The following is a 57,671-nucleotide window of genomic DNA, read 5'->3' as shown; positions in this document are numbered from 1 at the left end:
AACTTGGTCCAACCATTTTAGGATCTACACGCCATTTTGTGCTAGCGTTCTTCTTTTCTACTGCCTCTGAGTGAAACCCGTGTGCAAATTGCATATTGACAAGACGGATGTCTCCTAATTTCCCTTCCTCAATCAGCTGTCTTCCTTGTTCAATCATTTGATGGCCGGAATAACCATATGTGATGCCAACAATTTTATTCTTCTCTTCTGCTAACTTTAATAGCTCTTCGGCTTCTTGTGTTGTAAAACAAAGAGGTTTTTCACAAATCACATGAAGATCCGAAAGTAGTGCAGCTTTACAAATTTCATAATGCGTACCATTTGGTGTGGCAATCGAGACAGCCTCAATACCGTCACTTCTTTTTTGTTCTTCTTCAAACATTGTCTGATAATCTGAGTAACATCGTGAGGGGTCGATATGTAGGTTGATTCCAAAGGATTGTCCTCTTTCTGGATCAATATCAAATGCCCCTGCAATCAACTGAAAGTTCCCATCTCGTAAAGCGGAAGATCTATGAATATACCCAATTTGGCTCCCGCGTCCTCCGCCGACCATCGCCCAACGAATGGGACGCTCGATTATTTTTTCACCATTAATCATTTAACGATTCCTCGCTTTCAATTCGTTTGCAAAACCAAGTTTGTTCAGAAAATCTACACTTTGTTTGACATCTTCTAAGCTTGTATCAGCATCTCGCGGGTCACGTTCTTGTTCAAACGTCACGTATCCTGCATAGTTTAGTTCTGTTAATAGATGCCGAATTTTATGATAGTCTATGACTCCTTGACCGATTGGGCACATGACTCCTTTAGCACATGCTTCAAAAAATTGTGTGCGCTCTTTCATGACTTGGTGATACGTGTCTAAATGAATATCTTTAAAATGCAAGTAGTCTAATCTGTTCGCACATCGTTCGATCCATTCGATAGGGTCCATTTTTGAATAGTATAGATGACCAGTGTCTAAACACAGACCTGCTGTTTCATGAGGAATTTCATGTAACAACCTATTGATTTCATCTTCAAACTCAATGTAACCACCTGCATGAGGATGAATCACAGCCCGGACTCCGTAGTTATTCCATGCATGTTCTGCAATCTTTTTAATATGCTGGATCATCTGTTTCCATTTCTGTTCTGATAAACGAGGAGCCTCTTCCGGCCTTCCTGCATGTTTATTCCTCTCTTCGTGCCCCCAGTCGATGACAACTAAATAAGGGGCTTGATACTGATGATGTTTTAATGCAGGGGCTGCGGGTAATTTGGTTATAAAAGAGCAGATATCGTCCACTTGTTTTATGAGATTTTCAATATTTTCTTGATCTACTAAATTGTCAAAAATAGTACCTGCTATAATCGTTAAATCCAATTCTGTTAAAACCTTTGTGACTTTTGGTATGTCAAAAGGGATATATCCATAAGGTCCTAGTTCAATTCCATGGCAACCAGCTTGTGAGGCTTCATTTAAGACTCTTTCCCATGGAGGAAGGTATGGATTTTTCGGATCATCAACACCCCAGCAGCAAGGGGCACCTGCAATTTGAATAGACATAGACATTTCTCCTCGCTTTATGGTGTTTTATCTAACACATTCATTTGTATTGCTGTCTTCTTTTTGTTTTGTTCTAACTCCTCATGAGTTTTCAAAAATGTTGTTAAATATCCGCTAAATAAATATAAGGCTGCAAAGATGAGAATGACGCCACTTGTTCCTAACGGCTCTATAAAGAGGCTGACAATGAATGGTGCGACAAACACGCTTAAACCAGATCCTAGATTGTGTACAGACATTGCGGCTCCTCTGTCTTTTGCTGGAGCCATAGAAGGGATTAGCGCCGTAATAGGTACATAGCCCGCTAAAAAAAATCCAAATAAACATGAGATCAATATCATTCCGATTAAACTGTGACCAATTATCATCGGGGCTATATAGATGGCGATGGTCGATAGAGCACAGCCTACACATCCAAACCAAATGATCGTTTTTCTCCATCCGATGCGATCTCCAATAAAACCAAATAATAAGTTTGATAAAATATTCACAACGAAAATGGATGACCAAATTTGTAACCATTCTTCAGTTGAGTAACCGTATTTTATGAGATAACTAGGTAAAAATATGGCAAATCCATATTGACCTAATGTTCCGATTATTTTGACTATTGCACCTACCGCTAACCTTGGACGCTCAAACATATAAAATATTCCGCTTAATAGCTCCTTGATAGAAGATTGATCTTTTGTATTTTGTTTCACTTCATCTTTTGTTAGCACAAGTGCGATAATGGCTCCTATCAAAACAAAGAAGATACCTGTGTATAATACATAAATATGACCTATAATAGGTATCGCTATAGAGGAATAAAATGGCCCTGCAACATTTAATCCGCATGTAAATACGAACCAAAACCATCCTACGGCTCGTGCCAATATTTTTTGCTCTGCCCGATACGTGATCCAAACGATAAATGAATAAGCAAACAGCGGGTAGCCTACACCTCTTAACACATATGTAACGAGCATAACAGGGTAGTTCAAGTTGGAAACACCTAGAGCGATAAAAGGAATAGAAGATATCGTAAACATGATAAATCCAGCCCACATCACTCTTCTTATTCCCCAAATTTGAGCTAAGACCCCTGATACCCAAGCAGCTATTCCGACAGCTAAACCATATGCCGCAAATAATTGAGCAGACTGTGTGACGGATAGTCCCCTTTCAACTAAATAAGGTGACAGCCAACCTTGTTCCAATCCATCTCCAATCATGAAAAGTATCATGCCAAGATATCCCCATCTTAGCGAGTATGGAATACCTATTTTAGTGAAAAAAAGCTTATTTTTTTCACTCATTTTCTTCCCTCCTTCACAAAAGAAAGCGCATACAATATGTTTGTGTATTTATTATAAATCTCAAAAACATTTTGTTCCTTCAAATTATTGTTTAAATGTATTGGAGTTTCGTCATATTTATCGTTATTTTCATCAAAAACCTTCACGATCTTGTGTTAAAAATAGTCTAGTTTCATTTAAACACCCCGCCATAATTGACGATATTTTTTAGGAGATATGCCAATCAGTTTTGTAAATAAAGATGTGAAATAGTTTGGATTATCATACCCGGTCATACCGGCTATTTGTGTAACGGTAAAATTCGTGTTGATTAGCAGCGATTGAGACTCACCAATCCGTCGACGAATGATATACTGAATTGGTGAGAATCCAGTGTGTTTCTTAAATAAATGGGCAATATAATAAGGGCTAGCATTCATTTCTTTTGCTATAGAAGAAAGTGTGATATTTTCAGCATAATGAAGATCAATATATGATTTGATTTTTAAGAATAGAGAGCAGCAGACTTCTTCTGTCATAAGCGGTTGTTCTTTAGGGATGGTTAACAGCAATGAGATAAGAGCGGATAGTAAATAACTACATGTTTCTTGGTGACCAGGTTGATTTGTTTTGACCTGGAAAAGGATCATCTCTAATAAAGTTTCTATTTGATGAGCTTGATCCCCGCAGTTCCATACACACGACATTGATTCAGGTACTAAGTGATTCTCTGGTAAGCCTGGGCACTTAACATTTTTCATTCCTACGCAGTAAACACTCATTCTAGATGTTTGATCCATGTACTCGTCATGCAAAACATGACTATTATATATTAAGATATCTCCTTCTTTGACATCATATATGTTATTGCCAATCAAGTGCCTTCCTTTACCTTTTTTGATAAAAACAATCTCTAACATTTGCTTATGCATATGCATTGTTCGCGGTAAATTAGTGTGCTCTTCATTGGCATGACAAACATAAACGAGTTCTGGTAATGTTTGATCTAAACACTTGGAGGAAGTAGCTTGTTGATGTACTAAATATTGTCCCATGGATTCATCTCCCCTATATGATTTGTGATTATACCTACAAGAAAACTTTATATTTTGCCAATGCTGTCATGATAAATATTATGTTTCATCGCTTTGCTTTTCCATCTCGCAGCAAGTAATGTAGCAATTCCACCTAGCAAGGCAGCAAAGTAAAAACCTGCACTAAGCCCAAACCAAGAGTTGAAAATTCCTGCGATAAAGGGTCCTCCAAAAATTCCTATTGCATAGATCGCTTGATATGCACCAACAACCGTTGATTTCATGTGATCAGAAGCTGACTGGTAACACATACCTAATAATAGAGGGAAAATAAAACCTAATGATAGCCCCATCATCGCTTGTATGATGTAAAAAATAGCTGGCTGAGTGGTGATAGGCATTGTAAAAATACACATTGTGGCAAACATAAATGAGCCGATTAAAACCATCCATTGTTTTCTTATCGAAGAAGCGATTTTACCTATTATTAAAGGTGCGATTGCATGTGGAATCATAAAAGAGAAAGTGGTCAATCCTAACTGGCTTTTAGGAATACCAATACTTAATGCATAAGCTGATGTAAACCCAAACGTTGTAATAAAAATCATAGCGTGTGCCAAAATGGATAAAAACGATAGTTGAAGAAGCGTTTGTTTCTTCAAAGTGAATAAGAGCGATTTCAATTCTATTTGACTACGACTCCTAGAATGTTTTGGTTCAGATATAAACAGCAGTAAAACAAATGCAAGGATACAGAGCAAACTACCAAGAAAATATGGTGCATGCCACCCCCATTGACTTACTAAATACCCACTCAGTCCCATTCCAAGAAGTTGTGCAAATACGACAATAAATGAAATGAGATTCATTGCTTGATTAGATTCATGTTCATGGTAATAACTTGCATACATCACAGTAAACACGACCCAGGTTGCGGCCGCTAATCCAGCGAAGCAGCGGGCAATTAAAGCAAAAACCAAATCTTCTGTTAAGAAAAATATGAGGCAGCTGATCGTGCTGGCTAAAATTCCGAGCAGAATAAAAGGTTTTCTTATTTTCATATAATCCGCTAATATCCCTAATGGGAGTCTGCATAAAAGCTGCAGGAATCCATAGCTGCTTAATATGAGACCGATTAAGAGATAGTCACCCCCTAATGTCTCCAAATAGGGGGATAAAACGGGCACATATAGAAATTGTGAAAACCAAAAAATGAATGAAATAATGGAGAATATCACTTTATTTTTCATGATTCATTTCCAACTTGTGATCAATGCATCGTTTAAATCAATAACGTGCAGTAACCATTTTTTTCCTTGTGTAAAATTCAACCCCATCTGTACCATTTGCATGAAGGTCTCCATAAAATGATTCCTTCCAACCAGAGAATGGGAAGAATGCCATTGGAGCTGGAACCCCAACATTAATTCCAAGCATACCTGCTTCAATTTGATCTCTAAATGTGCGAACACTTGCGGCGCTATCAGTATATAGACAAGCTCCATTTGCAAATTTTGAGGCATTTGCAAGCTCTATTGCTTCATTCAGTGATTTTACTCGCACAATGGATAAAACGGGTGCAAAGATTTCATCCTGCCAAATTTTCATTTCTTGTGTAACATGATCGAAAATCGTTGGGCCAATAAAATATCCTTCATCATTCGTAATGTCGTCTTTTCGTCCATCTCGAATCATATGTGCCCCTTCATTTATTCCTTGCTCGATATATTGAAGTGTACGTTCTTTATGTCCTTCACGAATAACAGGCCCTAAAAAAACATTGTCATCCATACCGTTTCCAATCACGATTTTGTTCGATTCTTCAACTAATTTTCCAATGAATTGATCAGCAATTTCCTCTTGCACCGCAACAACAGCTGCTGCCATACATCTCTCTCCAGCAGAACCAAAAGCTGCTCCAATAATTTGTTTAATAGCACCATCTAAATCCGCATCATCTAATACGATGGAATGGTTTTTTGCGCCGGCAAGAGCCTGCACCCTTTTTCCATGCTCTGTTCCTTTTTTGTACACATATTCTGCTACTGGCTGTGAACCAACAAATGAAATTGCTTTGACCTGTTTGTGCTCAATTAGTCCATTTACTACATCATGAGCACCGTTTACAATGTTGAGCACCCCTTTTGGTAACCCTGCTTCAGCAAATAGTTCTGCAAGTCTTGCTGCTAGAAGAGGTGTTCTCTCTGATGGCTTTAAGACGAATGTATTTCCGCAAGCAATCGCCAATGGAAACATCCAGCAAGGAACCATCATCGGAAAGTTAAAAGGCGTAATACCACCAATAACACCGATTGGATATCGATACATTCCAGATTCAATGCCTGTTGCTATGTCAGGAAGCTGTTTCCCCATCATTAATGTCGGTGCACCCGCTGCAAATTCCACACACTCAATCCCCCGTTGAACTTCACCACGAGCTTCAGTTAAGCTTTTTCCATTTTCTAAAGTTACTAGTTCAGCGAGTTCATCCCAATTTTCCACGAGCAGCTGCTGATATTTAAAAAGAACACGGGCTCGTCTAGGTACAGCTGTTTTTGACCATGTTTGAAATGCTTCATTCGCAGCTTGAACTGCGCGTTCAACATCCTCTTTTGTAGATAATGGAACTTCAGCAATCACTTTACCAGTTGCAGGATTGAAAACAGATTCTGTTTGACTGCTTACGGATTCAAGCCATTCTCCACCAATATAATTCTTCACTGTTCTTATTGTTGTTTTTGTCATCATGTTCTCCCCTTTTTAAAGTAGAATTTCTTCTGCTGTTTTCATGAATGATTCAATTTCTGAAACAGATGGCATAGCCTCTGAGGAGCTGTGCTTAGAGATGACAATGGAAGCAGATGCACTTCCAAAACGCATCGCTTCTTGTAATGTCATATCATTTAGTAATCCATAGATAAGTGCTGAAGCATAGGAATCTCCAGCTCCGAATGTTTTGAGTACTTTCGTTTTAAAAATGCCGCTTTGATGAGAAAGACCGTCTTGAGTATAAGCAATTGATCCTGAACCGCCGTGTTTAATAATGACAATTTTCGCGTGATGGTCCAACCATTTTTTAGATGTTTTAGCGTCATTAGATGGTCCGTCGGAGGTCAATTTTTCCATCATATCAAACTCTTCTCTTGTACCGATGAGTAAATCGGATTTCTCGGCTGCTAGATTGTAGTAAATCGCTGTTTCTGCTTCTGAATTCCACGTATACGGTCGATAATCTAAATCAAAGATGACGTTGACTTGATGTTTCCTAGCATAATCAAGGGCGACGAAAACGGCTTCTCTTGATGGACTTTTTGCAAGGGCTGTTCCTGAAATGAGTAAAGATTTAGCATTTTTAATGTAATTTTCCGAAACATCGCTTACTTCTAATTTCAGATCGGCCACGTTGTCACGGTACATTAAAATACTACAGTCTTCAGGACTTTTAATTTCTGTGAAGGCAAGCCCTGTCATAGCTCCGGTCTGGTCAATCGATATTCCCTCTGTATCGACATGATTTTGTTTGAGGTATTTTGTAGCAAAACGTCCCATTTGATCATTGGCTACTTTTCCAATGAACCCTGTCTTCATACCAAGCCTTGACAGACCAATCGCAATATTTGCAGGAGAGCCGCCGACATATTTTGTGAATGTGAGGGTCTCTTCCATTGGACGATCAATTTCATTTGCATTTAAATCAATACACAATCTCCCGAGCGCAATGACATCTAATTTTCTATCTTTTTTAAAAGTCAAATAAGACATGGTCATTTCCCCCTGCTTTCCGATAATTTGTGCTCCATTACCCATTCATGCTCTTTGCTGTTTTGAAATTTCCAAGTGCGGACTGGTCCAGCCATTACGTTTAAGTAATAACTTTCATAACCAGGAGGCGCAGCAACAGGATGATAACCTTTTGGTACAAGAACGGCTTCTTCATTTTGAACAGACATTATTTCATTTAAAGATAAATCATCTGTATACACTCTTTGGAGAATAAAACCATGCTTTGGATTGACTTTATGATAATATGTTTCTTCTAAATAAGATTCATAAGGTAAATTGTTTTCGTCGTGTTTATGAGGCGGATAACTTGACCAGTTTCCCTCAGGTGTAAATACTTCCACTACTAGTAAGTGATCTGCAGGAGCTTGTTCTGGTAAAATATTATGAACCTGTCTAGAGATGTTGTCTGCTCCCCTCTGTTCAACACCAACTTGAGCTGGAGTAATCAGGCGAGCTGGAAAAGTTCCTTTACCCGGTGAAGAACAGATCGCAATTTCAACATCAGTGAGAGCGTCAATCGTGAATTGATCATTATTTGGCACATAAATGGAATAAGGTGGTGTTTTTTCAAATACATCCATCCTTTGACCAACATGCTCCCATTTTTCTAACTTGGTTGAAATGTGAAGTTTCCCAGATAAAATCACAATACACACTTCTTGATCGTTGGTTTGCTTTTGAAGCGTTTCCCCTTGCGATAGCTTATACACTTCAAAACCAATGTATTTCCATCCTGCTGATTGCGGGGTGATACTTAATACCTTTCCATCTGAATCACGTTTATATGGTGGAACAATTAATTCAGGCATCTATTTTCCTCACCTTTCTGTTTTATTTAATATTTTCTTGCCTTTTCTAATTGTTTTTCTTTCAATTGATAGGCTTTTTTGACTGAATCTTGCTGAGTTACTTCTGAAATTCCTACATGCCACCAAGATCCATAGCCATCTGTCATGGTTTTTGGTAAAACTTTCACATCAATTAAAGTGCTAACCGTTTGTTTTTTTGCATCTTCAATGGCAGCCTTGAGTTGGTCCAAAGTATGTACTTCATACGTTTTTGCTCCGTATCCAGCGGCAGACTGAGCAAAATTGATTCTCAAGATATCCCCATCTAATTGCCCTGTTTGCTGATTGCGAGCTCGAAATTCAGTAGCAAAACTGTTAATTCCATGATCCATTTGTAAATTGTTAATACATCCAAAGCCAGAGTTATCAAAAAGGATAATGTTTATTTTCAATCCTTCTTGGAGACTTGTCACCAATTCACTATGAAGCATTAAATAGCTGCCATCTCCACTTAGGGCATATACCTCTTTCGTCGGTTCAGCTATTTTCACTCCCAGTGCAGAAGCAATTTCATATCCCATACATGAATAACCATATTCTAAATGATACGTATTTCTTTCTTTGGCCACCCACATTCTCTGTAGATCCCCTGGAAGACTGCCTGCTGCACAAGTAATAATAGAATCTTCCGCTATCCATTCATTGATATGTCCAAGTACAGTCGTTTGAGGTAATTCAGTATTGAGACTATTTTTATATTCTTCTATCTGCTGTTGATCAAAATGTCCTTTTATTTCTGGTACGAAATCTTCGCCTGTAAACTGGATGTCCTTTAAGCGAGCAAGTTCTTGATCCCATTCTTTTTTAGCCTGGTGGATCTCATCTGTAAATGCGGAACTGTATCCATCTAATGCTGTCATGAGTGCCTCTAATCCCGATTTTGCATCAGCAATAATTTTTGTGGCTTCTAATTTGGAAGCGTGGAATTCTGATAAATTGATCGTTAGAACATCTGTTTCGGGATAGAACAATTTAGATGAAGTCGTAAAATCCGTGAAGCGTGTGCCAACACCTATGATGAGATCGGCATTTTGGGCGATATCATTTGCCGCTTTATTTCCTGTAACACCAATCCCTCCAATGTTTAATGGATGGGTACTTTCAATTGCGCTTTTTCCTGCCTGTGTTTCACTAAATGGGATATGGAAAGTTTCTGCAAAATGACGGAAGGTCTCGGCTGCTTCGGAGTAACGCACACCTCCCCCTAAAATCAGAAGGGGTTTTTCTTTTGATCGAATAAGAGATGCGGCGGCCTCTATACTTCTATTCGATGGTTTCTGGCGGTCAATATAATGCACACGTTCTTTAAAGAAATGAAGTGGATAATCCCATGCTTCTCCCTGGACATCTTGAGGAAGACAAATGGTGACGGCTCCTGTATCTGATTGATCCGTTAAAACTCGCATGGCACTAATCATAGCTGACATTAACTGTTCGGGCCTTGAAATACGATCCCAATACTTACTAACTGAGCGAAAAGCATCGTTTGTGGAAAGCGTTAAATCATGAGTTTGTTCAATCTGTTGTAAGACTGGATCTGGTTGTCTAGTTGCAAAAACATCTCCAGTCAGAAGAAGAAGTGGAATTTGATTAGCTGTTGCTGTAGCAGCAGCAGTGACCATATTAGCTGAACCAGGACCTACCGAGGAAGAGCACGCGATAATTTGCCGGCGGTTGCTCTGTTTTGCAAACGCCGTAGCAGCATGTGCCATTCCTTGTTCATTTCTCCCTTGATACACTTTGAGGTCTCCAGGATCCTCCTGTAATGCTTGACCAATCCCTACGACATTTCCATGTCCGAATATAGTGAAAACGCCTTGAACAAAAGGTGTTTTTTTTCCGTCAAATTCAATAAATTGTGCATTTAGAAATTTGACTAATGCTTGACTCATCGTTAATCTGATAGATTTCATACATTACCACTCCTTATTGTGTCATTTTAGTTTACAAGATCATGTTTTCATCTAATCCGTAACAATTAATTTCACGTTGTTTGTTTGCATCCATGTTTGATACCTTTCACTTAATTGTTTATCGGTAATCACATAATTTACAGCATTTAATGTGCAATAGGTCACCATCGCTTGCTTATCAAACTTTGTATGATCGACTAAAAGAAAAACTTCTCCCCCTTTTTTGACAACTACTTCTTTCATGCTGCTTTCAACAGGAGAAGAGTTTGTCACACCATTTGTGATGGAGACACCAGTTGATGCCATGAATACTTGATCAAAATTATATTGGTCTATCACCCTAGAGATGGAATGGTCAGAAAAGGATTTCGTTTTTCTTTCTAAAAAACCACCTGTCGAAATGATCGTTAAATTATGGAAAGGCATTGCTTGGAAGATAAAGTCCATATTATTAGTGACAATCGTAAGCGTTTTTTGGTGGATGTAATGGATCATTTCCAGTGTAGTTGTTCCTGAGTCTATAAAAATAGTATCTCCGTCTTTCACCATACTTGCTGCCACTCTAGCAATCGACTGTTTTGCTGTTTGGTTTTTGATTTGTCTATCATCAAAAGATTCTAAGCGAGCGAGTTTAAAAGCAACACCGCCATAAACCTTATGAAAATGACCTTGTTCGACTAATTTTTGTACATCTCTTCGAATGGTATTTTTCGATACTTCGAACGTGGTCACTAAGTCATTAAGAGACACACATTGATGTTCTATGACGTATTGCTTTATTCTTTCAAGCCTTTTGTTTTTTAGCATGATTTTCTTCCTTTTTATAACTAAATTAACGTTGTCATTGGCTGTGTACTCTCTGCTGAGAGCCAAACTCCTTTATTTTTTCTTTTACAACGCTTTTAATCGCTTGCTGACCTGGCGTTAAGAGCGTTTGTGGATCATAAGTCTCTTTATTTTTCATGAATATGTCACGAGTAACAGCAGACCATGCTTGAGTACATTCTGTATTCACATTTATTTTTGCATGACCAAGTGCAATTGCTTTTTGGATAAGTGGTACAGGAATGCCTGATCCCCCATGAAGTACGAGTGGAATCCCAACCTTTTTGGATATGTACTCCATTTCTTTAAACCCTAATTTTGGCTCCCCTTGATATGGTCCATGGACTGATCCAAGTGCTGCTGCCAAAGCGTCTACATTTGTTTCTTCAACCAACTGAATACATTCAATCGGATCTGCGTAGTTCACATTTCCAATCAGTCCATCTTCCATTCCACCAACAGTACCGACTTCTGCTTCAACAGACACTCCTTTCGATTTGGCATACTCTACAACTTTTTTTGTCATTTCTATATTTTTTTCAATAGGAAGCCGTGAACCATCAAACATGACTGAGCTAAAGCCTGCATCAATAGCAGCTTTACACCTTTCAACACTCATTCCATGGTCTAAATGAAGAGCTACCGGAACTGTGACAGCCATGTCTTCGACTAATCCATTTACCATTCCTACAATCGTTCGAAACCCACCTAGAAATTCTATGAGTCTATCAGAAGCAGCTAAAATAATTGGTGATTTTTCTTCTTCAGCTGCCTGTAAGATGGCTTTTGCCCATTGAAGCCCATTGATGTTAAATTGGCCGACAGCATAGCCGGTATTTCTTGCCTCGAAGATCATAGTCTTCATTGGTATTAATTCGGAATGAATATACATTTTTCTTAATCTCCTTATCAATTTAAAATCAATGATTGCAGCACTTTTGAGCCAGTGGAGTGATGTTGGCAAACAAAAAATGTGTATACTCTCTGAAACCACGTATAGGTTTTTAAAACTTATGACCATATAAATGGTTAACAATTGAGTATTTAATGTGGATTTATGAGTAACTTTTGGTTAACTATAGCTACATCATAATGTTAAAAGCGCTTTCAGTCAATCAATTATTAGAAAAAACAAAAAATAAAAAGCTGAGTTTTTCTAAACAACCTTCTTATTCAAAGCCAAAACCTCATAAAAAAGCTGCCGAGTTTATCGACAGCTTCACTTTAATGGCCCCTTTTTTGTTTCTTTTGATCATTTCAATTATGAAGAGAATGATTCTAAAAATGAATGATTCCTAATTCTATTGATGTTTTAATTGCTTCAGCTCTTGATGTCACATTTAGTTTTTGATAAATGTTTGTTAAATGTGCTTTTACAGTTCTTTCGGAAATTCCCATATCAAATGCAATTTCCTTACTCCGAAACCCTCTAGCTACTGCTTGCAAAACGAGCATCTCTTTTTCGGTAAGCAAGTGGTTGTCTGTTTTCAATTTTTCTTGAGGTTCTTTGTGTACGGTTGATTCAAATACCTTTGAGGCCACATTTGATTGAAGTAAAATGTCTCCTCTGATGGCCGCTTCAATTGTATTAAATAAGTTTTCTCTGCTGGCATCCTTTAAGAGGTAGCCTTTTGCACCAAGCTGTAACCCTTGAATCATTAATTTCTCTTCATTATAAGTAGTGAGAATGAGTACGGGAACTTTTATTTGAAGAGTCTGCATTTCTCTAAGCATATCAAGCCCGCTCATCATAGGCATGTTGAGGTCAAGTAATACAAGGTCTGGGGATTTTTCTTTTATGACATCTATCCCCTTTCCTCCATCTTCTGCTTCTCCAACTACTTCAAATCTTTCGTCTGTTTCAAGAATTAATTTTAATCCTTCTCTCACAACATAATGATCATCAACAATCACAATTCGATAAGACACTGTATTTACTCCTTTTTCAAAGGTATGTTCACTATTACTTGTGTACCTTCATTTTTTTTACTTTTCAAATGGATCTCTCCACCAAGCAGCCGAACACGTTCTGACATACCAATGATTCCGTAATGTCCAAAAGTGGATTCTCGTTTTTTCTCATCAAATCCCACTCCATTGTCTGCTATTTCCAAATGGATGTGATCACCTTGTTGTACCATTACTAACTCGACTTGGCTTGCTTTGGCATGTTTTGAAACATTCGTTAAGCATTCTTTTATCATGTAAACTGTATGTTCAATAAAAAAAGGCGACATATTCTGAGGTACAGAGATCTTTGTACGAATTGGGATATTCGTTGCTGTCGTAAATCGATTTACTTCATTTTTCACTGTTTCGGTTAAATCGGATTGATCATGACGATCCTTCCGAAGGTCATCAATCACCATTCGTGCCTCACCTAATGTTTTTCGCGCTTGGCTCATTGAGCCCTTGATAATGCTTTGAGCACGCTCGGTATTTTGATTCTCTAAATGTGCTTGAACAGCTTCCAATTGCATAATAATGCCTGCAAGCCCTTGCGCAAGGGTATCATGTAAATCTCTCGCCATTCTTTGACGCTCATTAGCAAGGGTTAACTCTTCCACCTGCTGATGTGCGAGTTCGAGTTCCTTTAGAAACGTTTGAGTTCGAATTCTAGCCTTTACTTGTCTAAAAAATAAGATAGAGTATGCAACGACCACAATAAGGATAAGAAATAAAATCGGAATGTAGACAGTCAGATCATCTGTATCATTAACCAAAATAAGAGCTAGAAAAAAAAGCACATAAAAACAAAGTCCTGTCAAAATAATTTTTAATGTATGATAGTATACACCAATGCTCTGAGCAATTATGATCGGTAAAAGACCAATTAAAATCACAGGAGAGGCAGCTGGCATGGCTAAAACACAAAGTAGAATAACGATTCCTTGTATGAAGAAATAAATCCAAGGCTTCTTCTGGAACCAATAATATGACCACCAATGAAAAATCAGATGAATTGCAAAAAGGCCAGAAAAAAACAAACTTGAAAGCGATAAAGATACTGTTAAAAACTGAAAAATCATCGCTGCAGCATAAACAAGAATGCCCCATAATAACGTGGGAATTCGGGAATATATCATTTCATTAAATGGGTCTATCCGTTTTTTACCCATAAACGCTCACCTTCCAAATCCCATCATAACACGAAAAATACCGCCCGCCTTTTAAAGAGGCAATGGCGGTATTAGAATTTTAACATTTTAAAAAGAATAAATTATATAATCTTCTTTTCTTTTTGGGCAATTGACTCTCCTTCAATATCAATATGCGGAAGCAATCGTGCCAGCCATTTAGGTAAGTACCAATTTGCACGCCCTAATAGCATCATACAAGCGGGGATAAAGGTCATTCTAATGACAAATGCATCGAATAAAACCCCAAATGCCAATGTTAATCCCATTGTTTTAATAATCAAGTCTTGAGCAAAAATAAAGCTTGCGAAAACGGAAATCATAATTAAGCCTGCTGCAGTTACAACCCTGCCACTATGCTGTAATCCAGAAATAACAGATTTCTTTGCATCCTGAGATAGAAGGAATTCTTCCCTCATTCTACTAACTAAAAATACTTCATAATCCATTGCAAGACCAAATAATATTCCTGTTACTAGTACAGGCATAAAGTTCAACAGAGGACCTGCTGCAGGTATTCCAAACAATTGCGCAAGGTGTCCATCCTGTAAAACAAAGACAGCAAAACCTAATGTAGCAGTTAATGTCATTAAAAACCCTAGTACAGCTTTTAATGGAACAAGGAATGATCTAAATACAAGAATCATTAACACTAAAGCAAATCCAATAATGACTCCTGCAAATTTCGGTAATGCTTCACTGAGTCTATCTGAAATATCTATATTCACGGCAGTAGAACCTGTCACAAGAAACTTTGTGTCAGTTACGCTCGATTCATTTCGAATGTCTTTCACTAATTGCTTCGTTTCTTTATCCTCCGGACCACTTCTAGGTAAGATTGTTAACATGGCGTACTCACCTGATTGATTAGGTATCGCCGGCGTGATTTGTTTGACACCATCCATTTTTTCTAACAATTTTGATGATTCCTCGATGGACTTGGATTTCATCGTTTTATCTGCTTGAGAGGCATCTACGATAACAACAAGTGGTCCATTAAACCCCTTGCCAAATCCTTCTGCTAAAAGATCGTATCCTTTACGTTCAGTTGTTTCTTTGCCTTTCATACCGTTATCCGGAAGACCAAGCTCCATATGAAGTGCTGGCCAGCTTACCAATCCTGTCAATAAAATGACACCTATCATTATTTTACCCGGATGCTTTTGAATAAATCTTCCCCAGCCCATTGTTTTTTTCTCTTTTTTTGGCTGTAATTTAGAAAATAACTTATTTTTCCTAGAAGGACTCACCTTATCTCCAAGAAGCCCTAGTATAGCTGGAACAATCGTGAGAGAAACAAGCATAACAGATAGTACCATAAAGGCTCCCACAAGGCCCATGATACCTAGAAATGGTATGTCAACTAATACAAGTCCACATAATGCAACAATAACAGTGACGCCCGCAAATAATACAGCACTTCCTGCGGTACCCACTGCTCTAGCAGCAGCCTCATTCAAATTGTAGCCTTCTGCTAACAGCTGTCGATATCTTGAAATGATAAACAGTGCATAATCAATTCCTACTGCAAGACCAATCATCACCGCTAATGTGAGACTAAATGCAGACATTTCTACAAAGTTTGAGGTGATTAAAATGACCATAACACCTATTACTAACCCAATCACAGCCGTCAATATTGGTAATCCTGCGACCAAAAGTGAAGCAAATGTAAAGGCTAAAATCAAGAAGGCGAAGACAATCCCTATGATTTCAGAAATCCCACCTATTTCAATTTCAGAGAATGCGACGGAGCCGCCTAATTCTGTTTGGATGCCGGCATCTCTTGAAATCTTAATGCTATTTAATACTTTCTCTTTTGAGGATTGCTTTACCTTATCCGCTTTCACTCGATACGTAATATCCGCATATCCTATCTTCTTATCTTTACTTATCGTAAAGTTTTGATATAAATCGGTCACCTGCTTAACTGCTTTATCTTTTTTAATTTCTTTTATCGTCTCATTAATTTTATCTTTCACTTTCTTTGCTTCTAATGTTTCATCTTTAGGTGCTTTAAATATCAGACGAATTGTTCCCTCATCATCACCTGCTGGGAACTTCTTTTCCAAGAGATCCATCGCTTTTTCAGATTTTGTTCCTGGAATCGACATATCTCCATTAAATGAAACGCCTGTCCCTATTGTTGCTGCAACTACAGCTACTAAAATAAGTAACCAACCGATTAACATTCGTTTAGGCTTAGTAAAAGCAAAGTTTCCTAAGTTATATAAAAATTTAGCCATTCACTTACTCCTTTTTCATTGAATTCATGATATTCACCTCTTTATTCTACGCAATGAAATAGTGAAGTGAAATTGTACTTTTGGGCAAAAGGGATTGTACATTCAGGCAAGAAAAAGAGCATCTCTCTTGAGATACCCTTCATATTTATATTGAAGATCTGCCATATATCCTCTTCTATATAAATCCCAATATCTCATTTTGTTGATGCGCTAGTTCCATTCCCTCTGCTAGATAAAGAGCGTTCATTTTATCTATATCATCATCTGGCCAATTCCGGATCAGTTGACGCAATCTCGCAGCGACGGTCTGACAAACATCTGGTGATAAGTAACTATCAGAATCGGGTTGTTCCAGCAATGGGATGATGTCGTCATGGTAGTTTTTAAAGGGTATTTCCCCACCAAACCCCTCCATATCATCTAAATTCATACCAATACTAGCTGCTAACCTTTTTCTAAAATCATGGAAGTCACTGTATGACCAATGTGCCTCGCAATGAGTAAAATCCAATCCCATGAAGCATTCCTCCGCTTTCAAGTTGTATTCTACGGGTTATTTTGACTTAATCCCTGCCCCGCAAAGAGGTATGACAATGGTTTCTTTTGATTCCTTTTTATATTTCAAGTAGCCGGCAAAATTGACTGCAGATGTCACTTCTACATAAAATCCTTTCTCACTTAGTTTAGAGCGTGCATTCAATATCTCATTTTCTTCAATATCTATAAATGTACCATTGGTATCTTGTACAGCTTCTAGAATTTGTTTGGAGCGCGCCGGGGCAGCAATGGCTATCCCTTCTGCTAAGGTCCCTGTATTCGTAACAGGCGATGCTGATTCCTCCTCGTTTTGATAAGCTTTCACAAGAGGTGCACAGTTTTTCGCTTGTATGGCAATGATTTTCGGTATTTTATGAATCAAACCATTTTCAAATAACTCTTTAAAGCCATAATACGCTCCTAGAAGGAGAGTACCATTTCCAACCGGAATGATTAAAGCATCTGGTGCTCCTTTTATTTGTTCATAGATTTCATATGCGTATGTTTTTGTTCCCTCAAAAAAATAAGGATCATATACATGGCTTGCATAAAAAACGTTTTCGTCGTCTACTGCTTTTTGGGCTGCAGCAGCAATGTCCTCGCGTGTACCACGAATTTCTTTAATCGTTGCTCCATGGGCTTTTATTTGAGCGACCTTTTTAGGTGAAGTTTCATCGCTTAAATAGATGTCACATGCAATCTTGCAACGAGCTGCATAAGCGGCAATCGCTGTTCCTGCATTCCCGCTGCTATCCGCAATGACTTTTGATACCCCTAATTCCTTTGCCTTTGTCATTAAAACAGCAGCTCCTCGATCTTTAAAGGAGAGTGTAGGCATCATATAATCAACTTTTACATAAGTATTTGGCTCATTCGGATCTAAAAGGATTAACGGAGTTTGACCTTCACCCATTGTTACAGATTCCCAGGTCTTAGAACCCTTTGAAAATGGCATGGTTTCAACATAACGCCATAATGAGTTTGGATATTGATCCCAAGCCGCCATGTCTATTTTAGGGGTATCTTTCACCAGGTTTAATACGCCGTTACAATCACATTTCCATAGAGTTGGTGCCATCTCATACTTTTTCCCGCAATGGTTACAAATCAATTGATTCATCATCCATCATCCCTTCGGATAATTTTTTATACAAAATATATTATTTTATATATCTTAGGCAAAAAAATATTCTAAATATAAGAAATAGCATCAATTTCAATTTTGAAACCGAAATGTAATTCATTCGTTGGTACAACAGTACGTGCTGGTTGGTGTTCACCGAAAAATTCAGTGTAAACCGCATCTACTTTGTCCCATAGTTCAATATCAGAAATGTATAATGTCATACGCAAAATCTTTTCTTTTTTACTTCCAGCCGCTTCTACAATCATCTCCACATTTTTAAGCGCTTGTAATGTCTCTTCTTCAATGGGGCCGAATTCTTTTTCTCTCGTTTCAGGATTGATGGCAAATTGTCCTGAAACATAGACCGTGTTTTGATGAATGGTTGCGAATGCATAGTGTCCGTTGGCTTTTAGATTCCCTACCTCAAGGATGCTTTTCATTTCGTTTCCCCTTCATTCGATTTATGTTTGATCTCATCCAAATAGCTATAGACAGTGACTTTAGAAATTCCTAACATAGATGCGACCTTCTCAACAGATCCTTTCATTAAAAAGATTCCTTTTTCATCCATGAACCTTATTAATTCAATTTTTTCATAGCGTTTCATGACTGGGTGGACACTGTTTTGAATGATTTGTTGAATCAATTGATCTACGATTTCTTCCACATTTTCAAGATCATCATTTGTAGTTGTTTCATTCTCTTGAACTTCAACTTTTGTAGAAAGAAAAGTATCCATAAATTGCTGCATTTGATTCAATGCTTCAACATCAAAATTGATACAGAATGCCCCGATTACCTTTTGCTTCGAATCACGAATTAATGAAGTCGAAGAACGAATGGTACGGTTGTCTTCGGTTTTAAATGTATACCCAGCAAGATAATCTTCTTTAAAATCTTCTGATTGTAAAACAGTCTTTACCAAATGATCAAATGATTGACCGATTTTTCTTCCCGTCACTTGATGATTGACTGTAAACATGACAGATGCTTGAGGGTTCGTTAAATCATGAATCACTACTTCACAATTTGGTCCAAACATTTTTGCCGTAGATTTTGCTAAAGGAATATAGCTCTCTAATAAATTCTTTATATTTTCCATGCCTAAGCACCTCATTTGTTTATTCCACTATATTGTATAATTTTTTATATGTAAAAACAATATATAGATTTTTTTATATATGCTGAAAAAGTGGAGAAAATATAAAAAAGCAGCCATTGACTGCTTTTGCTTTTGCTCCTTTCTAATTGACTTCTTGCTGGATTCCATACAAAATGACTTCAATTCCCCACCTGAACCGTTCCATTGATACGGTATCACCTGCAAACATTTCTTCTTTCAGGCTATGGATGAAAGGAAACCGCGTTTTGTCTGCATCATGAAATGCTTTTTTTGTATCTGAAATCTGCGAAGAGCCATGTTTCTTCCAAGAGACCTTTTCGTATGCTACGGAAGATACGTATAACAGTAGCAGGTCTACTCCCCATGCAGCAGATGTAGATTTGATCCCACCTTCATGCAATGCAGCGAGAATATGTTCGGTCAACTGTAAAAAGTTCGTTCTTTGTGGGATGGTGGAAAGAGAAATTTCAGCAAGACCAGGTTTTTCGAATAGAGGTAAATGAAATTGAAAAACAATGAGATGTTTTGTGATATAGAAACAGGTGTATGTGGTGTAGGTGAAGAAGAGGATATTCAGGTCATTGATTTTCAGCAACCTAAAAAAACAATAACGCTCTATTATGTAACAGATCCGATTTGTTCGCATTGCTGGGCAATTGAACCTGTGCTGCGTCGATTTAAAGAGCAATATGGACATTATTTTCATTTCCAGACTGTGTTGGGTGGACTGTTAGAGAAATGGCATGGCGGTCCAATTGATCCTGCAAACGGAATTTACAAACCTGCTGATGTGGCTGGTCACTGGAGAGAGGTTGGAGAACATTCTCGCATGCCAATTGATGGGTCCTTAATGATTGACAATCCTGTTCAATCTTCCTACCCGCCCTCTCGCGTGTTCAAAGTGATTCAAAAACATCATGATGATGCACTAGCCTATACTTTTTTACGCCGTGCGAGAGAAGCGCTATTTGCATTCAATCAAAATATATCTGATGTCGCAGTGTTGATTGACATCGTCAACGACCTTGGACTTAACGGAGATGTGATTGTCCATGAAGCGGAGCTGCCAAGCGGCCAGGAATTATTAAATCAAGATTTTAAGCTTGTTCGAGACCTTGGTGCTAGAGGTTTCCCAACGATCATCTTCGTCAACGAAGAAAATAAAGGAGTCAAAATCACGGGAGGACGCTCATTTGAAGTCTATGTTGAAGGATTAAAGCAAGCTTTAAACACTGAAGAACTTGAACCGAAAAAACGCCCAGCTGTTTCTACCCTGCTCGAAAATGAAAAACTTCTATTTTCTAAAGAAATTGAAGTAATGTACGATGTTGACCAATCAAATGTACGGTCTTTTATGGAGAAAGAACTTCCGCAGCAGCAGTATCAAATGAAAGATGTGCTGGGGGAACTGTATTTTACAACTTCAACATAAGGAGAATGACGATGCCACATTTATTACAGGTGGATTTTAAGATGAAGGGCCCTTTCGGTGATGAAATGGCAAAAGAGTTTTCTGATTTAGCGAAAAGTATAAATGAGGAAGACGGATTCATATGGAAAATATGGACGGAGAATCCGGAGAAGAATGAGGCTGGCGGAATCTACTTATTCGAAACAAAAGAAGCAGCTGAAAACTATCTTGAGATGCATTCTAAAAGAATCACTAGCTTTGGAATAACAGACATTAACGCTAAAATCTTTAACATTAATGCTCCTCTTACTCATATCACAAAAGGTCCATTAAAAACTCATCAAGGTTGACACACGAAAAAAAGAGCGGCTGATGGCTGCTCTTTTTTTCGTGTGATTTCATCGATTCATCCACTTTACATGTTCTTTTTTCTCTTCATTGACGACGAGTTGAGAGATTTCAGGTCTTGAATAATGCCCGACTACATCGAAGTCGATTGGAATAATAGGAGTGTAAAATGAACAATATAAAACATACTTTGAAGGCTTTTTTTAAAATCGTGGCGGATATATATTTTGGGGATCAGAAATAGAAACAAATATTTTTCCATGGAGAAACAAAAAAAGCCTAATTCTCAAGGCTTTTTTTCATTTTAGATCACTTTCTGCTCGTTTTCTTAATCAAGTCCACGCCATCGTATGATAGACTTTCCACATGTACAGGCTTTTGCAGAATGTAATGATCAAAAAACGTCCTTGTATAGTCTGTGATAAGATTCCTCATCTCCATCGCATCCCGTTTGCCTCTCAGTTCTTCGTTTACACCGGTAAACACGATGTCGCAATAATCTAAATGTGCAGCATGATTAACAGAGAAATAATAGGTTTCCATGCTATTGTTTGCGCCAATGATTGCATTCATATGATAGTTAGGCTCAGAAAAAAGCAGCAAAAAGGTTTTTTTCAGGTCGCTGTCAAGAAGACCAAATGCACCGCTATCGAGGCCAATCCCACAGGCAAATCGGTCGTCATCCCGGCAAACAATCGCTGTCGTAGGCCCTCCGTAAGAATGTCCGATTATGCCCATGCCGGCATCAAGCAGCAATCTGCCATTAAAGATGGAATTGAGTTCCCCGGAGTCTAGTTTGTAAAGATAATCGGCTGCATACTTTACATCCTCTGCCTGTAATTCACTATATTTCGTTAACGGATGAAGTATTGGCAGTGTAAGGACGTTACGACATGTCTCAATGGCAGTTTCATCGTCTGGCCGCATCGTCATCTGACCAGCCAGCGCCATCATGTCTGGATCTTCAGAAAACGCCATAATGACATCTGAAAAATCCTTTGATACATTAAACAGACGCCCATCTTTACGCTTATACATCGTGCTGTTTTGATGACCGATACTGACGACAACATACCCCATGCTTGCAAGGTCTGTACAGATCACAGTCCCCCATTCTGGAGAGCCGCCCCCGCCGCAAACATAAAATAACACTGGATAGCGTTCTTCTTTCCCGGAAAGAGCCAGGTCGTCGTAACAATGCGTTTGGATATCGATAGAGAAAAAATCCTTTTCCTTCATATATTCAGTGACAAGCGGCTGGTCATGCAGCATTTCGTATACTTCAGGAAACATGTACGTTGATGGGGTCTTCACTTCATTGCTATCAGACGGATAGTATACAAATGCGGTCAGTTCCCTTTTTGAGTGATCAGATGCCTGTACTCAAAATCCATCTGTGTGCGCCCGGCAGTATAGCCGCCGATTGGTTCTGGGAATGCGTCATATCTTTTCATTCTTTTGTCCCCCTTATGATTTAAAGTGAGTGTGAAAGACACATTGCAAGATAAACGCCTTCAAAACGATGACCGCTCTCTTTATGTTTCTAGCTTTGTGATATAATAACTTGTCAATGCCAACCGCTTAGTGAAACAGAAATGAACTTGCTGGAAGGTATTCATCTTGTAAAAAAATCTGAAGAAAAGATAGGTGATCACAATGAGAAGGCTTGAGTCTGGTATGTCAGTAGACAATGAAATATTTTCTGATATTGTCAGGTATGAACACGAAACGATAAGCGGATCGACGATCAACAACTCGAATGTTCATTCACCTATATTTTGGAGCTGTCACCTGCGACATCTTGTATTTAATACGTGTGATCTGACGAATGCGAGATTTTTTGCAGGTAGTACAGTTGAGCATTGTACTTTTATTCGTTCCGATTTGTGCTCTGTTGGGGTTGCTAGGGGCGAGGCTGTTTTTAAGAATTGCGAATTTTCCTCCTGTGATATGAGAGGAATGACATTGGAGAATGCTGTGTTTATCAACTGTACATTTTATCAATGTAGGTTTAATGACCGCATTTTACAAGCAGCGAATATTGTTCATTGTACCTTTACCGGTAAGCTAGTGGATATAACGTTTGAGGGAAATGGTAAACAAAAGCTGATCGCCAATTTTGAAAACTGCATTCTTGACGGTGTTCGCTTTATAGGCTGTGACCTGTCGCATTGTATTCCGCCAGCTTCCAAAAACCATCTATATGTTGAAAAGGTCTCCGCGCGTGTCAAACAGGCATTGCTGAAGATAAATCATGACCCTCATCTTTCTGACGAGGATCGTAAAGTACTGGTACGCAGCCTGCGCAAGCTTGAGCATTTGGAACAATATATTTTTAACACGGCGCATATGGAGAAAATACATGGTGCTGATTTTGTGGAGCGATTTTTCAGTTATTTGGATTGTAACAAAGAGAACGCTTGATGCTTGCTGCGTCCCTCTTCCTGCTAAGTCTAGGTCGTACATCAACTTCGAGTATATTTGAGTGGAATCAATTCCCCAATTTTCACTTTGACTAGTTCGCCATCTATTTCTAAGATGACAAAACATTCTGGTCCGAAATCTGAAATGAGCTCTCTGCAGATGCCACAAGGGCTTACGACCCTCAATCTTCTATCCTCTTCATCTGAATATGGATGCCGAACGGCAACAATTGTATCAAAATCTTTATATCCATTCGATAAAGCACTGCCAATTGCAATGGCTTCTGCACAAACCGTTACCCGTCCGATATACGCTTCTATATGAACAGCCGAGATCATTTCTCCTGTTTTCATGCGGATAGCGGCTCCTACATGGTGTTTATCCTCTTCATAAAGGCTCGTAATCTTCTTTTTTGCTTCGTCTATTAACTCTACATCTTTTGAAGTAAGATTAAATGTGTGCATGGTGTCCCCTTCGCCCTTCTATGCTTGTTTTGAATATACTGATCTATTATACCAAACTGAAGAAGAGTTGAATGGAACCAAAAAAAGCTGATTTTTGTGAATAGCTTTTTCGTTACGCTCTTTTATAGCGGGCATACATATAGCGAATGATTTTTGTGATGACAGAGGTACACATGCATAAAAAGGTCATCAACACGACCCAATACATATTTGACATGTCAAACCCAGTATAGGCAAATATGAAACTAGTGGAGACGGCAAATGTGATGATAAGAACGATATAAACTCGCTTAAAGATGCAGTAGCCAACAATCCCCCAAATCAAAGATAATAAAGGCAATGTAAATAAGATCAGCGCCATAGGATGAAGAAAGAAAACACTCATCATGTCACTCTCCTTTTTGAACCGGTGAAGAACCGAATATGTACCATATTAATAGGAAATTCGTGCGTTGTAAACAAAAAATGGAAAAAGACTGCTTTAAGTAAGCAGCCTATTTTTTCGAATATTTAAGTCAGAGCATTTTGATGTGTGAAAAAGACCTAACTATTTATCACCTGAATGATTTTTTCCTGAGCATCTTGTGCCTCAGGGATTGGCATGACGACAAACACATGCAACATTTCTGGATAAACAAAGGTTTTCATGTCAATTCCTTGTTCTGTTAGCTTTTCATCAAGCTTTAGTGCATCTGGATATAAAATATCATGTGTTCCAATAAAATGAGTGATCTTCCCAAGACCATGAAAGTCCCCATGAATTGGACTGATTAATGGGTCAGTTACCTTTTTATCTGCTGCCCACATTTTTGTAATGACATCTATTCCTTCTGGCGCTAGAATGGGATCTTTATCGGCATATTCAGATATAAGGGGATTGCTTAAACTCATATCAACACATGCAGATAATAAAATAATATCCTTCGGCTGCGGCAGACCTTCCATCTTTAAGAGATGCGCCAGGCCAAGTGAGATATTTCCGCCCGCTGAATCTCCCATAATTGTTAATTGATCGGTACTCTCAACCGTTTTTAGTATTTCTTTATATAGATTTAAGATTTTCGGATAGGTATCTTGGTAGCTATAATGAGGTAATTTAGGATATATAGGAGCGACCACTTTGGCATTAAGGGATTGAGCCATTTTATCCATGTACCACCAATGGAAACTAAGAGGCTGGTTTACCCAAGCACCACCATGTATATAGAGAATCACCTTTTGCTTTTGCGACATTTGGTCATTCAATGTGAAAACCTGCATTCCTTCGAAAATTTGCTCCTTTATTTCACTCACTAATTTCACATCATCTCCGATTGCATAAGGCTTAATATTTTCTATTTGAGACAGAAAGCTTTTGGTTTTTTCGACACTAGCAAAACTCTCTTTATTACTTTGGGACGTGAATAATGTTTCAAATTGAATACTTTCTTCAGAACGTTCTCCGTTAAAAATTTCGACACTCATTTTATTTTCTCTCCTTTAAGCATGTTTATTCGTCATCCTCATTCATCACACGAAATGATTTGAGATACACTTGTACTTCTTTCTCAGGAGTCTTTAATAAGTTAGATAAAAGGTCTTGAATGAGGCGCAGGCTTTTAATTTTCTTTTCAATTTCTTCATGTTTATGTTTTACGATTCTTTTTAAAGTATCAAGTTCTATGTCTTGACTGAGCATTTCCAATATTTCTTTTATTTCCTTTAGTGAATAACCTAATGATTTGGCATCTTTGATCAATTGAATTTTCACAATATAATCTTCTGTGTATAGTCTATAACCGTTCGAACGGCGTCTCGGGACAGGTAAAATGTTGTGTTCTTCATAGTAACGAATTGCGGCAGGGCTTATTCCAGTTTGTTTGGCAAGTTCACCTCTAGTCATCAACTCCATTGTTACTCCTTTTTCGTGATTTTGTTTTACTATAATTACATTATAAAGGTTGAACTATACTTCAAGGTCAAGAGATGTTTTCGTGAAAAATAAAACACCATCGCATGCAGCCGGTTAAGGCGCCCTGAGATGGTGTTTTTCATCATTCAATCTGCTTTTATAGGTCTTCTCCATTTGATGCAATTACATTTTTGTACCAGAAAAATGAATCTTTACGGTAACGATTCAGTGTACCATTTCCTAGGTCGTCTTGATCCACATAGATCAAACCATAGCGTTTAGTCATTTGAGATGTTCCGCAGCTGATTAAGTCAATACAGCCCCAAGGTGTGTATCCCATTAAGTCAACACCTTCTTTTACTGCTTCTTTCATCTGTTCAATATGTTTTTTCAAATAATCAATTCGATAATCATCGTGGATTTTTCCATCTTGTGTCAATGTATCTCTTGCGCCAAGTCCATTTTCACAAACAAATAAAGGCTTTTGGTATCTGTCATACAGTTTAATTAATGAAATGCGCAGACCCATTGGATCGATCGGCCAATCCCATTGTGATAATTCCAAGTGTTCATTTTTAATTGGGCTGTCAAACGTACCCGCTAGCTCAGCGGCATCTTCACGCGCTTCTGCTACGTGTGACATATAGTAGCTGATCGCAACAAAATCAACAGTGCCCTCTTTCAAAATTTGTTCATCCTGCTCTTCAATATCCAGCTTGATTTGATTATCAGCAAAGTATTTCACCATGTATGTTGGATATTCGCCTCTAGCTTGAACATCAGGATAGAACATATTCAATTGATTCGATTTAACTGCCTGCAGCTGATCCTCTGGTTTTGTTGTTTTTGCATAGGCTTCAATTTGGTTAATCATACAGCCAATTTGGACATCTGGAATGATTTCCTTCGCTGCCTTCACTGTTAATGCACTTGCCACAAATTGATGGTGAGACGCTTGGTAAGCAGCCTGTAATTTATGGTCTACTAAATCCTCTAAAATGCCAGCACCTGTATAAAGACTATTGAGGTTCATATTCATTTCATTAAACGTAATCCAATATTTCACTTTGTTTTTATATCTTTCTAAAATCGCACGTGCGTATTTTTCGAACAATGGGACAAGCTCTCTACTCATCCATCCATTATATTTCTCTGTTAAGGTAATCGGCATTTCATAATGAGACATCGTTACTAGCGGTTCAATTCCATATTTCGCACATTCATCAAATACTTTATCGTAAAAAGCTAACCCTTCTTCATTCGGCTTGTTCTCTAAACCTGTTGGAAAGATTCTTGCCCATGAGATGGACAAACGAAAGACTTTAAATCCCATTTCTGCAAACAGTGCGATATCTTCTTCATAACGATGATAAAAATCAATTCCGCGTCTTTTTGGGAAATCAAATGCATCAGGATTTTCCTTGTATTTGTTTAGTTCAGCTGAACTAACATCGAATGTAAAGTTGTTTACTTTTCCTTGTGCATAGGGATCTTTATATGCCGCGAAGTCTGAAGTTGAAAGCCCTTTCCCGCCTTCTAAATATGCGCCCTCTATTTGATTGGCAGCTGTTGCGCCACCCCATAGAAAATTATCTGAAAAACCTTTTTTTAATTCTTTCATTTCAATCATCCCTTCTATTTATGATTAATGAATGAGCATTAAGAGTTTATTTTCTCCTGCGTTGACATAAGAGTCACCTGTATGGATGACATCCAGGTACTTCGAGGAATTAGTGACGATAATAGGTGTCACGACATTTAATTCTTTTGATTGAATTCCTTCTATATCAAATGATAATAAATGATCCCCGATGTTGATTTCATCTCCTTCTTCAACCAACACCTCAAAGAATTGACCATTTAGGCTGACGGTATCAATCCCTACATGTATTAATAATTCAATCCCCTCATCTGAAACCAAACCTATTGCATGTTTAGTAGGTGTAACGGTTACTACTTTTCCGGAAAACGGCGCTTGTACCACCCCCTTATCAGGCATAATCGCTACTCCCTTGCCCATCATTTCACTTGAGAAGACGGCGTCATTGACTTCAGATAAAGGGACGACCTGACCAGTTATAGGTGCTTGTACTTCATAAGGGTTTACTTGTCTGGCAGCTTGTTGATTGACTGCATTCTCTGGATTTTCAGATGACTTTTTCTGTTTTTTCGGCTGATCTTCATCTTTTGTAGCAGGTTCCTTGAAACCAAGGAACATAGTGACAAGCAGTGAGACCAAAAAGCTCAGCGCTATTCCAATTAAAGCGAGCTGGAAATTGTTTGTGCCTTTCATAATGTAGGTTGGCAGAGAAGTAATACCTGGAATTGAAAATGCTGTCGTTTTGACTGAAAATAAACCATAAAAACATCCGCCAACTGCGCCGCCAATTATTGAAGCATAGAAAGGCTTTTTCAATCTCAGTGTGACTCCATAAATGGCTGGTTCTGTAATACCAAAGAAACTCGGAAGCAATGTTGATATTGCCAAAGACCTCGTTTCTACTCGTTTCGTGCGAATGATGACACCTAAAACTGCGCCTGCTTGCGCCATATTGGCAATAAAGTTCATCGGAAGCAGCATGATATCGTAACCAACTTTTTCAAAGCTGGCAAACGTGCTTGGGAAGAATGCGTAATGCATCCCAGTTAGCACAATTAAAGGCATGAGGCCTCCCATTAATAATCCTGCAATCGGTCCAGCAAAATGGAATAAAGAAGTGAAAAAGATCTCTAAATACTGACCGAAAACGTTTCCAATAGGAGCTATGAAAGCTAGTGTTAGAGGCGCTGTGATCATTAAGCTCAGTACCGGTGTAAATACGATGCTTAAGGATTTTGGAATGACTTTCGTTATCCACTTATCGATAAAGCTAAGTAGCAGTACTCCTAAAATAATCGGTAAAACGGAAGAAGTATAATTATTTAATGGAATACTCAATCCTAAAAAACTAAGTGGATCTGCCCCTTTTGCTGCCCCTTCCACCATCGTCGGATACAATAAAATCCCAGCGAGTGCCATCGCGAGAGATTCTCGTGTTTTAAATTTCTTCGCTGCAGAATAAGCAATGAGGAAAGGTAAAAAGTAAAAGACAGCATTTGAAAAGATTTGTAGTACAGCATAGGTAGAGCTTTTTTCCGTCAGCCAGCCTAAACTAACGAACAAGGCCATGATCCCTTTAATCAATCCACTACCAACAATCGCCGGCAAAATCGGTGTGAAAATTCCGCTAATGACATCGAATACGACTTCGATTGGATTCATTTTTGACGTATTTTTAGCAGTAGAAGAATCATTGCTGCTGTCACCAATCAATTGGTCGATTTCCTCATAGACTTCTGCAACTTTTGCTCCAATAATGACTTGGAATTGACCGCTTTGGAATTGCGCTCCGAGCACTCCATCTACTGTTTTCAGTTCATCTACTTTTACCTGTTTTTCATCGTTGATATTAAATCTCAGCCTCGTAATACAATGCCAGCTTTGAGATATATTGCCGGTTCCGCCGATTAATTTGATAATTTCTTGCGCCAATTCTTTGGTGTTCATGTCTTCACCCCTTCATTTTCACAAAAAAAACCTAAACAAAATCCACCATTAGAAAGACCATTCTTCTAAATGGAGATTTGTTTAGGTTAATGCTTTTTCATAACACGCCTAAAAGAAATCAAGTATTCTGTTGATGTTTCTTTGTGATTCTTTCAATATGAATGACTAGAAAAACAAGTTCGTCTTCTGTGACATTCCAATTAAATTCACGTTTTAACATTTCTTTAATAATCAAACCGCATGCATAGCTCTTCATATAACGATCCTGAATTAATTCTTTTAATGAATCATCCATCTGCTGAGGCGGTTGATTTGTTTCTTGTCTGACAATAAAATATCTCAAATGAGTGATAAACCTCGAATAATCTATCGATGATTTATCTAATACCATCTCGAAAATGTTTTGAATAATCTTAACGATTTCTTTCGTGAGATGGGTCATTTTGATCGTATCTCCCATAGACTGACCATCTATTTGAGCGTTTACAAAATGAAGGGCAATGAGTGAAGCTTCTGTATCTTCAAAAGTAATCCCCATCATTTTTTGAATAATTTTAAGTGCTTTTTTCCCAATTTGATATTCTTGAAAATATAGATGTGGAATTTCCCATACGATCGGGTTCTCATATTCCATTTTTTCTTGATGCCTTTGAATAGAAAAGGTAAGATGATCAGATAGCGAAAACAGCATGCTGGAACCTAATTTTTTATTCAACATCTCTTCGCCCATATGAATGATTTTTTCAGTTAATAAAAGAATATCTGTTGGGATAGCGGCAAGTTGAGATTCTAATGGAGATGTCTGATCAGAATAAAATGTCTTACTGACAGCGCTCTCATCAAGAGTATCACCTTTTTTCTTCTTAAAGCCTATTCCGGTACCAAAAACAACTACTTCATTTTGAGTGTCTGTTAGAGCTAATACGATATTATTGTTTAAAACTTTAACGACGGTGAACATCTTCATCCCACCTTACCTAAAACTGCTAAAAAAAGCATAAAAAAACACCAAAATCTCAGCAAACAACGTACAAATGTACAACATGTTTACCTGACTTGGTGGTGCCTGATGATATCAGTAACACTCCTGCATCGGTTACGACTTTATTGTAAACACAGGATAAACCAAAGTCAACTATTTTTTTCGGTAAAATAGATTTAAATACCTATATTATAGTATGTCGCTTATAAATTATTTTAAAAGGTAAATAAGTTTAAGGTTGCTGTAAGGTTCGGATTAATACAGGTTAAGGTTCAGGTAGTACAATGGGTTTGTAGTTAATAAATCATAGAGGTGAAACGTTGTGAAAGGAAATAAAGTCTTGTCTTCATTATGTTACTTCAGTATCTTTTTCGCACCATTTTTGTTCCCAATTATCGTCTATTTCTTAGGTCAGGACGACGTGAAATATCATGCGAAAAAATCATTATGGACGCATATTATTCCTTATTTGATTTTTGGTATTGGCATCCTTGGTTCAGGTTTACTTGGTATGAAAGATATCAGCCATGCGGGGCCTTTCTTAATTGCGACATATGCAGTAACATTCCTTGTTGCTATCTACTTCTTCATTTGGAACATTGTGAAAGGCATCAAAGTGTTTTCAGAATAAATAATAGATGAAAAAAACGGTTCTGTTGTTGATCAGAACCGTTTTTTTGTATGTTTTCATGCTGGTAGTTGGATATCAATTGTTGTTCCTTTCCCTACACTGCTGCGGATTGTGATATCCCCGTCGTGCTTGACGATAATATCCTTTGCAATGGCCATCCCAAGACCAGAGCCTGCATGCGAAACTTCTGTATTCGTCCCTCTGTAATAGCGGTCAAACACTTTTTCCAGCTCTGCCTCTTCTATTCCTCTGCCGTTGTCTTTAATCGTAATAAGGGTTTTTTCTTTTTGTTCAAGCTGTACAATGATCGTCACATCAGGATCATTGTGAACGAGGGCATTTAAAATCAGATTGGTGACCGCTCTTCGAATGAGGATTTTATCAATATTCAGCATGAGCTTGTCTTCATTCGTTTGAAGCTCAATCGTCTGATCGGCATATCTTGAATCGTTTAAAATATCGATTAACGTTTCCCTCAGCAGTGACACAATGTTGACCAGCTCTTTATTGAGCATGACGCCGTTATTTTTCAGCCTTGTCGTTAAATTTAGATCCTCCATGACATCTTTGATATACAATGATTTATTCTCAATGATGCCCGCGTAATGTCTAATGTCTTGCTTTGAAAGAGGATACTTTGGATCTTTCATGATTTCTGCATAGCCTTGAATAGAAGCTAGCGGCGTTTTGATATCATGTGAAATATGGCTGATCCATTCTTCCCGCATTTGCTCTAGTTTGTCTTTTTCTTTTTTGCTTGAAGCGAGCTGCTCTGATAAGTGATTGACATTATAGAAGACATCTTTATAAATTCCTTTAGCAGGCAGATTTGTCGTGTAATCTCCGTTTGCCAGCCGCTGGATGCTATGAATGGCACGGCCGAGCGGTTTTGTGAGCTGCCGGCTGAATAAGTAACCAATGAGTAACGCTATGATGGCATCAATTGATAATAAAATCATCGTCCCGATATTGAATCTTGTTACTAAGTCCTTCGTGTCAAACGAGAATAGGTATTTTCCGATGGAAGGGTCTTTAAATCCGATAAAGTAGCTGTATTCTTTGCCTTTTACTTTTTTTCCGCCAGCATAAATGGTCGATAATAATTGCTTATCTTTATATTTATGTAAGTTCACGATTTCTATCGGTGTATATTTGTTCTTTAATCCTTTAGGTGCCCGTGCATGATACACATCTTGGCCATTTTCGTCTAAAATTTGAATCCATGCATTCTGTTGTTTTAAGGCTTTCTGCCCTTCTTTGTTTACGGAAATTCCTTGATCAGAAAAAGAGACATATTGTTCAAATGATCTTGTGAAGGTTTCGGGCGTATTTTCCTCGTTATGCTGGCTGTTTGCCTGAAGTACGAGCCAAATCATAAATCCGAATAAGTTGATAAAGACTGTGATAATGGTCACGATAATGACAGAGACCATATACCTGCCTGTTAATCGCCATTTCATCTTTACGCATCCTTTACAACAAATTTATAACCAAGCCCTTTGACGGTGACGAGAAACTCTGGTGTTGACGGGGAATCCTCTATTTTTTCCCGAAGTCTTCGGATGTGAACCATCACCGTATTGTCAGAACCGAAGAAGTCTTCCCCCCAAACGGTTTGATAAAGCGTTTCTTTACTGATGACGCGGTTCGGATGCTGCAAGAAGTAGGTCATCAGCAGAAGCTCTTTTGGTGTGAGCTCAATGACCGCACCATTTTTAGTCAGTTCTGCTTGCTGCTCGTTTAACTCAAACGGCCCTTTTTTGATCACTGGATCGGCTTGAGTTGACTGCAAGTATGAGATCCGTCTCAGCTGCGCTTTCACCCTGTAGGCGACTTCCTTTGGGCTAAACGGTTTTGTAATATAGTCATCCCCGCCGATGGCAAGTCCTACAATTTTGTCTGATTCTTCTCCCTTTGCTGATAAAAAGATAATCGGAACATGGGAGGTCTCTCTGATTTGTCTGCAAATATCATAGCCTTCACCGTCTGGCAGCATAATATCAAGTATGACAAGGTCGGGTTGTTCTTGATGAAATTTTGCAAGCCCATCACGGGCAGTTGAAGCAGTTATGACGCGATCAATGCCTTCTCTTGTTAATACAGTGTTAATTAATTCCAAGATTTCTTTTTCGTCATCGATCATTAATACTTTGCTTTGAAGCTTTGGCATACATTGATCACTCTCCTGAAGTCATTGCCATTATTATACCCAATGTAAGTACAAAGTGAAAAAATCAACTTCCTATTTGCATAAAAAAAGCCAATTTTCTTTTGAAATGAGAAAATTGGCTTTTGGTGATTCAATTCATTCTAGCGTTTGACCACAAATGTTGTCACACTTTGAGCCGGGAGATGAGCCCAAAATTGATTACCTGATATATTTAAGTCTGTACCAGGCTGAAGGTTGCTGTTGCTGCTTGTGATCCATCTTGACGCTTGTGAAGCAGTTCCATTTTGCATCACAAAGTGCTGATTGACTCCTGTATTGTTTTTGTTAATCGCGACAATGACGACCTGATTGTTTCCTTTATAGGCTGATACGAAAACATTCGGTTCAGGACTTTTTGTTGCATCAATTCTGACGTATCCTGGGCGTACAAACTTGGAGAAATGCGCCATGTTATAACCGCGTTTGCTGATCAGGCCATCTTCTTTCATAGGACCGTAGGATCTGCGGATGTACCACCAAACATATGCCTGAAAGTCCCCTTCTACCATCGAATGGTGAATATGCTCTGAAACTCCTAATGCTTCAGGCCAGCGGTCCGCTGAATTGTTATCGCTATTCGGGTAGTAGACCTCTGTCATCCAAAGCTCCTTTCCCCCTCCTTTTTGTTTGAAAAGAGGATATGGAAGCTGGCTGATTTGGGTTCCGTACAAATGGGCTCCGAGAATGTCCATGTTTCCAAGCGCCTGCGGATCGTTTAAGATAGGATCTGATATATTTTTAAGGTATTGAAAGGATTCTGGCGCGATCACGCGGGCATTAATGGAGCCAGCATTTTCTCTCATGAAACGCAGGATTTCCTGAGGAGTCCACCATGTCCATTCGTGTGCATAATCGGGCTCATTTTGTACAGATATAGCATAGAGATTGACGCCATTATTTTTCATATACGTCACAAAATCGTTCAGATGCTGAGCATATGCGGCGTATTGATTGTATCTCAGCCGCTTTGCAGATGTACCATTCCGGTTGAATGTCTCTACCATATTGCTTGGAGGATTCCAAGGTGAAGCGATCACCAAAGCTCCATGCTCTATTGCTCTTTTGGCAGTGGCGACCTCTCTGTGCCAATTATTTCTGTTCTCATCTACAAAAATTCTTAGAATGGAAAATCCTAATTGATTCTGTCCATTGCCAAAGGCGGTTTCCCTTTGAGGTGCGGTCAAATCACCAATCCAAGCCGGATGGTTCATTCCACCAAAGCCGCGAATCACTTGTCTTTCCGCATTGATATTAATATTGGCATCTGCTGCTGAAACCTCAGTGACGCCAGGTCCGATGAACATGACAGACAGCATAGTGAAGCAGATCAATAAAGTACAGATTGGTTTTTTGATCATTGACATCAAATTCGTCCACTCTCCTATCATCTTGTCTTTCCTAGTTACCTTTGAGTAAACTGCCATGAATCAAATTGGAATAGGTTTGCACCTGTTCCAGTAAAGACAAAAAATACGTTGTGCACGCCTGCTGCTCCGTTTACTGCCGTTTCTACTTCTCGCCAGTTATTTGTTCCCCCTGTGGAAGGGACATTCAGTGTTCCGACGAGTCTGCCGTCAGGACTTCCGAGGCGTACTTCTATTTTCCCGCCTGCATTTGATGCTACATTCGCTTTAAATGTTCTCGCACCGTTTGATCCGAAATCGACGTTACTGGCAGCCACCCAATCTCCGTTTTGAATGTTTGTGACATGCTGGTTATTGACCGGTCCGCCTGGAGCTGAAGAGGCCTCTGTCAAAATGCGTCCATTCCATGCGAATGTTTCAGCTTCTACCCGCTGATAAGGATTCAGGTTGGAAAGCTGTTTGACCCCTTCAAAATTGGCTGCAACCTCTCGAAGAGAGCCGTCAGCATTATGCACAAGCTTATTTATATGTGGAGATCTGTAGCCTTTTCCTGCCCCGTATAAGGCAGAGCTGACCGTTTGGGTATGATACACGACATACCACTCGTTTTTAAAATTGAACACAGCATGATGGTTGTTACCGCCTCCACCGAAAAATGCACCCGGATTTTTCAGGAAGTGCCCTCTATACGTAAAGGGACCCATCGGACTTGAGCTCGTCATATAACCGATCTCACCAGGTGGTTTATCTGCTGGGTGGGAGCCGCCAAAGTTGATGCAATAGGAATAGTAATAGGTTCCGTTATACTTATGCATCCCTGAGTCTTCAAACATAAAAGGAGCATCAATGGTCGAGGCGCTGCCCACAACACTTGTCATATCAGGCCCTAGTTTTAAGACTCTTGCTGTTTTCGGATTGGCCCATTGTCCCTGCGTTGGATTAGAACCGCCTGGTACACCTCCACCGGCATATAAATACCCAGTGCCGTCATCATCTACAAAAACGGCTGGATCAAACAGCCATACAACCCCAGACATTCCTGGTGTATTTGGCGTGACGAGCGCTTTTCCGATAGGATCTGTCCATGGGCCGATTGGGGAGTCTGCTGTCAGAACACCAATCCCTCCGCCGCTGTTCGCGAAATAAAGGAAAAATTTATCTTTCCCATTGATTTTTTTCACTGCCGCTGATGGAGCCCAGGAAGCACCTGCCCATTTAGCGATCCCTTTGCCGCCATTTGCTCCATTTGCACCGGCTACTGGAATCGCGCCATGATCTGTCCAATTCACCATATCTGCTGAAGAGATGACGAAGACCCTATTCAAATTGGCAAAAGAATTATCCTTAATCGTTCCGTTGCTGTGATATTCATAGTCATCACTCGACATATAAATGTACACTCTTCCGTTATAGGTGAGCGCAAACGGATCAGCGCCCAAGTGGTGGTCTATGAGCGGGTTTGCATTTCCTACACGTTTTGCAATTGTTGTGCTTGCCGCACTCGCATCATATACCGGTAAACAACTCAGTACCAAAGCAAAAATCAATAAACCAACGCCGCACTTCATCCTCGTCCTCATCGTTTCATTTCCTCCTGTTTTCATCTTCCTAATATTGGGGTTTAGGCCCAATTTCAAAATATGTTGATAGGTACTGATGAAGAATGAATAGAAAGAATGATTTCTAGTGCAAATCCTTGCTGGAATCACGATGAAAACCCTTACTTTTTGACTAGAAGACAACAAAAAATGCAGTCTCCCATGATGGAGCTGCATTTTTTCTTTTTTGGAATGAAAAAGAGACTGCTTTCAGCAGCCTCTTCTTTTGAATTGATTATACTTTTTCAGGGACAAATGATTGATGATAAAAGGCTGGACGTTCTTGGAGATGGATTGGTGTTGTCTCACCAGTTGCCTTTGCTTTAAGACAAGCATCTGCTGTTACGGCAGCTACATATCCATCCCAAGCAGTAGGTCCATTTACTTCTCCTTTTAAGGAGGAATTGATCCAATCCTGCAATTCTTCGTCATAGGCTGCTTTAAATCGATGCTGCCAGTCTGTTAAGATATTTGTAGATCGTGTTGCCTGACTATGCAAAACGACACTGGCAGGATCAGGCAGACTTGCAATCCCTTTTTCACCGACAATTTGACACTGAATGTCATAGCCGTACTGACAATGAACGAATATTTCGCCATTGATGATGGTTCCTTGTTGCGTTTTCATAATCACTATTAAAGGATCTTGTAAGTGCTCAGCAGCTTGCTGCGTTTTTTTAGGTGCAATGACTTGTACGGATACGTATTCATCATTTAGTAACCAGCGGTGGACATCGATTTCATGAATGAATGTATCGACAATTGACATATCTCCTGTATATGTGTCAGGGACGGTTTGGTTTCTATGTGCAGCATGAATTATTAATGGTTCACCTACTTGTCCTTCATCCAGTACTTGTTTTAAAGCGCGATATCCCGAATCGTACCGGCGCATATATCCAACCTGTACGAGTAATTTCCCTTTCTTCATTTCAGCCTCGACTATACGAATTCAGCCTTCTGCTGTGGTTGCAAGTGGTTTTTCACAAAAAACAGGTTTATTAGCTTCAATAGCAGCTAACACATATTCTTCATGTGTCGGCCCCCATGATGTGACGATAACGGCATCTACCTCATTTGATTGAATGAGTTGATGGCCATCCTCATAAATACGTGCATCAAGGCTGAATGCATCTACGATGGCTTTTGCCTGCTGTCTGTTCACATCAGTAACAGCCACCACTCTTCCTTTAGACAGCGTATTTGTAATTCGCTTCATATGATCTTGACCAATGGCACCTATACCAATAACACCAATCTTTAATTCCATCTTGTTACCTCCTGTATTTGTGCTTTTTCGCACAGCTGTTTTGAAGTTGATAGGAGTATGTTGTATTACATATAACGAGCGGTGACCATTTTCTTTCTAGTATAAAATTCAACACCGTCCGTGCCATTTGCGTGCAGGTCGCCATAGAATGAATCTTTCCAACCTGAGAATGGGAAAAATGCCATTGGTGCTGGAACACCGACATTAATACCTAACATGCCTGCATCAATATTCTCGCGGAATTCCCTCACACTTGATGCACTATCAGTGTAAAGGCAGGCACCATTTGCAAATTTAGACTCATTGGCCATTTCAATAGCATCAGCAAGCGATGAAACGCGAACAATGGATAAAACGGGAGCGAAAATTTCGTCCTGCCAAATTTTCATTTCTTTTGTTACATGATCAAAAATAGTCGGTCCGATAAAGTATCCTTCTCCCTCTGTTTCACGATCTTTGCGGCCATCACGAATGAGACTCGCTCCTTCTTCAATACCTGATTGAATATATTGAAGCGTTCGTTCTTTGTGACTTTCCCGAATGACCGGGCCGAGGAAAACATCTTCATTCATACCATTTCCAATGACCATCTGATTGGATTCAGCGATTAATTTTTGAATGAGCTCGTCAGCGATATCTTCTTCTACTGTGACAACAGCTGCAGCCATACATCTTTCTCCAGCAGAGCCAAAGGCAGCACCAACAATTTGTTTGACGGCTGCATCTATATCTGCGTCTTTTAGGACAATGGAGTGATTTTTAGCCCCTGCAAGTGCTTGGACACGTTTGCCATGCTCTGTTCCTTTTTTATAGACATATTCTGCGACTGGCTGAGAGCCGACAAATGAAATAGCTTTGACCTTTTGATGTTCAAGCAGGCCGTTAACGACATCGTGAGCCCCATTGACTATGTTAAGAACACCTTTTGGAAGACCCGCTTCTTCAAATAGCTCTGCTAACCGTGCCGCAAGAACAGGCGTACGTTCTGAAGGTTTTAAGACAAACGTATTTCCGCAGGCAATGGCAAGCGGGAACATCCAGCAAGGAACCATCATTGGAAAGTTAAATGGCGTAATGCCGCCAATGACGCCAATAGGATAGCGGTACATGCCTGATTCAAGTCCAGTCGCAATATCTGGCAGCTGTTTTCCCATCATTAAAGTTGGGGCACCGGCTGCGAATTCGACGCATTCAATGCCTCGCTGTACTTCTCCGCGTGCTTCAGTTAAGCTTTTTCCATTTTCGAGCGTAACCAGTTCGGCTAATTCTTCCCATTTTTCGACTAATAATTGCTGATATTTAAAGAGAATACGTGCACGTCTTGGTACAGGGGTTTTAGACCAGCTGGAAAACGCTTCTTTTGCTGCTTGAACTGCTCGTTCTACATCTCCTTTTGTTGATAGGGGAACTTCTGCAATGATTTTCCCTGTTGCTGGATTATAAACGGGTTCAGTTTGACTTGTTTCAGCATTTACCCATTCTCCTCCAATATAATTTTTTAATGTTTTGACAGTTGTTTTAGCCATGGTATTCTCTCCTCTTCGATTAAATTTGTTGACTTTTGTTCTGTTCAATTTAAGAATGAACAGCCAAATTCTCATCAATATACTGACGAGCCTTTAATGCATATTCTAAAGGATGAGCAATCGCAGGATTCTGTTCAGCTTCAATGACGATCCACCCTTTATAGCCATGACTGATTAACAAACGGTATACTTCATTAAAATCGATACAGCCATCCCCAGGTACTGTAAACAGTCCATTTAAGAAAGATTCAGAAAAAGACAATTCTTCTTGACGACAGCTTTCCATCACTTCTTTTCTCACATCTTTAAAGTGAACGTGCTGGATACGATCGATATGCAGCTTGAGCAAAGATAAATAATCGCCATCTGATACGTAAATATGTCCAGTATCATATAGAAGGTGAACATACCGAGGGTCTGTTCCAGCTAAAAGACGTGTGACATCTGATAAGGTTTGTACCCCTGTTCCAAGATGATGATGATAGGCTAGTTTGAGATGGTAACTGTTTGCTATTTGACCTAATTCATTGAGCCCTTCTAAAAGCAGCTCCCATTCTTCATCTGTGAAAGATGGCTGATGCTGATAGATGTTGATGTTTTCTTTTTGAATAGAATACGTTTGCTCTGAGACTACAGCTACACTAGCATGAATGTCTTGCAAGTACTGACAATGCTTTTTGAATGCTTGTATTGAAGCCGCTAAACCATCTCGTATCATGTAACTGCTAAACCATTTTCCAGCTATTTTTAAATTGCGAAGTTTTAGTTCTTTATTCAAGACTGCTGGTTCTGGAAAGAAACCACCTGCTTCAGTTCCTTCAAAACCAGCGACACAAATATCACTTAATAAATGAGATAGTGTGTTTTCAGCGCCAAGTGCTGGAATGTCATCGTTCCTCCATCCAATAGGCGCGATGCCCCATGAAATTTCTTCTTTAGACACGTTGTTTGTCACCTTCCTTTTGTTCATTATCATTATTTCCATCTAACTTGATCATCAGTTAACCGATATTGTGATTATTAATTGGGTAACTTGTGGTTAATTTTGAGGTAATCATAATATTAAAAGCGCTTTCGGTCAATTATTTTTCTGAATTTTTTCATTTATTTGTGATTTTATATAAAAAAACCTGATGGCAGTTGCACATCAGGTCTTTTTTCCTTGTTCATTTATTATAGATTCTCCGGATTTTCACCCACTACTATTTTTTTAAAAAAGATTGATTGGCATGATTAATTTGATGACGGTGATGAAGCGCTATACTGTGTAGTCCCTTTGTAGGCTGGCAGTATATCCCCATGCGCTTCAATGAGGTCGTCGCAAAGATTCACGATGTCATCAATTGATAGTTCAGCGCTAGTGTGTGGATCCAGTAAAGCCGCTTGATAAATGTGTTCTTTTTTACCGCTGATTGCTGCTTCAATTGTCATCAGCTGTGAGCTGATATTCGTTCGATTGAGTCCAGCCAATTGTTCAGGTATTTCTCCAACATAGCAAGGCATGATGCCGCTTCGATCTGCCACACACGGTACTTCTACACAGGCTTTTTCAGGCAGGTTGTCAATGAGCCTGCCAGTGTTCAGAACATTTCCGCCAAATTTAAAAGGAACGTTCGTTTCGATCGCTTCAATGATCCGGGAACCATATTCTTTTGACCGGGTATGTGTGATCTGTGTGTTTCCCACAAGTTCATGCTTCATTGTATTCCAATTGTTGATTTGTTCCTCGCAGCGTCTCGGGTATTCATCGAGCGGAATGTTAAACTGACCGATTAGTTCTGGGTACCTTGATTTGATGAAATATGGATGGTATTCGGCATTGTGTTCTGAGGATTCTGTGACATAGTAGCCGAATTTATCCATCAGTTCAAAACGAACCATATCATGATGCCGCGATTGCTGTTTTTCTTTTGCTCGTCTTTTGATTTCTGGATACAAGTCTTTACCATCCCGTTTCACCTCTAATAACCATGCCATATGGTTAATGCCTGCGATTTTTTCTTCAATGCCTTCATGATCCATTTCAAGAGATTCAAATAGGTCCTTTGTACACACCTGCACACTATGACAGAGACCAATCGTTTGAACCTGAGTATAGCGCAGCATCGCCCCAGTCAGTGTGGCCATTGGGTTCGTGTAATTTAACAATAAAGCATTTGGGCAAACCTCTTCCATATCCTTTGCAAAGTCAAGCATGACAGGGATTGTTCGAAGGGAGCGGAAGATGCCGCCGATCCCTACCGTATCCGCAATCGTTTGTCTTAATCCGTATTTTTTAGGTATTTCAAAATCAATGACAGTACTTGGCTGATAGCCTCCAACTTGGATGGCATTGATGACATATTTTGCATCCTTTAAGGCTTCTTTGCGGTTGTGATAGGACTGTATGGTCACATTTGCACCGTAATTTGCTTTTAAATGCGAGAGCATTGTTTCTGATTCTTTCAGCCGGTTGTGGTCGATATCATATAATGCAAATTCAAAGCCTGCAAGGGCGGGAACAAACAGACAATCTCCTAATATATTTTTAGCAAACACGGTACTCCCTGCACCGATAAATGTAATTTTAGACATAGACACTCTCCTTTTTACATCCATATTGGGCTAGCCTTTAACAGAGCCTTGTGAAAGCCCTGCGATAAAATATTTTTGCAAAAGTAAAAACATCGTGACCATTGGCAGCATCGCAATGAGTGCAGCTGCCCCAACGAGCTGAAGCTGATGCTGATTTTGACCAAAAAAATGGGATAAGGCGACTGTGAGTGTATGCATCTCTTTATCTTGCAAAAAGAAGATAGCAAATTGATAGTCGTTCCAAATATACACGCAGGCAATGATTAATACAGAAGCGGTAATGGGCTTCAGAAGCGGAAAAACGACAGTGAAAAAAACTCTGAGTGTCCCTGCTCCATCAATACGGGCAGCTTCTTCAAGCTCCTTTGGAATTGTCGACCGGATAAAGCCTGCATATAAGAAAATTGTCAGCGGCAAAAAAGCAGCGACATTATTTAAAATAGCAATTTGATAGGTATTCATCATCCCGATTTGAACGACCATTTTATAGAGCGGGACAAGGGCTGTGAGTGGTGGAATGACCATAATGGCAATAAATAAAACATAGACCGCTTTATTCAGCCTTGTGTTCCTTCTTGCAAGCGGATAGGCTGCAAGAGATCCAAAGATAATGAGCAATACAGCGGAACTGAACGTAATGATCACTGTATTCAAAAAGGACTGGCCAAGCTGAGCCTCTGTCCATGCTGTGCGGAAGTTTTCAAGATGCAGCGCTTTTGGAAACAGCCATTTTGAACTGAAATCTCCTATCCCCTTTAATGATGTCGTCACCAAAATATAAAATGGAATGAGGTGCAACAATGTGATCAATAGTGCGAGGACGGAGTACCATCTTTTCTTGCGTTTATAGGCGTTATCCATCACACCTCGGTCTCCTTTCGTTTGAAATAAATCAGCGCTGCGACACTAATGACAAGGATGATGACCGCCATGAACACCCCTTGCGTCGCTGCATAGCCTGCATCCTGACGTTTGAAATACAGATCATACATAAAAGTCGACATAGATTGCGAGGAATCTCCAGGTCCGCCGCCCGTGAGTGCCACAATGACATCAAAGAGCTTGAGCCCGCCAATGACATTCAGCACAACATTAATGGTGATCGACGGCATAAGCAGCGGCAATGTAATCCGCCTGAATTGCTGGAAGCTCGATGCGCCGTCTAATTGCGCCGCTTCATAATAATCCTTAGGAATACTTTGAAGTCCTGCTAAATAAATGATCATGGCAATCCCGACGAATTGATATGTGTTGACAAGCACAATGATCCATGTGTTAAATTGCGGGTTGCCGAGCGCATTTATTTGATCAAATCCAAAAAGTGTCACCACATCATTTAAGGCACCGCCTTGGTAAGCAAACACAAAATACCAAATATAGCCCATCGCAATCGGGCTGATCATGACAGGTAAATAGATGACCGTTCTTGTGATGGCTTTCATCTTTAAGCTTTGATTTAATAAAAGAGCATATCCAAGTCCGATGATATTTTGTAAGACAGTGCTCCCAATTCCATAGAGAAGCGTGTTTTTGACAACAAGCCATGTCGCTTGATCCTGAAGCAGCCGCTCATATTGCTCAAGACCAATCCATTGATAAGTTTGTGAGAAACCGTTCCAATTTGTAAAAGAAAGCAGAATGCCGTTCAAAAAAGGATAAATGATAAAGGTACTGACGACGAGAACAGCTGGCATGTACATCCACCAAAGTGAGGAATTCTGGCGTTTTTGTATCTTTTGTTTTGGTAAAGAGGTGAATGCGGCTGGCTGCTTTGCTTTTGTGATGTCATTCATTGGCTTCACTCCTGTTTCAGCATCCATCAGCTATTGTTTTTTCAGACGCTTATATTCCTCTTCCATTTTCTTTGATAACTGTTCTGGTGTGATGGAGCCTGCTAATAATTCTTGACCCGTTGTTGCCATGACTGCCCACATTCCGCTTGGTAAGTATTTTCGATCGAAATACGGTTCAATCTTCACCTGTTCGTATTGATCGTAAAATGTAGAGTAATAGTTTTTCGCTTTCACTTGTTTTAGAGCTGTTTCAGAGGATGTGCCCTCTGCGATTTTTTTTGCGTTTTCAGGTTTTGCTAAAAAATCGATGAATAGTTTTGCTACTTTTAGATGCTTAGAGTCTTTCCAAGCAGCAACAGTAAAACGTTCTCCGCCAATCCAGCTTTGTTCATCTCCTTCATGAATGGCTGGAACAGGCATCGTACCTACTTTGATCGATGAATTCAGTTCTGTTGCTTCAGGTCCTAAAGATCCACCGACAAAGGTGAAGGCGATTTTGTTTTGTGCCATGAGTTCAGGCGCTTGAGAGAGTTTCGCTGTCAGGACATCCTTGTTTAAAAGGTCTTGATCCTTCAGATCTTTCATGAATTGTGCAAGCGGTGTATAGAGAGACCAATCAAATGATCCGTTTTCAAGTTCCTTTCCATATTGATGCTTTTGATCGGTGATTAATAAAGGCGTCGCCAGCTCATCAAAGACCTGGGCAATATTTGAGTTATCTCCTCCTGGTATCCAGAGCGGCACAACCTCTCCTTTGCTCTTTTCTTTCACTGTCAGCAAAGCAGATTTTAATTCATCAAGTGTTTTAGGGACTTCTATGCCATATTCTTTTAATAGATTGGCATTAAAGCTAAGCCCGTCTTTTGCTTGATTCAGCGGATAAGCGTACACTTTCCCATCTTGGTCTTTTAAAATCTGGTCGAGTGAAGGATCAAGCTGTTTGACCCAATCCATCTCTTTTAAATCAGCCACATACTCGCTATAGCGCAGTTTGGCCCAGCCATGTGTATCAAACAGGTCTGGCATATCGTTTGCTCCCATTTTGACGCGGATCATATCTTCATAGCTGTTGCCTGGGAAATTAGCATCGATTCGAATCTGCTCATGCTCCTTCTCAAACTCACGAATGACTTCTTCAAACGCTTTTCTTTCCCCGCTGTTGCTCATCGTTGAAAATAGCGTCAAGGTGACCTTTCCATTTGCTTCAGGTGAGCTGTTATTACCGCAAGCAGACAAAATCATGGTCAAGAACATGGCTGCAGTCAGCAGCATGATTTTTTTATTCATGGTTTCCTCCTTTTAATCACTGAAAATTCAGACGATAATCGGTAGAATTCATGCAGTTGCGGAAACAAAGGAAGTCCATTATACTGGAATTCTATTCTTTTCAAAGAGATAAGAGAGCATACCGGCAGGCTGCCTTGTGTTCAGCATGATCTGGCCATCATGCTATGCAGCTTGCTTTCTGCTTTTTTGTCTCTTTTTTGTGTGCTGAAATCTATGGTTCACCCCCTTTCATGGATGAGACATGTACTGCCTCGCTCGATGAGTGTTGTTGGCACGACGACTTTTAGAGGAAGTTTTCTTCCGTTTATTCTCTCAAGCAAAAGCTTCAGACCGACTTCCCCCATTTCTTCTGTATATACTTTGACGGTCGTAAGCGGCGGGCTTGAAAATGACGCGGCTTCAATGTCATTAAACCCCACAATGGATACATCTGAAGGTACGTGTAGACCCGCTTCATGAAGAGCGCGCATTGCGCCGATTGCCATAGAGTCACTTCCGATGAAAAAGGCTTGCGGCAGTTTTCCCTTTTTGATCGCTTGCTGCATAAGCGTATAGCCTTCTTGCATGGAGTATTCACCAATGTGGATGTCTTCCATATGAAGAGCTCCCGCCTCCTGCATTCTTTTCATAAACGTCGTTTGTCTTTCGTCCTCAATCACAGCATTACCTTCGAAATAATGCTCCCGCTCTTTCCCACCAATATAGCCTAGATGTGTATAGCCGAGAGATTGCAGATGACGAATGGCGCGATCTGCCGCTCTGACAAAATCCACATGTACACAATCATACAAATCTTCATCTGCATAATGATTGATAAAAACAATGTGTTCCATTCGATTTGTCATTTTTTCAACCGTATCGGGGCTGATTCGTCCAATGACGATCAAACCGTCAATATCCTTTAATATCGCCCCTTTATCCATGCTTCTTAGGCGAAAGGTATGGAGAGTGGACAAGCCTTGTTTGGCATATTCTTTTTCAATTCCTTTTCGAATCGATGAAAAAAAGGGATCATTTAATTCTTCGTCAATGGATTGAGCGACAACGACACCGATGACTGGGGATTCAAAGGGGCTTTTTTCTTCTGCTTGATCGGCTTTTCTTGCTCTCACTGGGGTATAGTTTAACTTCTTAGCAATGTCGAGGATGTTTTGTCTCGTAGCGTGTGAAACAGCAAGCGTTTGATCGCCATTTAACACACGGGATACAGTGGAAACGGACACTTTTGCATCATGAGCAATATCTTTGAGTGTGGTCATAGGCAAACTCCTCATCGTTATTTGACTAAATATTTACTAAAGATATTTGAAGGATAACATATTAATAAAGCGCTTTCAATTGTGAATTTGTGATTTTTATTTTGTTTTTTGGGTAATTTTTGGTGAACGAATTGTGTTTTAGTAAAATTTGCGTAAAAAAGAGGATGGATTTCATCCTCTCTTTTACTAACGTGATTCGATTGAGGCTGTTTCTTTTGCAAATATTTGCTTCATTTTGTCCCAAGCAGTGTCGAGTTCTTTATGAAGTCCAAATAAACCTGAGGTGCCGATGATGTAAATCTCATTTCCAGCCTCAGCAAGCAACCGGAACGTGCTCACATTACAAGAGCCGTCTACTTCAATTGAAAACGAGTATCCTCCGTGTTTTTTGATATCTCTCACCTGTTTAATTTTTTGAAGCATTTCTTTAATAAAAGGCTGTCCGGCAAAGCCTGGATCGATCGTCATGATCGTCACTCTGTCTATTAAATGAATAAAGGAATCTAGCGCCCCAACTGGTGTGGCGGGATTTAGAACAAAGCCAACCTCACATTTTCTTTGGTGAATATGCCGGATGATTCGAAAGGCATCTTTTTGCACGACTTCTGGGTGTAAACAAATCATCGTTGCGCCTGCATCAATACATGCATCGATTAAAAATTCCTGCGGATGTTCGGCCATTAGATGAACATCAATCGGTAAATTTGTCAGTTTCCGAAGCTGTTCAATGAAAAAGGGTGATAACGTCATATTCTTCACATAATGTCCATCCATCACGTCGACATGGTACCGGTCTGCTCTTGTGTTTAGAAGATGAATTTGTTCACGGAAGTGCGTTAGATCCATGCACATCAGTGAAGGTGAAAAAATGGCTGTCATTCTCAGGCTCCTCCTTTTTACAGCTGAAATAAAAACTTGATCAATCCAATCAAGATTCCGATGATACCAAAGTCTGTATCTCCAAACGTTGTCCCTTCAAAGCCAAGGGCTCCTAACACAGGTAATAAACAGGCAGGTAAAAAGGAAAGAAGCAATCCATTTACAAAGGCCCCAGCGACAGCACCTCTTACCCCTCCTGTTGCATTGCCATACACGCCTGCTGTAGCACCGCAAAAAAAGTGCGGGACAAGACCAGGGACAATGACAGTTAAACCAAACAAAGGTAAAAGAAAAATGGATACAATGCCTCCTGCAAAGCTGCATAAAAAACCGATAATGACCGCATTTGGCGCAAATGGAAAAACGGTTGGCGCATCAAGTGCTGGCTTTGCCCCCTTCACGAATCGATCGGCAATTCCTTTAAACGCAGGCACGATCTCGCCAATGGCCATCCGTACCCCTGCTAAAATAATGTACACACCAGCAGCAAACGTAATCGCCTGAATGAGAATGAAGACAGCGAAGTTCGTGCCCCCGCTAATTTGTTCTATATAAGAAATTCCTGCAAACGGTGCAATCGCAAAGAACAGCAAAGCCATCGTAATCGAAATGGCAACAGATGTATCTCTTAGAAAACCGAGTGATTTAGGCACTTGAATGGTTTCCGTTGATTTTTCTGGAGATCCAACCCATTTGCCGATCATTCCCGCAGTAAAATAACCGAAAGTACTGAAGTGTCCGAGCGCGAGATCATTGCTTCCGGTGACTTTCCTCGTAAACGGTTGAAGGATTGCGGGTGCAATGACCATAGCTGCACCTAATATCATTGAGCCAGTGGAAATGAGCAGCCACCCGTGCAGGCCGGCTGTCGAGAGAACGACGGCGAGCATCGCCGCCATATACAACGTGTGGTGACCAGTCAAAAAGACGTATTTAAGGGGTGTGAATCTTGCAAGTAACAAATTGACCAGCATACCAAAAATCATGATGAGTGCTGTCTGTGTACCGAATTCCTTTTGAGCAATGGCGGCCATAGCATCTGTATTTGGGACAACCCCTTGAATGTGAAAGGCTGCTTCAAACATCTTTCGAAAAACCCCAAGTGAATCAGAGACGACTGTAGCGCCCGCCCCTAATATTAAGAAACCCATGGTTGTTTTCAAGGTGCCTGACACAGTGTCTGCAGCTGATTTTTTCTGCAAAAGTAAACCGGTTAGTGCAAACAAACCGATGAGAATGGCAGGTGTGCCCAATATATCGTTCATGATCAGTTCTATCATGATGTGAATCCCCCTTTTTCATGACTTAAATGTGTTGACGAAGCACGTCTTTAATGGCTTTCTGGTCTAGTAAATTATTTAAGCCAGCCACATTTCTTGTGCCGTCATTCAGCTGGTCAATAATATCAGCTGCGCCGATATAAAGGTCTGCTTGTTCATTTTTACTTGTACTGAGATCGGTATGATCTACTTCAGCTTTAAGACCTAATTCTTCTAATGCTTTTTTGACATTCATTTCTACAATAAAGCTGCTTCCTAACCCGTTTCCACATACAACAAGAATTTTTTTCATTGTCTTACTCCCCCTTTATACTTGTGAAAATTGATCAATTAGTTTTTGGACCGATGCTAAATCTTCTGCTTCAATCAATTGTTTCGTGCGTTTCTCTTCACTTAACAGCATGGTCAGCTGTTTAAGTGCTTTCAAGTGGCTCATGCTGTCAATAGCGGCTAACACAATGACGAGCCGCACCTGCTTTTTTCCATCCTTTGAAAACGAAATGGGCTGGTTGAATGACATGAGCGTCATGCTCAATTTGTTCACGCCATCCTCGGGCCTTGCATGTGGGATGGCCACTTGTGGTGCAATGACAATATAAGGACCATTTTGATGAACAGACTGTATCATGGCTTCTACATAACTTGGTTTAATAGCATTTTGATCAAGTAAAGGCTGCGCCGCTTTTGTAATCGCCTCTTGCCATGTGTCTGCTGTTTGGTGGAGCTTGATGGTTTGTTCTGTTAATAAATCATTTAACACTGGGTTCCACCCTTTCTGATAGGATACATATGTGGGATGAAGCAGCTCCCGAATGTCATGAAGCAGTGCTTGTTTATTTTGAACGATGGTATGCTGCTGAATGATGTTGAATAGAGCGTTTACATACCCCTCGTCAATCTTCGTTTCTGAGCCTTTTCCGTATTGAAGTAATGTTTTTTTCTCATAGGCAGTTAAAATAGGATGAACGAGATGAACTGGTTTTCCTTTAAATGAAATAGGTGTTGTGGACACAACGAAATCTGCATCAACTGCTGCTAATTCTTCATATGCACGCTTTGATAACAGTCCGCGTACTTCGATGTAGCCGATTAATTCGAGAAGCTGAGTTTTCAGCATGTTACTTGTGCCAATTCCTTCTCCGCAGACAATGTATACAGAACGCTTAACAATGGATGAAATTCCTTCTCTTCTCATCCAGCTGCCAAAATGCATGGCGAGATATGCAATTTCATGGTCACTCAACTTTGAACAGGCCGCATTTTCTAAATGGCAGGCAACTTTTTGAGTAATTTCAAATACTTCTGGCTGTGCTTTTTTTATAGACTCCGTCAGTTCGTTGATTACACCAATGTGATAGATGAGTCTGTAATAGGCTGGAATTAAATGCATTGTTAAGTTTTGCTCCAATGCTTTAGGTTCTTGAAAGGAAATACAAGCATATCGCTGAAAGTCAAATATCATTTGTCTGGCGATGGTGCGAATGAGATGTTCTTCTGGTTTTTTAATTGATGGAAGTTTTTGTTTTTTGGCACTGAGCCATAAGGTGCTAAGAAAATAGATCTCATCATCATGAACAATGAGACTGGCCTCTTTTTGAATCTGCGCCATGAAACGAATAGCCGCCAAGCATTCCTCTGTTTCCTGCAATGTTCGCTTTTCTTCGTTTGAAATGTGTACAGCATGCCCTAGCTTCATCCGCTTGAAGTAGAAAAAGAGATCCAAAGAGAGCTGATCCAGCATCTCATCTGCAAATTCAAGCTTAAGTTCTTGTTCTGACTGCTGGAGGAGATGGTGTACCCGTTTGGATGAAATAGGTCCCTTTAACCAAAACGACGGAAACGTTTTTTCGTTTTTTATCATGGTGCGAATGAAATGTATATAAGGTTTGAGTGCCAATCGAATGGCCCTTTCGTCTCCTGAAATGACATAGCCGCTTGCTGCCTGATAGCGGAGTGTGATCTCCTGCTTGAAAAGCGCTTCTTTTAGCTGTTTCATATCCTCAAGCAATGTATTTCGGCTCACCTTTGTCATCTTCATAAAATCATCAATTCTTAGGCAATGCTCGCTGCATGCAATGGATAAAAGCAAGATAGCCCTTCGTTCTTTTACACATGGTTCATAATCGTGACCAACAAGAATGGTATCAGCTTTTTGAAGAATGACTTCTTTTTCATGAGGATTTAAATAATAGCCAAGATGGCCTTTTCGCTGCACACCACTAAGCTGATGAGTTTCCAGCCAGCTGTTCATTCGTTTGATTTCAGCATAAACGGTTCGAGTCGAGACATTCATTCGATTCTGTAAATCTTCTATTGATAGATAAGATGTCGTATGAAGCAGCATAGATAGTAAAGTCGTGCCCCTTTTGGTTAAGTACAGTTGGAATTCCTCCTTTCTTCCCTTTGCTTATAAGTCTAATCAACTCACATGCATCAAAGAAGTCCAAATGTCTTCAGCACGTGCTGTGCAGCGATTGTGTGCTTTTTTCATAAGAAAAACACACCATTTGAGTGTGCTTTCAGGCTTGTATACAAAGAGTTCTTTGCCTTCTTTTGCGTGTTTGCGAACCAATAAACGCAAAAAACCTTGAATGATATAAAGCCAGCCAAGGTTTTTTCACTTCTTATCATCTTTTGATTTCTTTTCCCTTGGCTACTGCCCATGCATACCGTTGCATCGAGTGAATGCGATTTCAAAAAAGAATGTCTTTTAAGAACAAATACAAAATGATGTCATAATACAGATAAAACTTGTTCTCCTCTTAGGAATTCAATAAATGCTTTAACAGATTTAGTCTCTGTAGATTTCTGATCATACATGAGCCAAGTATCTCTAGTTAATGGCTTTTTCTTAGTATCATATATTTCCATTGTATATAGTTTATCTGAATTTCTTAAGCAAATCTCGGGTGCTATCGAGTACCCAAGCCCTTGCTTCACCATTTCTTTGCATGTCTCATGTCGATCAACTTTCATAGCTATGTTTGGTTGCAGGACTAGATTGTCGTACATCCAATCATCGAGAATAGTCTTTAAAGAATTATCAGTCTCATATTTTATAAATGGTAACAAAGGAAGCTGTCCTATATTAATGAGATCTCTAGAGATGATTAGTAATTTTTCTTTTGTAAGCCTCTCCTTCTCTCCTTTCCATCGATGGTCCCCTCTAATTATTCCAACTTGTACAATACCTGCATCTAATAACTTCATGACATCAGTGCTCCATCCAGTTTGCACACTAAATTGGACATTGGGATATATGTTGGAAAAATCTCTAAGTAATTTAGGGAGCTTATATTGTGCGAAATTGCTGGAAATGCCAAGTCTTAAGTGTCCCTGTACTTCTTTTCCTAAGTTAACGATTTTATCCTTGGTATCCTGCAGTTCCTTTAACATTCTTCGTGCATAGAAAACTAAATGCTCTCCCTCTACAGTAAAGGTAATTCCCTTATGTCTTTTGTTAAACAATTTAATCTCAAAAACTTCCTCAATCTTATTTAATCTATAAGTAATTGAGGGCTGAGATGTATACAACCTTTCCGCTGTTTTTGTTAAATTTTGCTCATTGTAAAGGATATCAAGTAAAATCCAATCTTTTTCATCCATAGTGGTCATCCTTTCTAAGTTTATTATAATTATAGATGTGTTCTTGTTAAATTGAATAATACTTTATTTTGTACATCCTACACGAACCTTATAACACGAAGTATACGTACTGATTTACATGCAGAGAGCATATCAAATAGGTAAGGGGGGCCTCTTTAAGAGTCCCCCCTTACCCTATAGCCCTATTTCTATGCATGTTGTTTTAGAAATGATGCAGCATTGAAACCAGCAGTTTTTCCAAATACTGAACCAGACATTAAACCTGAACCACCTGGATAGTTCTCATAGAAAATACCCCCTACCATCTCACCAGCTACGTATAAACCCTTGATAGGTTTATTTTTAGAATTTAAAACCTCTGCATTTGTATTCACTCGAAGACCGCCAAATGCAAAGGTAACACCGCATGTTACCGGATAAGCATAATAAGGTGCTTGATCTATTGTCAGCGCCCAATTTGTTTTTGGTGGTGTTATCCCTACAGTCCCCTTTCCATCCTTAATGGAAGGATTATAGTCTCCTTCTTGCACGGACAAATTATATTCTTGTATCGTATCTTTAAACACTTCTTTACTGATTTTCATAAGGTCTGCAAGTTCTTCTAAGCTATCAGCTTGATAGCAGGTAGCTTCGTCCAAAGTATATTCATCGCGTAATAATGGATGTACTTTGGCATCAAATACTTGAAATGCTTTATGACCGGGCTGCTTGAGGATTTCTCTTCCATATTTAGCGTACGTATAATTCCTAAAATCTGCTCCTTCATCTACAAATCTCTTCCCTTCCAAATTAAACATTAAGCCAAGTGGAAAAGAGGATTTCTTGTAAATATCGCCAGGCTTGTTAAAATCACCAACCGCTGGAGCATTATAATCAGTGCCTATAGAATGGCAGCTGCTCCAATCTCCATATTTAGAAGCACCAGCTTTCACTGCCATATCCAAGCCGTCTCCAGTGTTATATTCCGTACCTCTGACAATCGCACCTTCCCATTCCTTACCCAGGAATTCGATTCTCATCTTTTTATTTGCTTCAAAACTACCACATGCAAGAATGACGGTTTTAGAATAAATTTGAACTAACTCACCGTTCTTTTCGACTACTACACCCGTTACCCCATCATCAACACTAATTAAATCAACCGTTCTGGCATCATACTTCACTTTTATTCCTAATTGATCAACACGCTGATAAAGTTGTTTGATGAGGCCAACACCTTTTCCAGAAGTCTTAAGAGGTAAACCACCCCAAAAATGCCGCTTTCCTTCTTTTTCATATGACTGATTATCATAATTTAATTCAAATTTTACTCCGTTTTTATACATCCACTTAATAGTTTCAAAAGATTTTGAAATTAAATGGTGGGCTAATTTGTTATCACTTTTACCAGAAGTCACTCTCATCAAATCATTCATGAAATCATCCTCTGTATAAGTAGGCATTACAATATGTTCTGAGTCATAATCTGTCAAATCCGGAAGTACTTCTCTTAACATATCTAATCTGTTATAGGCTACTCGAATTGCACCATCTGTGAAATATGAATTTCCTCCACGTTTTTCAATAGGTGCCCTTTCAAGAACAAGTACATTTGCCCCTCCTTCATGTGCACTAATAGCAGCACACAAAGCCGCATTACCCCCGCCAACAATGATAACATCATATGAGTTATTCACTCAGCTACTCCTCCTTGACTTTATTTTGTAACATAAATGTGACTGTACATTAATGTTAAAGAAGATATAGCCATAAGTGAAATATATGTTTTTTTAATTCAATTTAAAATTTTGTTTATAACTGTTGATTACTTGCAATTATTAATAGGTTTATCTATGTAAACATTTAGCTAATTAAGCACAAGGACTATTAGATAAATTCTCTAGAGATAATGGTTCAAACTAATATGAAGGAGTTAGATCCCTCTACAATATAAAAATGCCTTCCCAGTTAAGGAAGAGGCACTTTCTAAAAAACCTATTTACTCATGGTACGGTTACCATGAGGTCTAACCAGCATTGATTATGGACAATATAGTAGTAGTCTCTCTTGTAAACTTTCCAAGATTTCTACAGGCATTTCCCTGACCTTGATATCCTCACCTAGAAAAAAAAGCCAATTTGTTATTTCGGTTATTTCTTCTGAATGATTAACATTGATAAAAGTCTTTAAAATGGCTGTAGTTTGGTAAGGATTCGTATAAGAAATTGACATTTTGAAAGGATGGTATTTTTTGAACTGTGCAATTGCCTTTGGACCAAGTTCAAGGACAAGGTTAATTACTTCTTCCTGTTTACTTAGTTTTTCTAAAATCTTTTTCCTGCTTAATCGAATATTTGTAGAGCATGGTTCTACATCTGTGAGATGGTCGACAGGCAAAATCCGTTTCTTCTCCTCCTTTAAATCAAAGCCTTCAATCAGCCACAGGCTTTTTTCACGATAAAGATTCAAGAGGTAAATAGGATAGGACTTTATCACGTTCTCCTCTCTCATGGTAATCAGTAAATATCGATCCAAAATAAGCAGTTGGATTAATTTTTCTAACATGGGATGAGGGAGATCTGTCAAATCAAGCAGATCAGGATTATTCGGATTAGTCCCTTCAAATAGTAAGAGGCGATTTAAAAGAACAAGGTCATCTTGCTGGGTTTCTGAGATGAGTCCTAGTAATTTTTCAGCTAAAGACTGGCGACTCTTTAAATAAGGGAGTTGTTGGTTTCTCGTGGCCATAAAGGCAATAAAAAGAGCTTTAATCTCATTATCGGTAAAACGAACAGTTGGCAGGACAGAGTTGTTCATCACAAAATATCCCCCGTCCCTTCCGACTTCTGCGACAAGCGGCATCCCCATAGCTTCAATTTCTCTGATGTCTCTAATTGCTGTCGAACGAGAGATATTAAATTCTCTCATGATTTCAGAAATTGTAAAGTTGGCGCGGTTGTTAATATACCGCATGATGGTATTAATCCGTTCAACTTTTTTCATCTGGTCCCCCCTAAACAGTATCATTTTTTGACATGGTTTAAGCCTATTATATATTTATCAAGTGAAAAGAAAAAACATTTGATCAATTTTTGAAATGGATGTGTAGAATATGACAGATTATATACTAGAAGAAAAAGACAGCTTTCACGTGTTAGGTATTGGAACTGAACTTAAGAGTCATTACACAGACTATGCGGGCATCACGAAGGAAAAAGCAGACTTTTGGCAAGCAGTCAACCAAGAAGGTAAGCTTGACACCTTAAAAGCCATTGCCACAAATGACTATATTTTTATCGTAAACGAAGCGATAAATAACAAGCTGATGCATTATGTCGGGGTCATGACAGAGGAATCGTTACCAGAAGCGGACAGAGTGATTCAATTTCCTAAAGGGGAATATCTAATCGTTAAAGGGGAAGCTAAAACGGCTGATGACTTGCATCAAACGCTTACTGGCATTGCATTTGGTCAAGTCTTGCCTGAAGCAAAGAATTTTGCCTATGTTGGTGGACCAAATGCAGTGGTAGAAATGGGACAGCGAAACGACTTATTACTTGGTGAGATGTGGATTCCTGTTGTACGGAAATAAGAAGGATATGGAGGGATAGAAATGGCTTATATCGTTGATTTTAAACATGTGTCTACGATTGGTTTAGAGTCTTCACCTGTAGTAGAAGCACTTGCTGGCTTACGAGCGAATGAGGCTCGTTACTTTATGAACAAATATAAGCATGCATTTACAGTATTACCTGCCAGCGAAAGTCAGGAGACCCTTGATTATGTGAACCGAGTGTTAAAAGAAGAACGTGAACTAGAGTTTGCAGCCAAACCATTAGAAACGGCAAGTTTTCAAGTGGAAAATATCAAATGGACCTACGTCTTTTATGAGGATGGTCTTGCAATTAACGTCCTGTATACAGTGGATGACCCGAAAAAACGCGCTGTTGGTTTTAAGCTTTCTGAAGGGATGGAAGTACCAAAGGAATTAGAAGGAAAATTTAAATTTGCTAGGCAGAAGTCTAAACTAGCTGGAACGATTCGTGGGTCATTTTTTAAAATTAAAGGGGAATATTGAGTTAAGAAACACTTTCTTCACTCGAATTTGTGAATCTGATTGAACAAATAAATTTCTACCTTCTAAACAGAGCAGCATTCTCTATGCATTATTTAGAGGATGTTTTTCTGTTTATTGTACCAACCTCATTTTCTTATGAAGAAGTTCGCCGTTAAAGTGGCTGGTCTGTTTAACATCTATACTTTTTCAAGAAAAAGATGTAAAGTATCCCTCATTCAAAAAACACTCACTTTAAAAGCTGTGAGTGCTCATTTTGGCTTGTCTCTATCATACGTGACCCACACAGGAAAAAAGGTCCTCATCTCCCTTTTTGTCGGTTTTTTCTCAATTTGAAGTCCAATAACACAAAAAACCTTGAAAGGCATTAAGCCAATCAAGGTTTTTTTGCGTAATATCATTAAAAATGAACTAATTTGAATTCATTTTTGAAAGAAAGTCTTGAAGAACTCCTTTTACTGGTGAATTCGTAGTAGTAGCCACTACATGATTTACACGTTCTAAAATTTGAGGTTGCTTCAATATCAATTTCTTGCCTTCTTCAATTGGGAAACTTCTCAAAGTATCAATACAAATCTCAAATAATTCGTTATCATTAGTATTCAACAAATCTATTAAAATATTTAACTCATATTCATTGCACTCATTATCCAGACAATAAGCGATTTTACGCTGCCACTCTATTGGTTTATTAGGCACCTGATTTGATAGTTCCTCCCAGTCGTTTAGGCTAAAATCAGAGAGTATCTCACGAGCAATCAAACACCCGTCATCATACCATGAATCTACTGTTGTATCAGCAGATAAAAGATTATCTAATTCTCTAAACATATAGAGTCCCCTAATTATGAAATTACTCTGAGAACACATTCGAGTACCTACAGCCTCAAAAATTGATCAAAAACGAGTAAAACTGAAGAAACTAGCGATGTTAATTTGTTAGTAAATAAGTATCTATTATTTTATTTCCACCAGTTGGATGTAATTTCTTTCAAATGAAATTCTATAAAATCAATCACTTTGGTATAGTCATCCGAGCTGAATTCCTCAATAGGATTGTCCCAATCTGTATTTTTAACTATTAGAACAAGGTAGTTACCATCAGAAGATAAATCAGGATACCACCCTAAATCCAATGTTATTGATGATTTCTCATGATAAAGTTGTAATAAACTTTCAGTGAACATAAACCATCTATCATCTTCTGCTTCTAACTTTTTAGGGTCAATTTCCCTAAAATTATTATAACGTACAATCCAACCTTCAGTTATTCTTAAAGGGTGAATGTTTACTTCGGGAATATCAAGTTTCACATATTTTCTCATCATCATCTGACCTCTTTGTTAATATTCTAGTTATTTTATTCCTAATTTATTTAAATATTTAGTTAATCTGTCTCCAGCAATCGGGTGGCCGTGATACACATTTCCACTCGTCAGTTCTCCCCTAATCCAACTAGTAGATTTACCATTATCATAACCAACAATTTTACCTGTATCATAAATGAAATAAAAATTATTGTTGCCGTTATCAATGATATGCCCTTTTTGAAGAGCCTCTTTTTCTAAGACTTTATTATTTATTTCAGGCAGGTATTGAGCATTTCTTTTCCCTGTCTCACTAAAACGTTTGGCTTCTTCAGCAGTCCTAGCCTTTAAATGTTTATTATCATGATGAGAATATACTGCATTATTTATCTTAGATCTAAAATCTTTTCTACCATAATAACTTTTATGAGCAATTTCATCATGCCTTTTTGAGATATTAGGTATACCTGTACTCTTTACCCCCATCTTACCTTGAAAACCTTTCGCTCCAAATGGCAAAAGCATTCCCAGCGCCGCATTCATACTCGCTTCCTGCTGTTCTT

General features: G+C 39.1%; 52 protein-coding genes and 3 pseudogenes (1 of these 55 running past the window's edge). 6 read left to right on the top strand and 49 right to left on the bottom strand.

Annotated features, from left to right (window positions below; translation table 11 throughout):
* From AWT60_RS16295 to AWT60_RS16205, 19 genes are all read right to left on the bottom strand, one after another.
* Positions 1 to 601: the 5' portion of a Gfo/Idh/MocA family protein gene (locus AWT60_RS16295; protein WP_073979981.1), read on the bottom strand. The gene continues 569 nt to the left of window position 1, outside the view; the window shows 601 of its 1,170 coding nt (coding positions 1-601); the start codon lies at positions 599 to 601; the stop codon falls past the left edge of the window.
* Positions 602 to 1,552, bottom strand: coding sequence for a sugar phosphate isomerase/epimerase family protein (locus tag AWT60_RS16290; RefSeq protein ID WP_218677487.1), 951 nt, complete (start codon positions 1,550 to 1,552; stop codon positions 602 to 604). It lies immediately after the preceding gene.
* 17 nt (positions 1,553 to 1,569) lie between these two features.
* Positions 1,570 to 2,853 carry an MFS transporter gene (locus AWT60_RS16285; RefSeq protein ID WP_041085156.1) on the bottom strand — a complete coding sequence of 428 codons (1,284 nt, stop codon included), beginning with the start codon at positions 2,851 to 2,853 and terminating at the stop codon, positions 1,570 to 1,572.
* Between the two features lie 176 nt (positions 2,854 to 3,029).
* On the bottom strand, positions 3,030 to 3,887 hold the full coding sequence (locus AWT60_RS16280) for an AraC family transcriptional regulator (RefSeq protein WP_041085157.1): 858 nt from the start codon (positions 3,885 to 3,887) through the stop codon (positions 3,030 to 3,032).
* Positions 3,888 to 3,934: 47 nt separating this feature from the next.
* Positions 3,935 to 5,116 carry an MFS transporter gene (locus tag AWT60_RS16275; protein ID WP_041085158.1) on the bottom strand — a complete coding sequence of 394 codons (1,182 nt, stop codon included), beginning with the start codon at positions 5,114 to 5,116 and terminating at the stop codon, positions 3,935 to 3,937.
* 37 nt (positions 5,117 to 5,153) lie between these two features.
* Positions 5,154 to 6,611 carry a CoA-acylating methylmalonate-semialdehyde dehydrogenase gene (locus AWT60_RS16270; RefSeq protein WP_073979977.1) on the bottom strand — a complete coding sequence of 486 codons (1,458 nt, stop codon included), beginning with the start codon at positions 6,609 to 6,611 and terminating at the stop codon, positions 5,154 to 5,156.
* 15 nt (positions 6,612 to 6,626) lie between these two features.
* Complete coding sequence (iolC, locus tag AWT60_RS16265) at positions 6,627 to 7,628, bottom strand: 5-dehydro-2-deoxygluconokinase (protein WP_218677486.1); 1,002 nt, start codon at positions 7,626 to 7,628, stop codon at positions 6,627 to 6,629.
* 2 nt (positions 7,629 to 7,630) lie between these two features.
* Positions 7,631 to 8,458 carry a 5-deoxy-glucuronate isomerase gene (gene iolB, locus AWT60_RS16260; RefSeq protein ID WP_041085161.1) on the bottom strand — a complete coding sequence of 276 codons (828 nt, stop codon included), beginning with the start codon at positions 8,456 to 8,458 and terminating at the stop codon, positions 7,631 to 7,633.
* A 26-nt stretch (positions 8,459 to 8,484) separates the two neighbouring features.
* Entirely contained in the window at positions 8,485 to 10,410 is a 1,926-nt protein-coding gene (gene iolD / locus AWT60_RS16255) for a 3D-(3,5/4)-trihydroxycyclohexane-1,2-dione acylhydrolase (decyclizing) (protein WP_041085162.1), read from the bottom strand.
* A 51-nt stretch (positions 10,411 to 10,461) separates the two neighbouring features.
* Positions 10,462 to 11,217: a DeoR/GlpR family DNA-binding transcription regulator gene (locus tag AWT60_RS16250; RefSeq protein ID WP_218677485.1), complete on the bottom strand. Its 756-nt coding sequence runs from the start codon at positions 11,215 to 11,217 to the stop codon at positions 10,462 to 10,464.
* A gap of 34 nt (positions 11,218 to 11,251) precedes the next feature.
* Positions 11,252 to 12,127 carry a class II fructose-1,6-bisphosphate aldolase gene (fba, locus tag AWT60_RS16245; RefSeq protein ID WP_087975347.1) on the bottom strand — a complete coding sequence of 292 codons (876 nt, stop codon included), beginning with the start codon at positions 12,125 to 12,127 and terminating at the stop codon, positions 11,252 to 11,254.
* A 386-nt stretch (positions 12,128 to 12,513) separates the two neighbouring features.
* The gene (locus tag AWT60_RS16240; protein ID WP_044334492.1) at positions 12,514 to 13,164 is read right to left on the bottom strand and encodes a response regulator transcription factor; all 651 of its coding nucleotides are present in this window, start codon (positions 13,162 to 13,164) and stop codon (positions 12,514 to 12,516) included.
* Positions 13,165 to 13,169: 5 nt separating this feature from the next.
* Positions 13,170 to 14,354 carry a sensor histidine kinase gene (locus AWT60_RS16235; RefSeq protein ID WP_218677484.1) on the bottom strand — a complete coding sequence of 395 codons (1,185 nt, stop codon included), beginning with the start codon at positions 14,352 to 14,354 and terminating at the stop codon, positions 13,170 to 13,172.
* Between the two features lie 101 nt (positions 14,355 to 14,455).
* Positions 14,456 to 16,618 carry an MMPL family transporter gene (locus AWT60_RS16230; protein WP_218677483.1) on the bottom strand — a complete coding sequence of 721 codons (2,163 nt, stop codon included), beginning with the start codon at positions 16,616 to 16,618 and terminating at the stop codon, positions 14,456 to 14,458.
* Positions 16,619 to 16,793: 175 nt separating this feature from the next.
* Positions 16,794 to 17,135 (bottom strand): hypothetical protein, encoded by a 342-nt coding sequence (locus tag AWT60_RS16225; protein ID WP_218677482.1) that lies wholly within the window; start codon positions 17,133 to 17,135, stop codon positions 16,794 to 16,796.
* Positions 17,136 to 17,171: 36 nt separating this feature from the next.
* Positions 17,172 to 18,275 carry a threonine synthase gene (locus AWT60_RS16220; protein WP_075612385.1) on the bottom strand — a complete coding sequence of 368 codons (1,104 nt, stop codon included), beginning with the start codon at positions 18,273 to 18,275 and terminating at the stop codon, positions 17,172 to 17,174.
* A 71-nt stretch (positions 18,276 to 18,346) separates the two neighbouring features.
* The gene (locus tag AWT60_RS16215) at positions 18,347 to 18,721 is read right to left on the bottom strand and encodes a RidA family protein (RefSeq protein ID WP_041085166.1); all 375 of its coding nucleotides are present in this window, start codon (positions 18,719 to 18,721) and stop codon (positions 18,347 to 18,349) included.
* Positions 18,718 to 19,383 carry a helix-turn-helix transcriptional regulator gene (locus AWT60_RS16210; RefSeq protein ID WP_075611456.1) on the bottom strand — a complete coding sequence of 222 codons (666 nt, stop codon included), beginning with the start codon at positions 19,381 to 19,383 and terminating at the stop codon, positions 18,718 to 18,720. Before AWT60_RS16210 ends, AWT60_RS16215 begins: the two co-directional genes overlap by 4 nt.
* Before the next feature lie 142 nt (positions 19,384 to 19,525).
* Positions 19,526 to 19,999, bottom strand: a complete 474-nt coding sequence (locus tag AWT60_RS16205; RefSeq protein ID WP_256928539.1) for a TetR/AcrR family transcriptional regulator C-terminal domain-containing protein — start codon at positions 19,997 to 19,999, stop codon at positions 19,526 to 19,528.
* Between AWT60_RS16205 and AWT60_RS16200 the strand changes: the two genes are divergently transcribed.
* A complete protein-coding gene (locus tag AWT60_RS16200; RefSeq protein WP_218677481.1) occupies positions 19,910 to 20,836 on the top strand; it encodes a DsbA family protein in 927 nt (308 codons plus the stop codon). The two genes, AWT60_RS16205 and AWT60_RS16200, sit on opposite strands and share 90 nt — an antisense overlap.
* Positions 20,837 to 20,847: 11 nt before the next feature.
* Entirely contained in the window at positions 20,848 to 21,165 is a 318-nt protein-coding gene (locus tag AWT60_RS16195; RefSeq protein WP_073979515.1) for a monooxygenase, read from the top strand.
* Positions 21,166 to 21,472: 307 nt separating this feature from the next.
* On the opposite strand, the pseudogene AWT60_RS16190 reads toward AWT60_RS16195, so the two are convergent.
* A pseudogene (locus AWT60_RS16190) lies at positions 21,473 to 22,617 on the bottom strand (alpha/beta hydrolase).
* A gap of 202 nt (positions 22,618 to 22,819) precedes the next feature.
* On the opposite strand from AWT60_RS16190, the gene AWT60_RS16185 reads away from it, so the two are divergent.
* Positions 22,820 to 23,587 (top strand): pentapeptide repeat-containing protein, encoded by a 768-nt coding sequence (locus AWT60_RS16185; RefSeq protein WP_218677480.1) that lies wholly within the window; start codon positions 22,820 to 22,822, stop codon positions 23,585 to 23,587.
* Positions 23,588 to 23,628: 41 nt separating this feature from the next.
* Here the strand turns inward: AWT60_RS16185 and AWT60_RS16180 are convergent, their stop codons facing one another.
* The 7 genes from AWT60_RS16180 to AWT60_RS16150 form a co-directional block, all read right to left on the bottom strand.
* Positions 23,629 to 24,051: a cytidine deaminase gene (locus AWT60_RS16180; RefSeq protein WP_218677479.1), complete on the bottom strand. Its 423-nt coding sequence runs from the start codon at positions 24,049 to 24,051 to the stop codon at positions 23,629 to 23,631.
* A 112-nt stretch (positions 24,052 to 24,163) separates the two neighbouring features.
* On the bottom strand, positions 24,164 to 24,436 hold the full coding sequence (locus AWT60_RS16175; protein ID WP_218677478.1) for a DUF2651 family protein: 273 nt from the start codon (positions 24,434 to 24,436) through the stop codon (positions 24,164 to 24,166).
* A 158-nt stretch (positions 24,437 to 24,594) separates the two neighbouring features.
* Complete coding sequence (locus AWT60_RS16170; protein WP_075611462.1) at positions 24,595 to 25,515, bottom strand: alpha/beta hydrolase fold domain-containing protein; 921 nt, start codon at positions 25,513 to 25,515, stop codon at positions 24,595 to 24,597.
* A 25-nt stretch (positions 25,516 to 25,540) separates the two neighbouring features.
* Positions 25,541 to 25,942, bottom strand: a complete 402-nt coding sequence (locus tag AWT60_RS16165) for a MerR family transcriptional regulator (RefSeq protein WP_039178999.1) — start codon at positions 25,940 to 25,942, stop codon at positions 25,541 to 25,543.
* A gap of 157 nt (positions 25,943 to 26,099) precedes the next feature.
* On the bottom strand, positions 26,100 to 27,563 hold the full coding sequence (locus AWT60_RS16160) for a glycoside hydrolase family 1 protein (RefSeq protein ID WP_196770511.1): 1,464 nt from the start codon (positions 27,561 to 27,563) through the stop codon (positions 26,100 to 26,102).
* A 24-nt stretch (positions 27,564 to 27,587) separates the two neighbouring features.
* A complete protein-coding gene (locus AWT60_RS16155; protein WP_075611464.1) occupies positions 27,588 to 29,489 on the bottom strand; it encodes a beta-glucoside-specific PTS transporter subunit IIABC in 1,902 nt (633 codons plus the stop codon).
* Between the two features lie 118 nt (positions 29,490 to 29,607).
* Complete coding sequence (locus AWT60_RS16150) at positions 29,608 to 30,450, bottom strand: PRD domain-containing protein (RefSeq protein WP_041085182.1); 843 nt, start codon at positions 30,448 to 30,450, stop codon at positions 29,608 to 29,610.
* A 343-nt stretch (positions 30,451 to 30,793) separates the two neighbouring features.
* Here AWT60_RS16150 and AWT60_RS16145 point away from each other — a divergent pair, with 343 nt between their 5' ends.
* Positions 30,794 to 31,102, top strand: coding sequence for a magnetosome magnetite crystal formation protein family (locus AWT60_RS16145; RefSeq protein WP_041085183.1), 309 nt, complete (start codon positions 30,794 to 30,796; stop codon positions 31,100 to 31,102).
* 56 nt (positions 31,103 to 31,158) lie between these two features.
* On the opposite strand, the gene AWT60_RS16140 is transcribed toward AWT60_RS16145, so the two are convergent.
* The 19 genes and pseudogenes from AWT60_RS16140 to AWT60_RS16050 form a co-directional block, all read right to left on the bottom strand.
* Positions 31,159 to 32,562 (bottom strand): sensor histidine kinase, encoded by a 1,404-nt coding sequence (locus AWT60_RS16140; RefSeq protein ID WP_218677477.1) that lies wholly within the window; start codon positions 32,560 to 32,562, stop codon positions 31,159 to 31,161.
* A 2-nt stretch (positions 32,563 to 32,564) separates the two neighbouring features.
* Positions 32,565 to 33,272: a response regulator transcription factor gene (locus tag AWT60_RS16135; protein ID WP_047203160.1), complete on the bottom strand. Its 708-nt coding sequence runs from the start codon at positions 33,270 to 33,272 to the stop codon at positions 32,565 to 32,567.
* Positions 33,273 to 33,412: 140 nt separating this feature from the next.
* Positions 33,413 to 34,678, bottom strand: a complete 1,266-nt coding sequence (xynC, locus tag AWT60_RS16130) for a glucuronoarabinoxylan endo-1,4-beta-xylanase XynC (RefSeq protein ID WP_041085186.1) — start codon at positions 34,676 to 34,678, stop codon at positions 33,413 to 33,415.
* Positions 34,679 to 34,713: 35 nt separating this feature from the next.
* On the bottom strand, positions 34,714 to 36,255 hold the full coding sequence (locus AWT60_RS16125; protein WP_218677476.1) for a glycoside hydrolase family 43 protein: 1,542 nt from the start codon (positions 36,253 to 36,255) through the stop codon (positions 34,714 to 34,716).
* Between the two features lie 253 nt (positions 36,256 to 36,508).
* Positions 36,509 to 37,543: pseudogene (gene iolG / locus AWT60_RS16120) on the bottom strand (bifunctional inositol 2-dehydrogenase/D-chiro-inositol 1-dehydrogenase).
* A 65-nt stretch (positions 37,544 to 37,608) separates the two neighbouring features.
* Positions 37,609 to 39,069: a CoA-acylating methylmalonate-semialdehyde dehydrogenase gene (locus AWT60_RS16115; protein WP_218677475.1), complete on the bottom strand. Its 1,461-nt coding sequence runs from the start codon at positions 39,067 to 39,069 to the stop codon at positions 37,609 to 37,611.
* A gap of 49 nt (positions 39,070 to 39,118) precedes the next feature.
* Positions 39,119 to 40,012, bottom strand: a complete 894-nt coding sequence (gene iolE, locus AWT60_RS16110; RefSeq protein ID WP_218677474.1) for a myo-inosose-2 dehydratase — start codon at positions 40,010 to 40,012, stop codon at positions 39,119 to 39,121.
* A 290-nt stretch (positions 40,013 to 40,302) separates the two neighbouring features.
* Positions 40,303 to 41,643 (bottom strand): alpha-glucosidase/alpha-galactosidase, encoded by a 1,341-nt coding sequence (gene melA / locus AWT60_RS16105; protein WP_202738984.1) that lies wholly within the window; start codon positions 41,641 to 41,643, stop codon positions 40,303 to 40,305.
* A gap of 30 nt (positions 41,644 to 41,673) precedes the next feature.
* Positions 41,674 to 42,504 carry a carbohydrate ABC transporter permease gene (locus AWT60_RS16100; protein WP_041109313.1) on the bottom strand — a complete coding sequence of 277 codons (831 nt, stop codon included), beginning with the start codon at positions 42,502 to 42,504 and terminating at the stop codon, positions 41,674 to 41,676.
* The gene (locus AWT60_RS16095; RefSeq protein ID WP_202738983.1) at positions 42,504 to 43,436 is read right to left on the bottom strand and encodes a carbohydrate ABC transporter permease; all 933 of its coding nucleotides are present in this window, start codon (positions 43,434 to 43,436) and stop codon (positions 42,504 to 42,506) included. Before AWT60_RS16095 ends, AWT60_RS16100 begins: the two co-directional genes overlap by 1 nt.
* 30 nt (positions 43,437 to 43,466) lie before the next feature.
* Positions 43,467 to 44,723 carry an ABC transporter substrate-binding protein gene (locus AWT60_RS16090; protein WP_218677473.1) on the bottom strand — a complete coding sequence of 419 codons (1,257 nt, stop codon included), beginning with the start codon at positions 44,721 to 44,723 and terminating at the stop codon, positions 43,467 to 43,469.
* 218 nt (positions 44,724 to 44,941) lie between these two features.
* Positions 44,942 to 45,982 carry a LacI family DNA-binding transcriptional regulator gene (locus tag AWT60_RS16085; RefSeq protein WP_218677472.1) on the bottom strand — a complete coding sequence of 347 codons (1,041 nt, stop codon included), beginning with the start codon at positions 45,980 to 45,982 and terminating at the stop codon, positions 44,942 to 44,944.
* Positions 45,983 to 46,168: 186 nt separating this feature from the next.
* A complete protein-coding gene (alsE, locus tag AWT60_RS16080; protein WP_218677471.1) occupies positions 46,169 to 46,861 on the bottom strand; it encodes a D-allulose 6-phosphate 3-epimerase in 693 nt (230 codons plus the stop codon).
* Positions 46,862 to 46,878: 17 nt separating this feature from the next.
* Positions 46,879 to 48,141 (bottom strand): PTS ascorbate transporter subunit IIC, encoded by a 1,263-nt coding sequence (locus AWT60_RS16075; RefSeq protein ID WP_218677470.1) that lies wholly within the window; start codon positions 48,139 to 48,141, stop codon positions 46,879 to 46,881.
* A gap of 25 nt (positions 48,142 to 48,166) precedes the next feature.
* A complete protein-coding gene (locus tag AWT60_RS16070) occupies positions 48,167 to 48,433 on the bottom strand; it encodes a PTS sugar transporter subunit IIB (RefSeq protein ID WP_039179043.1) in 267 nt (88 codons plus the stop codon).
* Positions 48,434 to 48,448: 15 nt separating this feature from the next.
* On the bottom strand, positions 48,449 to 50,521 hold the full coding sequence (locus AWT60_RS16065; protein ID WP_256928542.1) for a BglG family transcription antiterminator: 2,073 nt from the start codon (positions 50,519 to 50,521) through the stop codon (positions 48,449 to 48,451).
* A 353-nt stretch (positions 50,522 to 50,874) separates the two neighbouring features.
* Positions 50,875 to 51,747: a LysR family transcriptional regulator gene (locus AWT60_RS16060; RefSeq protein ID WP_087975333.1), complete on the bottom strand. Its 873-nt coding sequence runs from the start codon at positions 51,745 to 51,747 to the stop codon at positions 50,875 to 50,877.
* Between the two features lie 188 nt (positions 51,748 to 51,935).
* Positions 51,936 to 53,423, bottom strand: coding sequence for an FAD-dependent tricarballylate dehydrogenase TcuA (gene tcuA, locus AWT60_RS16055; protein ID WP_218677468.1), 1,488 nt, complete (start codon positions 53,421 to 53,423; stop codon positions 51,936 to 51,938).
* A gap of 343 nt (positions 53,424 to 53,766) precedes the next feature.
* On the bottom strand, positions 53,767 to 54,729 hold the full coding sequence (locus tag AWT60_RS16050) for a helix-turn-helix transcriptional regulator (protein WP_218677467.1): 963 nt from the start codon (positions 54,727 to 54,729) through the stop codon (positions 53,767 to 53,769).
* A 109-nt stretch (positions 54,730 to 54,838) separates the two neighbouring features.
* Here AWT60_RS16050 and AWT60_RS16045 point away from each other — a divergent pair, with 109 nt between their 5' ends.
* Together AWT60_RS16045 and AWT60_RS16040 are read left to right on the top strand one after the other, a co-directional pair.
* Complete coding sequence (locus AWT60_RS16045) at positions 54,839 to 55,318, top strand: GyrI-like domain-containing protein (RefSeq protein WP_075623261.1); 480 nt, start codon at positions 54,839 to 54,841, stop codon at positions 55,316 to 55,318.
* A gap of 21 nt (positions 55,319 to 55,339) precedes the next feature.
* Positions 55,340 to 55,804 (top strand): phage tail protein, encoded by a 465-nt coding sequence (locus tag AWT60_RS16040; protein ID WP_218677466.1) that lies wholly within the window; start codon positions 55,340 to 55,342, stop codon positions 55,802 to 55,804.
* Positions 55,805 to 56,212: 408 nt separating this feature from the next.
* Here AWT60_RS16040 and AWT60_RS16035 read toward each other — a convergent pair whose 3' ends face one another.
* The 3 genes and pseudogenes from AWT60_RS16035 to AWT60_RS16025 all read right to left on the bottom strand — a co-directional run.
* Positions 56,213 to 56,632: a hypothetical protein gene (locus AWT60_RS16035; protein ID WP_218677465.1), complete on the bottom strand. Its 420-nt coding sequence runs from the start codon at positions 56,630 to 56,632 to the stop codon at positions 56,213 to 56,215.
* A 131-nt stretch (positions 56,633 to 56,763) separates the two neighbouring features.
* A complete protein-coding gene (locus tag AWT60_RS16030; protein ID WP_058838694.1) occupies positions 56,764 to 57,126 on the bottom strand; it encodes a hypothetical protein in 363 nt (120 codons plus the stop codon).
* Positions 57,127 to 57,156: 30 nt separating this feature from the next.
* A pseudogene (locus tag AWT60_RS16025) lies at positions 57,157 to 57,671 on the bottom strand (hypothetical protein); the annotation flags it as partial.

Origin of the sequence: Bacillus sp. F2HM (assembly GCF_019266135.1) — a bacterium.
Classification (GTDB): domain Bacteria; phylum Bacillota; class Bacilli; order Bacillales; family Bacillaceae; genus Bacillus; species Bacillus safensis.
The sequence above is the reverse complement of the archived record's forward strand: the minus strand, read 5'-3'. Positions and strand labels throughout refer to the sequence as shown.

What these genes read in the sequence shown, in the direction of transcription:
- AWT60_RS16075 (WP_218677470.1), bottom strand. Translation starts at nt 48,141, where the DNA reads ATGATAGAACTGATCATGAACGATATATTGGGCACACCTGCCATTCTC.
- iolB (WP_041085161.1), bottom strand. Translation starts at nt 8,458, where the DNA reads ATGCCTGAATTAATTGTTCCACCATATAAACGTGATTCAGATGGAAAG.
- AWT60_RS16220 (WP_075612385.1), bottom strand. Translation starts at nt 18,275, where the DNA reads ATGAATCAATTGATTTGTAACCATTGCGGGAAAAAGTATGAGATGGCA.
- AWT60_RS16170 (WP_075611462.1), bottom strand. Translation starts at nt 25,515, where the DNA reads ATGAGTGTCGAAATTTTTAACGGAGAACGTTCTGAAGAAAGTATTCAA.
- AWT60_RS16195 (WP_073979515.1), top strand. Translation starts at nt 20,848, where the DNA reads ATGCCACATTTATTACAGGTGGATTTTAAGATGAAGGGCCCTTTCGGT.
- AWT60_RS16160 (WP_196770511.1), bottom strand. Translation starts at nt 27,563, where the DNA reads ATGAAAGAATTAAAAAAAGGTTTTTCAGATAATTTTCTATGGGGTGGC.
- AWT60_RS16060 (WP_087975333.1), bottom strand. Translation starts at nt 51,747, where the DNA reads ATGGATGAAAAAGATTGGATTTTACTTGATATCCTTTACAATGAGCAA.
- AWT60_RS16115 (WP_218677475.1), bottom strand. Translation starts at nt 39,069, where the DNA reads ATGGCTAAAACAACTGTCAAAACATTAAAAAATTATATTGGAGGAGAA.
- AWT60_RS16140 (WP_218677477.1), bottom strand. Translation starts at nt 32,562, where the DNA reads ATGAAATGGCGATTAACAGGCAGGTATATGGTCTCTGTCATTATCGTG.
- AWT60_RS16275 (WP_041085158.1), bottom strand. Translation starts at nt 5,116, where the DNA reads ATGAAAAATAAAGTGATATTCTCCATTATTTCATTCATTTTTTGGTTT.
- AWT60_RS16215 (WP_041085166.1), bottom strand. Translation starts at nt 18,721, where the DNA reads ATGAAAAGCATCCTTGAGGTAGGGAATCTAAAAGCCAACGGACACTAT.
- AWT60_RS16185 (WP_218677480.1), top strand. Translation starts at nt 22,820, where the DNA reads ATGAGAAGGCTTGAGTCTGGTATGTCAGTAGACAATGAAATATTTTCT.
- iolD (WP_041085162.1), bottom strand. Translation starts at nt 10,410, where the DNA reads ATGAAATCTATCAGATTAACGATGAGTCAAGCATTAGTCAAATTTCTA.
- AWT60_RS16090 (WP_218677473.1), bottom strand. Translation starts at nt 44,723, where the DNA reads ATGAATAAAAAAATCATGCTGCTGACTGCAGCCATGTTCTTGACCATG.
- AWT60_RS16180 (WP_218677479.1), bottom strand. Translation starts at nt 24,051, where the DNA reads ATGCACACATTTAATCTTACTTCAAAAGATGTAGAGTTAATAGACGAA.
- AWT60_RS16225 (WP_218677482.1), bottom strand. Translation starts at nt 17,135, where the DNA reads ATGGGATTGGATTTTACTCATTGCGAGGCACATTGGTCATACAGTGAC.
- AWT60_RS16210 (WP_075611456.1), bottom strand. Translation starts at nt 19,383, where the DNA reads ATGGAAAATATAAAGAATTTATTAGAGAGCTATATTCCTTTAGCAAAA.
- AWT60_RS16150 (WP_041085182.1), bottom strand. Translation starts at nt 30,450, where the DNA reads ATGTTCACCGTCGTTAAAGTTTTAAACAATAATATCGTATTAGCTCTA.
- AWT60_RS16235 (WP_218677484.1), bottom strand. Translation starts at nt 14,354, where the DNA reads ATGGGTAAAAAACGGATAGACCCATTTAATGAAATGATATATTCCCGA.
- AWT60_RS16165 (WP_039178999.1), bottom strand. Translation starts at nt 25,942, where the DNA reads ATGGAGTTGATGACTAGAGGTGAACTTGCCAAACAAACTGGAATAAGC.
- AWT60_RS16070 (WP_039179043.1), bottom strand. Translation starts at nt 48,433, where the DNA reads ATGAAAAAAATTCTTGTTGTATGTGGAAACGGGTTAGGAAGCAGCTTT.
- AWT60_RS16155 (WP_075611464.1), bottom strand. Translation starts at nt 29,489, where the DNA reads ATGAACACCAAAGAATTGGCGCAAGAAATTATCAAATTAATCGGCGGA.
- AWT60_RS16085 (WP_218677472.1), bottom strand. Translation starts at nt 45,982, where the DNA reads ATGACCACACTCAAAGATATTGCTCATGATGCAAAAGTGTCCGTTTCC.
- AWT60_RS16250 (WP_218677485.1), bottom strand. Translation starts at nt 11,217, where the DNA reads ATGCTAAAAAACAAAAGGCTTGAAAGAATAAAGCAATACGTCATAGAA.
- AWT60_RS16285 (WP_041085156.1), bottom strand. Translation starts at nt 2,853, where the DNA reads ATGAGTGAAAAAAATAAGCTTTTTTTCACTAAAATAGGTATTCCATAC.
- AWT60_RS16100 (WP_041109313.1), bottom strand. Translation starts at nt 42,504, where the DNA reads ATGGATAACGCCTATAAACGCAAGAAAAGATGGTACTCCGTCCTCGCA.
- fba (WP_087975347.1), bottom strand. Translation starts at nt 12,127, where the DNA reads ATGTATATTCATTCCGAATTAATACCAATGAAGACTATGATCTTCGAG.
- AWT60_RS16135 (WP_047203160.1), bottom strand. Translation starts at nt 33,272, where the DNA reads ATGCCAAAGCTTCAAAGCAAAGTATTAATGATCGATGACGAAAAAGAA.
- AWT60_RS16175 (WP_218677478.1), bottom strand. Translation starts at nt 24,436, where the DNA reads ATGAGTGTTTTCTTTCTTCATCCTATGGCGCTGATCTTATTTACATTG.
- AWT60_RS16050 (WP_218677467.1), bottom strand. Translation starts at nt 54,729, where the DNA reads ATGAAAAAAGTTGAACGGATTAATACCATCATGCGGTATATTAACAAC.
- AWT60_RS16030 (WP_058838694.1), bottom strand. Translation starts at nt 57,126, where the DNA reads ATGAGAAAATATGTGAAACTTGATATTCCCGAAGTAAACATTCACCCT.
- AWT60_RS16095 (WP_202738983.1), bottom strand. Translation starts at nt 43,436, where the DNA reads ATGAATGACATCACAAAAGCAAAGCAGCCAGCCGCATTCACCTCTTTA.
- AWT60_RS16280 (WP_041085157.1), bottom strand. Translation starts at nt 3,887, where the DNA reads ATGGGACAATATTTAGTACATCAACAAGCTACTTCCTCCAAGTGTTTA.
- AWT60_RS16290 (WP_218677487.1), bottom strand. Translation starts at nt 1,552, where the DNA reads ATGTCTATTCAAATTGCAGGTGCCCCTTGCTGCTGGGGTGTTGATGAT.
- AWT60_RS16270 (WP_073979977.1), bottom strand. Translation starts at nt 6,611, where the DNA reads ATGACAAAAACAACAATAAGAACAGTGAAGAATTATATTGGTGGAGAA.
- alsE (WP_218677471.1), bottom strand. Translation starts at nt 46,861, where the DNA reads ATGACAGCCATTTTTTCACCTTCACTGATGTGCATGGATCTAACGCAC.
- iolC (WP_218677486.1), bottom strand. Translation starts at nt 7,628, where the DNA reads ATGTCTTATTTGACTTTTAAAAAAGATAGAAAATTAGATGTCATTGCG.
- AWT60_RS16230 (WP_218677483.1), bottom strand. Translation starts at nt 16,618, where the DNA reads ATGGCTAAATTTTTATATAACTTAGGAAACTTTGCTTTTACTAAGCCT.
- AWT60_RS16045 (WP_075623261.1), top strand. Translation starts at nt 54,839, where the DNA reads ATGACAGATTATATACTAGAAGAAAAAGACAGCTTTCACGTGTTAGGT.
- AWT60_RS16125 (WP_218677476.1), bottom strand. Translation starts at nt 36,255, where the DNA reads ATGAGGACGAGGATGAAGTGCGGCGTTGGTTTATTGATTTTTGCTTTG.
- AWT60_RS16035 (WP_218677465.1), bottom strand. Translation starts at nt 56,632, where the DNA reads ATGTTTAGAGAATTAGATAATCTTTTATCTGCTGATACAACAGTAGAT.
- AWT60_RS16040 (WP_218677466.1), top strand. Translation starts at nt 55,340, where the DNA reads ATGGCTTATATCGTTGATTTTAAACATGTGTCTACGATTGGTTTAGAG.
- melA (WP_202738984.1), bottom strand. Translation starts at nt 41,643, where the DNA reads ATGTCTAAAATTACATTTATCGGTGCAGGGAGTACCGTGTTTGCTAAA.